At 31.2% G+C, this 57671-nt stretch carries 46 protein-coding genes, 1 pseudogene and 2 other annotated features (1 of these 49 running past the window's edge); of the genes and pseudogenes, 14 read left to right on the forward strand and 33 right to left on the reverse strand.

The annotated features are described in order from the left end of the window. Positions 1-816, reverse strand: a pseudogene (locus O3801_RS05150) (hypothetical protein); the annotation flags it as partial. Between the two features lie 316 nt (positions 817-1132). Between O3801_RS05150 and O3801_RS05155 the strand changes: the two are divergent. Together O3801_RS05155 and O3801_RS05160 are read left to right on the forward strand one after the other, a co-directional pair. Further along, entirely contained in the window at positions 1133-1438 is a 306-nt protein-coding gene (locus tag O3801_RS05155) for a rhodanese-like domain-containing protein (RefSeq protein ID WP_294683630.1), read from the forward strand. A gap of 92 nt (positions 1439-1530) precedes the next feature. After that, positions 1531-1833 carry a rhodanese-like domain-containing protein gene (locus O3801_RS05160; RefSeq protein WP_371454299.1) on the forward strand — a complete coding sequence of 101 codons (303 nt, stop codon included), beginning with the start codon at positions 1531-1533 and terminating at the stop codon, positions 1831-1833. Positions 1834-1972: 139 nt separating this feature from the next. On the opposite strand, the gene O3801_RS05165 is transcribed toward O3801_RS05160, so the two are convergent. The 4 genes from O3801_RS05165 to O3801_RS05180 form a co-directional block, all read right to left on the reverse strand. Then, a complete protein-coding gene (locus tag O3801_RS05165) occupies positions 1973-2230 on the reverse strand; it encodes a metal-sensitive transcriptional regulator (RefSeq protein WP_294683628.1) in 258 nt (85 codons plus the stop codon). 44 nt (positions 2231-2274) lie between these two features. Further along, a complete protein-coding gene (locus O3801_RS05170) occupies positions 2275-3306 on the reverse strand; it encodes a sensor histidine kinase (protein WP_294683627.1) in 1032 nt (343 codons plus the stop codon). 20 nt (positions 3307-3326) lie between these two features. Further along, positions 3327-4016 (reverse strand): response regulator transcription factor, encoded by a 690-nt coding sequence (locus O3801_RS05175; RefSeq protein WP_294683626.1) that lies wholly within the window; start codon positions 4014-4016, stop codon positions 3327-3329. Between the two features lie 377 nt (positions 4017-4393). After that, a complete protein-coding gene (locus O3801_RS05180; RefSeq protein WP_371454300.1) occupies positions 4394-6919 on the reverse strand; it encodes an SSURE domain-containing protein in 2526 nt (841 codons plus the stop codon). 264 nt (positions 6920-7183) lie between these two features. Continuing rightward, positions 7184-7402 (forward strand) — a binding site (T-box leader). A gap of 59 nt (positions 7403-7461) precedes the next feature. Then, positions 7462-7704 (forward strand) — a binding site (T-box leader). 84 nt (positions 7705-7788) lie between these two features. Here O3801_RS05180 and metE point away from each other — a divergent pair. Next, positions 7789-10029 (forward strand): 5-methyltetrahydropteroyltriglutamate--homocysteine S-methyltransferase, encoded by a 2241-nt coding sequence (gene metE, locus O3801_RS05185; protein ID WP_371454301.1) that lies wholly within the window; start codon positions 7789-7791, stop codon positions 10027-10029. A 9-nt stretch (positions 10030-10038) separates the two neighbouring features. Continuing rightward, entirely contained in the window at positions 10039-11880 is a 1842-nt protein-coding gene (locus tag O3801_RS05190; protein ID WP_371454302.1) for a bifunctional homocysteine S-methyltransferase/methylenetetrahydrofolate reductase, read from the forward strand. Positions 11881-11989: 109 nt separating this feature from the next. Here O3801_RS05190 and O3801_RS05195 read toward each other — a convergent pair whose 3' ends face one another. From O3801_RS05195 to O3801_RS05220, 6 genes are all read right to left on the reverse strand, one after another. Continuing rightward, positions 11990-12343 (reverse strand): YlbF family regulator, encoded by a 354-nt coding sequence (locus O3801_RS05195; RefSeq protein ID WP_294683490.1) that lies wholly within the window; start codon positions 12341-12343, stop codon positions 11990-11992. 309 nt (positions 12344-12652) lie between these two features. After that, the gene (locus O3801_RS05200) at positions 12653-14677 is read right to left on the reverse strand and encodes a glycosyltransferase family protein (RefSeq protein ID WP_371454303.1); all 2025 of its coding nucleotides are present in this window, start codon (positions 14675-14677) and stop codon (positions 12653-12655) included. Positions 14678-14679: 2 nt separating this feature from the next. Then, complete coding sequence (locus O3801_RS05205; RefSeq protein ID WP_371454304.1) at positions 14680-15681, reverse strand: glycosyltransferase family A protein; 1002 nt, start codon at positions 15679-15681, stop codon at positions 14680-14682. 173 nt (positions 15682-15854) lie between these two features. Next, on the reverse strand, positions 15855-18005 hold the full coding sequence (locus tag O3801_RS05210) for a YhgE/Pip domain-containing protein (protein WP_371454305.1): 2151 nt from the start codon (positions 18003-18005) through the stop codon (positions 15855-15857). 126 nt (positions 18006-18131) lie between these two features. Then, positions 18132-18779, reverse strand: coding sequence for an anaerobic ribonucleoside-triphosphate reductase activating protein (gene nrdG, locus O3801_RS05215; protein ID WP_371454306.1), 648 nt, complete (start codon positions 18777-18779; stop codon positions 18132-18134). Positions 18780-19158: 379 nt separating this feature from the next. Beyond that, positions 19159-20775, reverse strand: coding sequence for an ATP-binding cassette domain-containing protein (locus O3801_RS05220; RefSeq protein WP_294681176.1), 1617 nt, complete (start codon positions 20773-20775; stop codon positions 19159-19161). 512 nt (positions 20776-21287) lie between these two features. Between O3801_RS05220 and pcp the strand changes: the two genes are divergently transcribed. The 3 genes from pcp (at position 21288) to O3801_RS05235 (ending at position 23898) form a co-directional block, all read left to right on the forward strand. Further along, positions 21288-21935 carry a pyroglutamyl-peptidase I gene (gene pcp / locus O3801_RS05225; RefSeq protein ID WP_371454307.1) on the forward strand — a complete coding sequence of 216 codons (648 nt, stop codon included), beginning with the start codon at positions 21288-21290 and terminating at the stop codon, positions 21933-21935. Between the two features lie 166 nt (positions 21936-22101). Then, on the forward strand, positions 22102-22506 hold the full coding sequence (locus O3801_RS05230; RefSeq protein WP_294682133.1) for a MarR family winged helix-turn-helix transcriptional regulator: 405 nt from the start codon (positions 22102-22104) through the stop codon (positions 22504-22506). A 12-nt stretch (positions 22507-22518) separates the two neighbouring features. Further along, positions 22519-23898: an MATE family efflux transporter gene (locus tag O3801_RS05235; protein ID WP_294682131.1), complete on the forward strand. Its 1380-nt coding sequence runs from the start codon at positions 22519-22521 to the stop codon at positions 23896-23898. 55 nt (positions 23899-23953) lie between these two features. On the opposite strand, the gene srtB is transcribed toward O3801_RS05235, so the two are convergent. The 3 genes from srtB to lplA all read right to left on the reverse strand — a co-directional run bounded on the left by srtB (position 23954) and on the right by lplA (position 26191). Then, complete coding sequence (gene srtB, locus O3801_RS05240; RefSeq protein WP_294682130.1) at positions 23954-24754, reverse strand: class B sortase, LPKTxAVK-specific; 801 nt, start codon at positions 24752-24754, stop codon at positions 23954-23956. A 99-nt stretch (positions 24755-24853) separates the two neighbouring features. Beyond that, positions 24854-25177, reverse strand: coding sequence for a YbjQ family protein (locus O3801_RS05245; protein WP_294682128.1), 324 nt, complete (start codon positions 25175-25177; stop codon positions 24854-24856). Positions 25178-25201: 24 nt separating this feature from the next. Further along, positions 25202-26191 (reverse strand): lipoate--protein ligase, encoded by a 990-nt coding sequence (gene lplA, locus O3801_RS05250; RefSeq protein WP_294682126.1) that lies wholly within the window; start codon positions 26189-26191, stop codon positions 25202-25204. A gap of 177 nt (positions 26192-26368) precedes the next feature. Between lplA and trpS the strand changes: the two genes are divergently transcribed. Together trpS and O3801_RS05260 are read left to right on the forward strand one after the other, a co-directional pair. Continuing rightward, positions 26369-27385, forward strand: coding sequence for a tryptophan--tRNA ligase (gene trpS, locus O3801_RS05255; RefSeq protein ID WP_294682124.1), 1017 nt, complete (start codon positions 26369-26371; stop codon positions 27383-27385). Positions 27386-27456: 71 nt separating this feature from the next. Beyond that, complete coding sequence (locus tag O3801_RS05260) at positions 27457-28203, forward strand: DNA/RNA non-specific endonuclease (protein WP_371454308.1); 747 nt, start codon at positions 27457-27459, stop codon at positions 28201-28203. A gap of 39 nt (positions 28204-28242) precedes the next feature. On the opposite strand, the gene psiE is transcribed toward O3801_RS05260, so the two are convergent. Continuing rightward, positions 28243-28644 carry a phosphate-starvation-inducible protein PsiE gene (psiE, locus tag O3801_RS05265; RefSeq protein ID WP_371454309.1) on the reverse strand — a complete coding sequence of 134 codons (402 nt, stop codon included), beginning with the start codon at positions 28642-28644 and terminating at the stop codon, positions 28243-28245. A gap of 125 nt (positions 28645-28769) precedes the next feature. Between psiE and O3801_RS05270 the strand changes: the two genes are divergently transcribed. Both O3801_RS05270 and budA read left to right on the forward strand, forming a co-directional pair. Then, positions 28770-29303 carry a GNAT family N-acetyltransferase gene (locus O3801_RS05270; RefSeq protein WP_371454310.1) on the forward strand — a complete coding sequence of 178 codons (534 nt, stop codon included), beginning with the start codon at positions 28770-28772 and terminating at the stop codon, positions 29301-29303. Between the two features lie 10 nt (positions 29304-29313). Next, positions 29314-30009 carry an acetolactate decarboxylase gene (budA, locus tag O3801_RS05275; RefSeq protein ID WP_371454311.1) on the forward strand — a complete coding sequence of 232 codons (696 nt, stop codon included), beginning with the start codon at positions 29314-29316 and terminating at the stop codon, positions 30007-30009. 145 nt (positions 30010-30154) lie between these two features. On the opposite strand, the gene lpdA is transcribed toward budA, so the two are convergent. The 4 genes from lpdA to O3801_RS05295 are packed head-to-tail and all read right to left on the reverse strand — an operon-like array spanning position 30155 to position 35415. Next, the gene (gene lpdA / locus O3801_RS05280) at positions 30155-31903 is read right to left on the reverse strand and encodes a dihydrolipoyl dehydrogenase (RefSeq protein ID WP_294681415.1); all 1749 of its coding nucleotides are present in this window, start codon (positions 31901-31903) and stop codon (positions 30155-30157) included. 54 nt (positions 31904-31957) lie between these two features. Then, the gene (locus O3801_RS05285) at positions 31958-33355 is read right to left on the reverse strand and encodes a dihydrolipoamide acetyltransferase (protein WP_294681413.1); all 1398 of its coding nucleotides are present in this window, start codon (positions 33353-33355) and stop codon (positions 31958-31960) included. Between the two features lie 31 nt (positions 33356-33386). After that, a complete protein-coding gene (locus O3801_RS05290) occupies positions 33387-34379 on the reverse strand; it encodes an alpha-ketoacid dehydrogenase subunit beta (RefSeq protein WP_294681411.1) in 993 nt (330 codons plus the stop codon). Positions 34380-34434: 55 nt separating this feature from the next. Then, positions 34435-35415: a thiamine pyrophosphate-dependent dehydrogenase E1 component subunit alpha gene (locus O3801_RS05295; protein WP_294681409.1), complete on the reverse strand. Its 981-nt coding sequence runs from the start codon at positions 35413-35415 to the stop codon at positions 34435-34437. Between the two features lie 565 nt (positions 35416-35980). Between O3801_RS05295 and O3801_RS05300 the strand changes: the two genes are divergently transcribed. Further along, positions 35981-37633, forward strand: a complete 1653-nt coding sequence (locus O3801_RS05300) for an L-lactate permease (protein WP_371454312.1) — start codon at positions 35981-35983, stop codon at positions 37631-37633. A 1377-nt stretch (positions 37634-39010) separates the two neighbouring features. Here the strand turns inward: O3801_RS05300 and O3801_RS05305 are convergent. From O3801_RS05305 to O3801_RS05370, 14 genes are all read right to left on the reverse strand, one after another. Then, entirely contained in the window at positions 39011-39610 is a 600-nt protein-coding gene (locus O3801_RS05305) for a glycerol-3-phosphate acyltransferase (protein ID WP_004392797.1), read from the reverse strand. After that, complete coding sequence (locus O3801_RS05310) at positions 39607-40572, reverse strand: lysylphosphatidylglycerol synthase domain-containing protein (RefSeq protein WP_294681400.1); 966 nt, start codon at positions 40570-40572, stop codon at positions 39607-39609. The genes O3801_RS05305 and O3801_RS05310 overlap by 4 nt, the downstream gene beginning before the upstream one ends. A 98-nt stretch (positions 40573-40670) precedes the next feature. Further along, positions 40671-41078 carry a hypothetical protein gene (locus O3801_RS05315; RefSeq protein WP_371454313.1) on the reverse strand — a complete coding sequence of 136 codons (408 nt, stop codon included), beginning with the start codon at positions 41076-41078 and terminating at the stop codon, positions 40671-40673. 76 nt (positions 41079-41154) lie between these two features. After that, on the reverse strand, positions 41155-41838 hold the full coding sequence (mtnN, locus tag O3801_RS05320; protein WP_294681396.1) for a 5'-methylthioadenosine/S-adenosylhomocysteine nucleosidase: 684 nt from the start codon (positions 41836-41838) through the stop codon (positions 41155-41157). A gap of 4 nt (positions 41839-41842) precedes the next feature. Continuing rightward, positions 41843-42331, reverse strand: a complete 489-nt coding sequence (greA, locus tag O3801_RS05325) for a transcription elongation factor GreA (protein ID WP_294681394.1) — start codon at positions 42329-42331, stop codon at positions 41843-41845. A 48-nt stretch (positions 42332-42379) separates the two neighbouring features. Beyond that, positions 42380-43006, reverse strand: a complete 627-nt coding sequence (udk, locus tag O3801_RS05330; protein WP_371454314.1) for a uridine kinase — start codon at positions 43004-43006, stop codon at positions 42380-42382. Then, entirely contained in the window at positions 43006-44277 is a 1272-nt protein-coding gene (locus O3801_RS05335; protein ID WP_003146785.1) for a peptidase U32 family protein, read from the reverse strand. Before O3801_RS05335 ends, udk begins: the two co-directional genes overlap by 1 nt. Positions 44278-44373: 96 nt before the next feature. Next, positions 44374-45300 (reverse strand): peptidase U32 family protein, encoded by a 927-nt coding sequence (locus O3801_RS05340; protein ID WP_371454315.1) that lies wholly within the window; start codon positions 45298-45300, stop codon positions 44374-44376. 48 nt (positions 45301-45348) lie between these two features. Beyond that, entirely contained in the window at positions 45349-45996 is a 648-nt protein-coding gene (locus O3801_RS05345; RefSeq protein ID WP_371454316.1) for an O-methyltransferase, read from the reverse strand. A gap of 367 nt (positions 45997-46363) precedes the next feature. Further along, entirely contained in the window at positions 46364-47344 is a 981-nt protein-coding gene (gene pta / locus O3801_RS05350) for a phosphate acetyltransferase (RefSeq protein WP_294681383.1), read from the reverse strand. A gap of 12 nt (positions 47345-47356) precedes the next feature. Beyond that, entirely contained in the window at positions 47357-47524 is a 168-nt protein-coding gene (locus O3801_RS05355; RefSeq protein ID WP_081450706.1) for a DNA-directed RNA polymerase subunit beta, read from the reverse strand. Between the two features lie 9 nt (positions 47525-47533). Then, positions 47534-48805 carry a UDP-N-acetylglucosamine 1-carboxyvinyltransferase gene (murA, locus tag O3801_RS05360; protein ID WP_294681380.1) on the reverse strand — a complete coding sequence of 424 codons (1272 nt, stop codon included), beginning with the start codon at positions 48803-48805 and terminating at the stop codon, positions 47534-47536. Positions 48806-49130: 325 nt separating this feature from the next. Further along, positions 49131-53480 carry a PolC-type DNA polymerase III gene (locus tag O3801_RS05365; protein WP_371454317.1) on the reverse strand — a complete coding sequence of 1450 codons (4350 nt, stop codon included), beginning with the start codon at positions 53478-53480 and terminating at the stop codon, positions 49131-49133. Between the two features lie 316 nt (positions 53481-53796). Then, positions 53797-55497 (reverse strand): proline--tRNA ligase, encoded by a 1701-nt coding sequence (locus O3801_RS05370; RefSeq protein ID WP_371454318.1) that lies wholly within the window; start codon positions 55495-55497, stop codon positions 53797-53799. Positions 55498-55685: 188 nt separating this feature from the next. Between O3801_RS05370 and recU the strand changes: the two genes are divergently transcribed. After that, positions 55686-56261, forward strand: a complete 576-nt coding sequence (gene recU, locus O3801_RS05375) for a Holliday junction resolvase RecU (RefSeq protein ID WP_294681374.1) — start codon at positions 55686-55688, stop codon at positions 56259-56261. A 6-nt stretch (positions 56262-56267) separates the two neighbouring features. Continuing rightward, positions 56268-57671: the 5' portion of a transglycosylase domain-containing protein gene (locus O3801_RS05380; protein ID WP_371454319.1), read on the forward strand. 759 nt of this gene lie beyond the right edge of the window; only the first 1404 of its 2163 coding nucleotides appear in the window; the start codon lies at positions 56268-56270; its stop codon lies off the right edge, out of view.

The raw sequence follows: 57671 nt of genomic DNA on the forward strand, positions 1-57671 counted from the left end.
TGGTTCCTCCGCTTTCGGTGCTGGAGTTGCTGGCTCTTCTACTTTCGGTGCTGGTACCACTGGTTCCTCCGCTTTTGGTGCTGGGGCTGCTGGCTCTTCCGCTTTCGGTACTGACGCTGCTGGTTCCTCCGCTTTCGGTGCTGGAGTTGCTGGCTCTTCTACTTTCGGTGCTGGCGCTGCTGGCTCTTCTGCTTTTGGTAATTCCGGTTGTACAGCAGGTTCAACTATTGCTCCACCTAAAACTTCTTTATATTCTGGTTTTACTAGTACTTCTGGTTTTACAATAGCACCTTCTTTAACTTTACTTTCTGGAATATATTTTGTTCCTTCATTTATAGTTGGATTTTTTTCTACTAGCTCATATACTTTATAGACAACTTTTGCTTCAATTACATTCCCATTTAATTCATTACTATATGAAACCGACTTTTCTACTAATTCTCTTACTACACTTGTATTAGGTAGTGATCTTTCTTTTTTACTTTCTTTTGAAATAGAAGCACTGTTGTTATTTATACTTGCACCAGGTTGAACTATTTTTGATACTTGACCTTTTTTTAGATTACCTAGATTATAAGTATAATTTTTCCCATTAATTTTAGCATAAACAATAGCTTCATAAGTATCCCTAACTGCAGTTACATGAAATACTATATCTCCATTGATTTCTTCTGAACTAATTGTAAGATCTTGTGTTGTTTTATTACTACTTGCTTCTGAAACATTACCTACTCTATTCTCAGCGAATACAGCTAGTGGATTCGCTAATGTAAATAATAGTACACTGGCAGTAGCTACCTTTGATATTTTTTTCATTTAAAATTCCTCCTAAATTATTGGTTGTTCTTTATAAAAATTTTGGTTACTTTCTATTCCATTATTCTCCTATTTTTCTTATTTGTCAAGCATATAATTCCCGAAAAAATGAAAATTATTTTCATATAATTACTTTCGTATTTTCAAAGAGATAAATAATTTTAAGATTTAATAGCTATATACAATTATTTCAACAACTGATAATTTTTTATTCACATATAATCTGAAATATTTTAAATTATATAATCATCATCCTTGACATAGACTTAAATTCATGATTTAATATACCCTATAGGGGTATATAGGAGGTAAGGAAATGTTTTTTTTATTCACAAAAGTTGACAGTATTTCTACTACTGAGTTAGAAAATAAATTAAAGGAAAATATTCAACTAATAGACGTAAGAACACCTGGTGAGTTTAGAAGAGGCCACATAAAAAATGCAAAAAATATTCCACTAAATAAAATCGGTAGCTTTACTCCAATCGCTGACAAAAAAACATATGTAATTTGTCACTCTGGAGCAAGAAGTAAACTTGCAGCAAAGAAACTTAAAAAAAGAGGTTTCGATGTTGTCAATGTTAAAGGCGGAATGCATGCATGGCGAGGTAAAATAGTTTAAAATTAGACCATGAATAATTTAGCTCTGTTAAAAACATAACATGTTTCAGAGTTTTACAGTAGTTAAATTTAGTAATATGAAAGGAATTAACTATGAAAAACAATATTTCAATGAAAGATTTTTATGAAAAATATACTAATAGTAGTGAAAAACTCACTATTCTTGATGTGAGAGAAATTCATGAATACGCAGCTGGTCACATACCTTCTGCTGAAAATTTCCCTTTAAGTACTTTAGGCTCAGATTTTTCTAAATTGGACAAAGATCAAAAATACTATGTGATTTGTCAGGCGGGTGGTCGTTCTGCTAAAGCATATGATTTTCTTGATGCAGAGGGATTCGATGTTATAAATGTCGAAGGCGGTATGAATAACTGGCCTGGAGAAACAAAATAAAGAATTAAATAACCAATTAGTAAAAAACAACTAACAATTAAAATATTAAAATTCTCTATAAAATTATTACATTTCAAAAAAATAAAAGTCTTGGTCCAAAATAATCTTGGATCAAGACTTTTATTATTAATTTAGTATGCTATTTCTTTTTTACTAGATACTGTATAGCTTTTCCTATTTTTTCTTTATGCTCTTCAGGATTTTCTGTAGGATTATTAATACATTCCATAAGATTTTCTGTTATTAATAATTCAATAACTTTGTCAACACTAGAACGAACTGCACTTAGCTGAATCATAATATCCATACAATCTCGCTCTTCTTCTATCATTTTTTGAATTCCTCTAAGCTGTCCTTCAGAACGTTTTAAACGCGTTATGTACTTTGACTTTGACATATATTTTTCCTCAGTATATTTTTTTTCATTATACATTGAATAATTTATTTTGTCAAAATTTCCAAGGTAAATGTACTTCCTTTACCATATTCACTCTCTACTTTAATGTCTCCATTTAGTTGCACAGCTAGTTGTTTCGCTATAGCTAAACCTAACCCATAGCCACCTGTTTTCATATTTCTTGATGCTTCAACACGATATAATCTTTTAAAAATATTATCAAGTTCCTCTTCTTTTATACCGCAACCTTCATCAATTATAGAAATAGAAAGCATTTCATCACTAATTTCAGCAACTATTTCGATTTTTGTTCCACTTGGTGAGTATTTAAATGCATTACCTAGTAAATTAACTATTATTCTTTGTAATTTATTATAATTACTTACTATTTTTGCATTTTCTGGTATTACTTTAATAAAAATATCTCTTTGTTCTTTTTCTGCTCTTAACTTAAATTCAGACATACAATCAATTAATAATTTATCTAAAAATATTGTTTCTTTTTTATCTGCAGAATCAGTTTCTTTCACACTTAGCGTCAAATAATTTAATTCTTCAACTAATTTGTTTAATCTCGTTGTTTGACGACAAATTGTTTCTAAATAGTACTTGTATTCATCTTTTTTTATTATACCATCTAACATTCCTTCAGCTGTTGATTGAATAGAAGTTATAGGAGTTTTTATATCATGAGAAAGTTGAGCAATCATAAGAGATTTTTCTTTTTCACTTTGTTCTAGTGATTCAAAACTTTCTTTTAAGTGCTCCGCCATATCATCAAATGCAATAGATAAATCTCTAAATTCAACTGGACGTATCACTTCATCACTAATGTCAAATCTTTTCTCACTTATATTTACTGTTTTTTTCTTTAGTACATCTAATGATTTAAACACACCTTTTAGTAATGCTAGACTTATCGTCGCACCGATTAATCCTGCAATCACAGTAATTGCAACAATAAAATAGGTATCTTTTTTTTCAATTAACATTTGGTTTGAAGCCCAAAATACAGCAGCTATAGTTATTAAAAATGACAAAATATATCCAACAATAATATAATCTCTTAATTTCATTCTATATTTCCTTTCCATTTTTAAACTTGTTTTTCCATTTTATATCCTAGTCCCCACACTGTCTTTATATTTGGTGTTTTCTCTGTAGAGTATTTCATCAATATTCTCCTTAAAGAATGCACATGCACATTCAATGTATTAGCATCTTCTACATATTCATCGTGCCATATTTTTTCATATAATTCTGTTTTAGAAAAAACACGTTCTGGATTATTAGCTAATAACCACAATAATTCAAAAGATTTCACCGTTAGGTCTAGTTGTTTTCCATTGACCATCGCTATTCTACTATTATAATTTATTTCTAAATCCCCTAAAGTCGAAATACTATCTGTACTACTTTTTTCAATTCGACGTAATATGTTCCTAACTCTTAATACTAATTCTCTAGGACTAAACGGCTTAACTATATAGTCATCAGCCCCCAAGCTCAAAGCATAAATTTTATCTGGCTCAGTTGTTTTGGCAGTTATAAATAAAAAAGGTTGCTCTGCATCTAAATATTGTACTTCACTAATCAAATCATAGCCATCCATATTTGGCATCATTATATCGGTAATAATTAGTGAATACTTATTTCTTTTATATTTTTCTAATGCTTCTTTCCCATCATTAGCAATATCTATATCATAACCACCTTGTTCTAGATATCTTTTGTTTATCTCCGTTATTTCTATCTCGTCATCTACTAATAAAATTTTATTCATCATATCTTTACTCCTCCTAACAAAATAGCACTATACATTTAAAGTATAGCACTATTCCGTTAAATTCTGCAAGGTACTATCTCTCACTATTTTAAAAATATCAATTTAATTGAGATTTCCCCACATAATTCTAGATATTCAAAAAATTTTATAAAAGAGACTACTATCAAATCACACTGATTTAAATCGTTTAATACATGGGACTTACCCAAAAGTCCTAAAATTTGACAAAGTTCATATTAAAACTCGTAGACGCAGTGGTTTATTGATATCTAAATTCGCTTTATAAAAGCTTTTTAGATATCTAATAAACTGTGCGGGGGTGACTCGACAAAATCGATTTCTCTGAAATCACGATTTTTGAGTCACTCCCATTCTATTTAGTCGATTTCATTTTTTCTTCTAAGTCCTAATAAACCTAATAGACTAGCGATGATTAATCCTACTATTCCTGTAGTTGAAGAATTTGTTGAGTTTGTTGCATTCATTGTTCCTTCTGGAGCTGCACTTGTTTTTGGTAACATTCCTTTTTTCATCATATTATTGTTCATATGAGCATTCATATTTTTAGCTTTCATATCTTTATCCATATGTGCTTTCATAGTCATGTCATCTGATTTATGCATATCCATAGTTTTTCCGCTCATATTTGAATCCATTAATCCATGTTTTTTATGATCCATCATCATATTTTCACCTGGTTTTTTCTCCATTTCCATAGCTTCTTTATGAAGATTTACGGTAACCTCTTTTGTAGCTACTAAATTTGTTAAATCTGCTTTTCCGTCTTTTTCACCGTATACTTTGATTGTTGCTTTGTAGCTTTGTGTTCCATTTGCTTTTAGTAAGTCTAATAATTCTTTATCTTGTTTTCCTTGTGTTCCTGCTAAATCTACTTCATAGAAGTATAATCCATGTCCTAATTTCTCTACTGGAGGAAGAGCTGGATTTTTCGCTGATCCATTATCTGACCATGGTGCTTTATCTGATGCTTTCAAGATTAATCTTGTTAACATTCCGTCACCTGCGAATAAGTGGTAAGGAATTACTTGGTTTACTCCAGCTGTGAATGGTCCAGGGAAGTTTGCTTTATCTAAGTATTTAGCTGGTACATTAACTTCATCTTTCGTATTTTCCATTACTGCTTTTTTAACTTCTTGTACACTTGTTAATCCATTTAGATTTACATTTACATCTTTTGTAGCTACTAAGTTTGTTAAATCTGCTTTTCCGTCTTTTTCACCGTATACTTTGATTGTTGCTTTGTAGCTTTGTGTTCCATTTGCTTTAAGTAAATCTAATAATTCTTTATCTTGTTTTCCTTGTGTTCCTGCTAAATCTACTTCATAGAAGTATAATCCATGTCCTAATTTCTCTACTGGAGGAAGCGCTGGATTTTTAGCTGATCCATTATCTGACCATGGTGCTTTATCTGATGCTTTTAAGATTAATCTTGTTAACATTCCGTCACCTGCGAATAAGTGGTAAGGAATTACTTGGTTTACTCCAGCTGTAAATGGTCCAGGGAAGTTTGCTTTATCTAAGTATTTAGCTGGTACATTAACTTCATCTTTCGTATTTTCCATTACTGCTTTTTTAACTTCGTTAACAGTTGTTAATCCATTTAGATTTACATTTACATCTTTTGTAGCTACTAAGTTTGTTAAATCTGCTTTTCCGTCTTTTTCACCGTATACTTTGATTGTTGCTTTGTAGCTTTGTGTTCCATTTGCTTTTAGTAAGTCTAATAATTCTTTATCTGATTTTCCTTGTGTTCCCGCTAGGTCTACTTCATAGAAGTATAATCCATGTCCTAATTTCTCTACTGGAGGAAGCGCTGGATTTTTCGCTGATCCATTATCTGACCATGGTGCTTTATCTGATGCTTTTAAGATTAATCTTGTTAACATTCCGTCACCTGCGAATAAGTGGTAAGGAATTACTTGGTTTACTCCGGCTGTGAATGGTCCAGGGAAGTTTGCTTTGTCTAAGTATTTAGCTGGTACATTAACTTCATCTTTCGTATTTTCCATTACTGCTTTTTTGACTTCGCTAACAGTTGTTAATCCATTTAGATTTACATTTAGATCTTTTGTAGCTACTAAGTTTGTTAAATCTGCTTTTCCGTCTTTTTCACCGTATACTTTGATTGTTGCTTTGTAACTTTGTGTTCCATTTGCTTTTAATAAATCTAATAATTCTTTATCTGATTTCCCTTGTGTTCCCGCTAAATCTACTTCATAGAAGTATAATCCTTTTGTTAAATTTTCCACTGGTGGAAGAGCTGGATTTTTCGCTGTTCCGTTATCTGACCATGGAGCTGTGTCTGATGATTTTAAGATTAAGCGAGTTAACATTCCATCACCTGCGAATAAGTGATAAGGAATTACTTGGTTTACTCCGGCTGTGAATGGTCCAGGGAAGTTTGCTTTGTCTAAGTATTTAGCTGGTACATTAACTTCATCTTTCGTATTATCCATTACCGCTTTTTTAACTTCAACTGGTGTTGTTTTGTGTGTAGTCATATCTGGTGCATCCACTTTTGGTGCATCTACAGTATCTTTAGCAAGACTTAAGATATTATTTTCTGTTACCTCAGGTTTAACTTCTCTATCTGTTCCAACTACAGGTTGTTCGACTGTTTTATCAGTTTCTTTAGGTTTTACTGTTGTTGTTTCTACTGATTCAGATTTTTCTGTTGGTTTAGTAACTACATTTTCATCTACCTGCGTTTTTACAGTTTCAACTACTGGTGCTTTATCTAATTGTTTATCACTTGCGTGAGCTTCTCCACCTCCTACAATTACAAAAATACCACTTGCAATTGCTGCTGATACTACTCCAACACTAACTTTTCTTATTGCCCATTTTGTAAAATTTTCTGATTTCATAAAGTTATTCTTCATTTGTATTTTTCTCCTCTTATTAATTAATACTTTATTACCAAAACTTTTTGTTTGATGAATACAGTATACCTTATAGATATTAACTAACTATTAGTAAATGTTTAAATAATTCTTAAATAGATATTATAAAAATATTATTTTAAAAATATACTAATATATATGGTTCATCTTAGATTTCTGACAATTTCGAAAAAAGTTTTTAATTTTTTTAATAAAAAGTGTTGACAAAGAAAAAATCTTATGTTAATATTTCTTTAACAGTTTTAAAAAGCGAAGAAGTGAAGAGCAATATTACTTAATTATTAGAGACCTTTTGGTTGGTGAAAAAAAGGATTTGAGTGTATTGTAAATGGTCACAGAGCTGAACTAATGAGTATATATAAGTTAGTTCCGGTTGATAACCGTTAATAATCATTGAGGTAAGATTAAAATTTATTTTAAGATTATAAAATTGGGTGGTAACACGGTCATTTCGTCCCTTGTGTTACTACCCTTTTGTCGTATTTAAGACTGAATAAAAAAATATTTTTACAAACTAATACATAATAACATAGATAAGATGAGTAGAAAAAAGGATTTACACCAGAGAGTCTCGGTAGCTGAAAAGAGATTAATGAGTTTTTTTGAAGATGGTCTTTGAGTTTTAATTATCGAGCGGAAGTTAGATAATTACGCAGAAAATAGCGTTAAAATTTTAATGAGGTGGAAAACTAAAAAATTCAATTTATCATTTTAGATTTTCCATAAAATAAGGTGGTACCACGTATGAAACGCACGTCCTTAGACAATACTAGATTATTGTTTAAGGGCGTTTTTTATTTTTATAATTCAATATACACAAAAAGAGAAAATCTCAGGAGGAAAGAATAATGACAAAAATTTCAAGTTTAGGATACCCACGTTTAGGGGAAAAAAGAGAATGGAAAAAATTAATTGAAGGATACTGGGCTCGTACAGTTCGTCAAAACGAGTTATTTGAAGAAGCAGGAAAACTTCGTCGTCTTTATATCGAGAAACAATTAAACGCTGGATTAGATTTTATCCCAGTTGGTGATTTCTCACTTTATGATCACATTTTAGATTTATCAGTTCAATTCAACGTTATTCCACAACGTTTTGAAGGAAGAGAAGTTGATGTAGACTTATTCTTCGATATCGCACGTGGTAACAAAGATAATGTTGCATCTGCACTTAAAAAATGGTTTAACACTAACTACCACTACATCGTACCAGAATGGGAAAATGTTAACCCTAAATTAAACAATACTCGTCTATTAGACTTATATAAAGAAGCAAAAGAAATCGTAGGAGATAAAGCTAAACCAGTAATCACTGGACCAATTACATATGTTGCTTTATCTAGTGGTCTAGCTGAAGGAGAATTCGAAAAAGCTGTAGATAAATTATTACCATTATATACTCAAGTATTCAAAGAATTAGCTGAAGCTGGTGCTTCTTACATCCAAGTAGATGAGCCAATCTTTGTTACTGATGAAGGTAGAAACTACGTAGAATTAGCTCACAAAGTATACAACCACTTCAACAACGAAGTAGATGCTAAATTCATCTTCCAAACTTACTTTGAAGCTTTAGTAGAAGCTGAAAAACTTGCTGATTTACCAGTAGCTTTCGGTTTAGACTTCGTTCACGGTAGAGAAGAAAACTTAGCCAATGTAAAAGCTGGTTTATTTAAAAATAAAGAAGTATTTGCTGGAGTTGTTGATGGACGTAACGTATGGAGCAATGATTTCGAAGATAGTTCTGCATTATTAGAAGAAATTAAAGCTAACGTTGCTGAATTAGTAATTCAACCTTCATGTTCATTACTACACGTACCAGTAACAACTAAAAATGAAACTGAATTAGAAGAAACATTATTAAATGGTTTAGCATTTGCTGATCAAAAATTAGTAGAACTTAACTTACTAGCTAACAAATTAGATGGTAAAGAAGATGCAGCATACCAAAAACACGTTGAAGACTTCAATAAATTACAAAATGCTGAGTTCAGAAACCTTGAATTAGAATCAAGTGAAAATGTTCGTTCAACTCGTCCATCTGATTACAAAGTTCGTCGTGAAGTTCAAAACAAAAAATACAACTTACCATTATTACCAACTACTACAATCGGATCATTCCCTCAATCTAAACAAGTACGTCTACAACGTGCTCTATGGAAAAAAGGTGAATTATCTAATGAAGCATATGAAAAATTCATCGAAGAAGAAATCGCTCGTTGGATTAAAATCCAAGAAGATCTTGATATCGATGTACTAGTTCACGGTGAATTCGAACGTACAGACATGGTTGAGTTCTTCGGTCAACGTTTCGCTGGATTTGCATCTACTAAATTCGGTTGGGTTCAATCATACGGTTCTCGTGGGGTTAAACCACCAATCATTTACGGAGATGTAAAACACGTTGAAGCTGTTACAGTTAAAGAAACTGCTTATGCTCAAAGCTTAACTAACCGTCCTGTTAAAGGTATGTTAACTGGACCAGTTACAATTCTAAACTGGTCATTTGAAAGAACTGATATTTCTAAAGCAGAAATCTTCAACCAAATAGCTATCGCTCTTAAAAATGAAATTGAACTTTTAGAAAAAGCTGGAATTACAATTATCCAAGTTGATGAACCAGCTATCCGTGAAGGATTACCTCTAAGAGATAACAAAAAAGAAAAATATCTTGAAGAAGCAGTATTCTCATTCCGTCTAGCTACTTCATCAGTTCAAGATGATACACAAATTCACACTCATATGTGTTATTCTAACTTCGATGAAATTATCGATTCTATCCGCGCACTAGATGCTGACGTTATTTCTATCGAAACTAGTAGAAGCCACGGAGAATTAATCTCTGCATTCGAAACTGCAATCTACCCATTAGGTATTGGTTTAGGAGTTTACGACATCCACTCTCCACGTGTTCCTACAAAAGAAGAAGTACGTACAAACATCTTACGTCCACTTCAAAAACTATCTACAGAACAATTCTGGATTAACCCCGACTGTGGATTAAAAACACGTGCTGAAAAAGAAACAATCGAAGCATTAGAAGTTTTAGTTGAGGTAACTAAAGAAATCAGAAGTGAACTTGCCGCTAAATAGGAGGTTCATATGAGAAACTTACTAGAGAGATTAGAAAAAAATGTACTCGTAGCTGATGGAGCTATGGGTACAGCTCTCTATAGTAATGGATTGGAAAGTTGTCATGAATATAATAATATCTCTAATCCAGATTCTGTAGAGAAAATTCATAAGGCTTATATCGAAGCTGGAGCAGATATAATTCAAACAAATACTTATGCTGCAAAAAAATGTCAGCTAAAAACTTATGGTTATGAAGATAAGTTTGAAGAAATAAATATTCGCGCCGCTGAAATAGCTCGTAAAGCTGCTGGAGAAAATACTTTTGTTTTCGGTACTATTGGAGCTATTCGCGGTCTTCGTGAATGTGAACTATCATTAGAAACAATCGTTAACGAAACACTTGATCAAGTAAAAGTATTATTATCAACGAATAAAATTGATGCATTACTTTTTGAAACTTACTATGATCAAGAAGAAATTCGTGCTGTTTTAACTGAAACAAGAAAATTAACCGACTTACCTATTATTACTAATATTTCATTATTAGAAGCAGGTATAACTCAAAACGGAGAAAAAATTACTGATGCTTTAAGCGCACTTGTTAATTTAGGTGCTGATATAGTTGGATTAAACTGTCATTTAGGTCCTTATCATATGATAAAAAGTTTAAAACAAGTTCCATTATTTGCACAAAGCTATCTATCAGCTTATCCTAATGCCAGTTTATTACAGTTAACACAAACTATTAATGGTAATGAATACCGTTTTAGAAAAAATTCAGCTTACTTCGAACAAAGTGCTAAGTTACTTGTAGAAGAAGGTGTAAGATTAATAGGTGGTTGCTGTGGAACTACTCCTGAGCATATTCGTGCTATTAAAAAAGGAATTAAAGATTTAAAACCTGTAAAAAGAAAAATAATCACACCTTTACCAGCTGAGGAAGAACTTGTTAGAGTAGCAAATAACAAACCAACAATTGTTGATAAAGTCAAAAAACAAGTAACTATAATTGCCGAATTAGATCCTCCAAAACATTTAAATGTAGATAAATTTATAGAAGGTGCAAAAGCAATAGATAAAAAGAATATAGAAGCTATAACTTTAGCAGATAATTCTTTAGCTAGCACTCGAATTTGTAATTTGGCTGCTGCTACGTTACTTAAAGAGCACATTTCTACCCCTACACTTCTACATTTAACATGTCGTGATCACAACCTTATCGGGTTACAATCTCGATTAATGGGATTCGATCTTCTTGGAATTAATAATGTCCTTGCTCTTACTGGGGATCCAAGTAAACTTGGTGATTTCCCTGGAGCTACTAGTGTCTACGATATGACTAGTCTTAAATTAATTCCTTTCATTAAACAACTTAACGAAGGACTTGGATATAACGGGGCTTCTCTGAAAAAGACTACAAACTTCACAGTTGCTGCTGCTTATAATCCAAATGTTCGAGACTTAAGTAAAACAAAACGTCTAGTTGAGAAGAAAATTAAAGCAGGTACTGATTACTTTATTACACAACCTGTCTTTGAAGCTGAAAAAATTGAGCAATTAGCAGAATTTTCTGCTGATTATCCAGATACTCCATTCTTCGTTGGTATAATGCCAATTACTAGCTATAACAATGCTGTATTCCTACACAATGAAGTGCCTGGTATCAAGTTATCAGAAGAATTCTTAGCAAAACTAGAAGAAGTAAAAGATGACAAAGAACTTTGTCAAAAAATTGCTTTAGAAGAAAGTAAAAAGTTACTTGATGTTGCTTTAAAACACTTCAAAGGAATTTACCTAATAACACCATTCTTTAGATATGATCTTACATTAGAATTAATAGATTATGTTGAAGAAAACAAAGATAAATAAAAGTTAAATGTATATAAAGAAATCACCTAGAAAATTAGTTTCCTAGGTGATTTTTAAATAGTAACACAAAGTATTAGAAAATATCTAATACTTCGTATTACATCTTATTCTATTTGTTTCCGTATTTTTCGAAAAGTTCATCTAGAGGTTTGTACATTACTTTATTTAAGTCTTCAATTAAAAATTGTAGTTTTTGTTGAGTTTGTACAAACTCTAAGAATTTAGCATTTTCTAATAATTTTTGTTGAATTTCTTCAAATACTGATAATTCTTCTTCTGTAGGTTCATTTCCTGCTTGAGCAGATTCCATTAATTCTTTTTGTTTTGATACGAATTCTGTATATAAAGCATTAGCTTCTTCATCTGCGTATAATTCTTCAGATGCTGCTAATGAAGCTTTATACTCATCAGATTCTCTTAATGCTCTTTCAAATTCATTTGCTTTATCATAAATATTTACCATAATTATTTGCTCCTTTTATGTTGTATTCTAATTATAACATAGTTTTACCTTCTTTGACAATAAATCGTTTGCAAATTAGTAATATGCTATGTCAATTGGAGAAAGGGAATTTCTTAAAAATCGTGATTTTTAAGAAATAGATTTTGTTAAGTTACTCTCATATTTATATTATATATTCCCTACTTTATGTTAATCTTGTACTATAGCTAAACTTAAATTAAAATCCACCCTTACTCTTAACTATGAAGAAAGGCTCATCCGAAGATGAGCCTCTTATCTTAATTAAAGATATTATTTTCCTCTATTTCATTAATACCACCAAAGTTTTTGGTATCTATGTCCTATTTGTAATGAAAGATCTTTTTTATTTTGATCGGCACCGTTAATATATAATTTACCAGCTTCATACATATCAATCATTTCATTTGGTACACTAGAAATAACTATACTTCCATTATTATCACTTTCTACTTGTGAGAATTTCACACTGTAGTCTCCCGCTGGAAGATCATCAAAATACCAACGAAGAGTATATGTTTGTAATGGTACTTCCCAATACAATTCACGATAAATAAATTCATGTTCTCTTACAACTTTATTATCTTTTTTATCTATTATCTCTACTTTATACTTCGAATTGTTTTTCTCATCATATGAAGAGATATATCCTCGAACATAATTAAAACTGCGATTAGCTTTAAACGTTTGTTCTACTTCTGTATCTTTATTCACCCTAACTATTCCATCCCTTAAATAATTATCCGTTGCATAAATACTAATACCGTTAATTACACGTGAATCATAATCTAAGTTCATTGAATAAGATGGTCTTAAGAAACTATCACTTCCAACTTGAAGAGCAAATACTACTCCAAAAGCAATATAAAGTTTTTTCTTGTATTTATCAAATATGGTCGTCTCATATCTTTCTGCAAATAGTATTATACCTTTAGCTCCTAGAATGAAGATTATCGGCATCCATGCATAAACATATCTCGGTTTAGCTTCCCAGATTAAGTGGAACATAAATACCCCGAAGATAATAATTTGGAATAAGAAGCAAGAAGTAATGTATTCTTTTCTACGTTTATAGATGTAATATACCATCCCGAAAATAATCACAACATACATCATTTGCGAAAGGTATATGAAGAAACTATTATTACTTCCATAGAAAAGTTGCCACAAGAAACCATCACCATCTCTTAGTGCTCGTGTACCATTCGTATAGTTAATAGTACCATCACTCCAATTTCCTCTTACTTTAAGAACTACCATAAGTAAGTTAAGGAAGATTGGCCTATGAGTTAATCTATTAAAGAATAAGCCTAGATCATCTCTCATCTTATTTTGACTAAGATATGTAAATTGGAAATCCTGCCAATTATAACTTCCACCTTGGATACTCATTCCCATCATTACCCAGTGTAACATCGGGAACTTATATCCATCATCTTTCCAAAATCCATAGTGCGCCCACAGCATATCGAATCCTTTTCCAAAGAATACAAATGCAATTCCAAAGGTCACTAACAATAAAACTAAATTTTTATACCATTTGAAAAATAGTAAGTACACTATTAACGCTGGTAAAATAATAATTATATTACTTCTTAAGTTCCATGCAAATGCAACTAGAATAGCTACTGCTACAATATGCTTTGTTCTAAAGATAAAACTTCCATCTGATGGTATAAGAACATATATTATTAAAGCAACCATAATTACCATTAATGTATCAGAGTAATAGAATAAACTATACATTTGGAAAGGAATGTATAATATCATTAATCCTAAAATTATCGTTTGCTTTTGTTTTGTAAGTAATTTTCCAGCTGTTTTATATGTTAAAAATATTGTCGCTGTTGTTACTAAGAAACAGAATATATGTAATGTCCACACTTCTGATATATGTAGGAATGCGGCAATACGATATATCCAGTATAGAATAATTGTCGGTGTAATATTATTCGGATAAACTAAAAAATATCTTTCACCAGAGAATTTTCCATAGTTTAGCATGTAGTGCGCTTCATTTTCTATTTCTGCACCATCCGAAAAGTTCAGTGTATCCATAGATAAAATAATTGCCTGAAATACTAAATATACTAACACTATAATTCTATTATATTTTTTTAATCCAACTTCATCAGTTGCTAAAACTTTTTTTACTGCATAAATAAACAATATGAAAACCACTGGTACACCTAACAGAAGTGCCAACGGATTTAATATTCTTTCATAGACAAATGGTGCAACATATGCCCAGGTTAAAGCTATTGTAAACAAGGCTATAAACGCATATGAAAACACATTATGTAATATTCGCCTCATAATTATCTCCTATCCTTTCTGTTAAGATGATTTGCAAACATTATCGGAGACATTGCTATCATCGTTTTATTAATGAATGTGTCACTATCAAAATAATTTTTTCTTGATTTTATTAGATCTAATATTTCTATTTCCTCGGACATATTTTCCTGCATTCTTAATACATCAAAGAGTAGATATCCACAAAGAAGATTTAAACTATCCTCATATTTTTTATTTTGTTTAAATTCTTCAATTTTGTTAAATGCAATCATTATTCTTCTCGTTGAAGCTTCAATCATCGCATTGTTTCTTACAGATTTATTTTCTTGTAAATCTTTGTAGCCAACTTTTGCTACTTGACTTACTTTACCCGCAACATCAAAGACACGTAATTTGAAATATAAATTCTCTAATGCTAACATATCTTCTTGAAATCTTAAATTATAAACATCTAAGAATTTTTTCTTAAAAATACAAGAAGTAACATTATAATTCAAATCACTTTTTAATCTCTTAATTTCTTCTATAAGATAAGTTTGTCCTGATGATACAGTTTCATTTAGTATGCTTGGATAACCATTTCTAGTTAACATTGCTATATCAAGATTTTTCTGTGATACTTCATTAAATAGTAATTCCAAATAATTTGATTTTAATTTCGAACTCTCTTCAACAAAAACTACATATTCTCCTTTAGCAAAGTCCAAAGCACAGTTTTTCGCTGATGAATTAGAACCTAGCTGTTTTTTTATGTAGTTAATTTTGTTATTATCTAATACGGCTACCGCTTCTTCTATCTCAGAATCAGAAAGATCATCAACTACTATTATTTCAAATTCTTGAAAACTTTGATTAAAAATGTCTTTTACAATACTTTCTAGTCTATCAACACTTCTATATGCTGCCAAGACTACTGTAATTTTTGTTTTATTAGTTGTTTTTATTTTTTTCGTTAATATTTCATTTCCCAAAAGCATCGTATCTAAGAAGATGTCTTTTGTTCTATCTAATGTTCTAACCATAATTTATCCTCTATGTTTTAAGGTTTTATCATTTTATTATATCATAAATACTAAGTTTTTTCATTTAGTATGAGAAAACAAACAAAAGAAGTGACTCAAAAGTGTTGACTGTATTAAATCAATTCCTTTGAATCACTCTACTATTATTATATATCTATTTTAAAAATTATATTCTACAAGAATAACTTAGAACGTTCTCTTTCTCTACTTAATTTAGCAGAACGTGCTTTTAAACTAACTAGAATTGCTCCTCCTATAAGAACGACAATTAGATAAATAAATAATATCTTAATATCACGTTCTACCGCTGGAATATATACCCCACCTACCGCTTCACGTAGTAGACCTATAGAATAAGTGAACGGTACTTTTGGATATAACGCTTGGAAGAATTCTGAAGTCATTTGAATTGGGAATGTTCCCCCCGAACTTCCTAATTGTAATACTAACAGCACTATACAAACTGCTTTACCTACATTTCCTAGAATACACACTATTGTATAAATAATCGAAGAAAATAGCAGCGATATTAATAATGCATATAATACAAACCTATATGGTGAGGTCGCTTGCGTTCCAAGAACATACATATCCCCTAATGTAATTATTAATGTTTGGAATAACGATATAATTACAAACAACAGACCTCTACCAAAATATTTTTGATATGGTTTATATTTATTTTCCTCATCTTCTACCTTAGTAGTTAATAACGAAGACATTAATAATGAACCAACCCAGATAGAAAGAACTGTATAGAATGGTGTCATAGCTGAACCGTAGTTTTCTATATGGTAAAGCTTATTCTCTTGAAGTTTAACAGGATTTGCGAAAAACTCTGCCTGTTGTTTATAGTCAACCTTTAATAAATTAAACAGTTGATTTTTATCTATACCGCTGTCAGCCTTTTTAATTTCATCCGTTAGCTTTTGAATTTTACTCTTTGCAGATGGCATTTGCGCTTGTAATGATAATAGTTTACCATATGCATTACTAATCTTCACCTCAGTTTCAGATAATTTTCTCTCAACTGCAGGTAGTTCTCCTTGTGCCCCAGCAATTATGCCACTTACCTTATCGATATTAACCTCTGCCTTACTAAGAACTTGAGAGATTAAAGGTGCAACTTCTACATTCAATTTAGAATTCATATTTGAAGAAACTTCATTAATTCTAGCAGATTTATTTACAAATTCCTCTTTTACAGTATCTGCTATTTCATCATAATGATCCATCTTATTGTAGATATTATTATTTACTTCTTTTATCGCCGTAATATCATTCAATAAAGTAGTTACTCTTTCAAGTTGATTATTAAATAATCTCTCATTTGATAATTTATTGAAATACTCAAAAATATTCTTTACTAGTTGTAATCTTTCTGTACTCGCTTGTAGTCTACTATCTAAAGCTTTCTGTCTTGCCTTTATTTCTTCCGTTTTATCTGGTTTCTTTTGCAACTCTTTTGCTATCACATTAGCTTCTTTAGATACTTCCTCCACAACATTAAGATGACTATTAATAATTGGTAATAATCTTTCATTGAATCCCTGAATATTATTAATAGTAATTCCAGCCTTATCAGCAATCATAATACTATTTGTGGCTACTCTATCTATTTCTGGAAGTGTGTTTTGAACATTGTTTAAAATATTATACCCGTATTCCACTTTTCCAATTAATTCACTTAAAGTACTTTCATATGTAGAAAAATTATCATTTAATTTAAAGATTTCCTCTTTTGCTTTTTCAATTGATGGAAGATTTTCTTCAAATTTTATCCCCGCTTCATGCAATTTTTCAAAAATTATACCATTAGCTGTTTCTACAAAGTTTTTACTAATATTATTAGCTATTGCAGAAGCACCACTGTTTGTTATTTTTGGACTAATAGCATTAATCTTCTCATTTACCGTGTACTCAATTGTCGCTCTTTGTGGTTCTGTTCTACTAACAGACGTCATATCCTGACTGAAGTTTTTTGGTACAACTATACTTGCGTAATAGTCACCTATTCTTACTCCTTTTTCAGCTTCTTCTTTATTAGATACAAACTGCCAATCTAGATTTTTATTATTTTTTAATCCCTCAACTAAACTATTACCTAGGTTTAACTCTTTTCCATCAACAGTCGCTCCAGCATCCTCTGATGTTACAGCAACTTTTATATTGTTAGTATGTCCATACGGATCCCATGAAGATAGTATATTCGGCCATGCATACATTGATGGTAAAAATATCAATCCTACTATAATTATCCATGTATTAGTTTTTCTAAATACTTCTTTTATATCCTTTCGAAAAATCTCTATAATATTTTTCAACTTTTAATCTCCTCTCTATAAATTAATTAACAAAAACAATTAGAGATGTTTTGTATCCCTAATTGTCAACTTAACTATTATATCATGAATTAACTACTAATTAAAGTAATTTCATTGTATTCAAACTTACTCCATATACAGTACTACATTATCTTTACTAGAATGTTTTATATCTATAATTCTTTGATTACTACTTCCTCTAAATCTAAGGCTTAAATCTTTTAGAAAAATCATAAATGGGCCATCTACCAATACATCACATAGACTTAATAATTCCTTTTTATCCTCACTACCTTTTAAGAGCTGTTCATATGTGTAACCACTATAAACCCAGATGTCTTTTGTTGAACCGAATTCATCTCTTACTCTTTTCGCTAAACTTTTAGCTACCTGAGTATTAAGAAACGGCTCTCCACCCAAAATCGTTAGTCCTTGTACATAAGAATTACTTAAATCCTGTATTATCTGATCTTCTATTTCTTTCGTATATAATTGTCCCGCATTAAAGTTTTGGATACTTTCATTAAAGCACTCTTTACAAGCGAATAGACAACCGCTAAGATATATTGAACATCTTACTCCCTCTCCATCAACGAATTGAAATGGTTTATAATCAGCATACTTTTTCTTAGAATACGCTTCTGCTAGCCAAGTATCGTTAGCTTCTTTAAATGTTCTCATCATACACTTATTGTTAGTAGTTTTCTTAGTAGCACTATACTCCGAATTATCTATCGTACTAATAATTGTTCTTAATTTTTCTTCTCTAGACAAAATCTTCACCCCTTATATTTTTATAATATCATTTTTTTAAATAAATTACAATTTATCTTATTAAAGAGAGTGACTAAAAACCTGATTTTTAAAAAATCGATTTTATCAAGTAACCCCAACAAAGTTTATTAAATATCTAAAAAGCTTTTATAAAGCGAAATTTGATATTAATAAAGTACTATATCTAAGATTCTCATAAAAACTTTCTAAAATTTCAAACTTTTGATTCAGCTTCTTCAAAATATGTCTTATATAAAACAACAAAGAAAGACTTAGGAAAATTAATTTTAATAAAATCAAAATCCTAAGTCATTAGTATCTAACTTCATGTATAAGTATTACTTATCTGCAATAATTTTTTATAATATTATTCTTAATTCTATTTAATTTCTATAATATCTGTGGCAAATTTATCAAATTCCTTACTATGAGTTATTATCAAACCTGTAATATTGTGTTCTTTTAAGTAGTTAAAAATATTTTCTACTATTAATTCACTCAAATTTGTATTCATAGCACTTGTTGGTTCATCCAAAATAATGAACTCAGGTCTCCTTATTAATATTCTAGCCAACTCTAGTCTTTGCTTTTCACCACCACTTAAGTTTTTTCCATTTTCCTTCAATAAATAATCATATCCTAGTTTATCAATCAATTCTTGCAGATGTAATAATCTAACTATCTCATCAAGTCTATCATCATATGAATCCCCTAAGAGAATATTATCTCTTATTGTAGCTTCATATATGTATGGTTCTTGATTTACTTTTAGAAATTCTCCTAAAATTTGTATATTATTCTTATATATATCTTTTTCATTAATTAAGACTTCTCCATCTAGTTTATATGCACCTTCTTGCAAGTTTCTTAATATAAGATTAGATACCGTCGTCTTTCCTACACCACTTCTTCCTTTTAAAACTAGAAAATCACCCTTATTAATTTCTAATCTAAAATCAGATAAAATCAGATTATCTTTAAAATAAAAACTAGATATATCCATATTTACACTGCTAAATTCACTTAATTTTAATAGTTCTTTCTCTTCATCGCTTTTATTATTGAAAGTCTTAGATAATTCAGTTTCTATCTTATGAGCAGTCTGCCTAACAGTTATTTTATCTGATATAGAATTTATAGGTTCATCTAACATTCTAACTGTAGAAAATATTGCAATAGCCGAACCTACGGAAAAATCTTTATATATTATAAAATACACTGAAAGTAATAGAGAGACAATAGGTAGTATAAATGCAACAGTAGCGGATATACCTACATATAGCGAGAAATACTTTGCTAAATCAGTATTAACCTTTATTCTTTTATTTATAATGTTCTCTTTAAGGTAATCTATAAAGTACTGTTCTTTGTTTAATTGTTTTAGATCAAAATAACCTAATATTGACTGAAGTATATATTGATTAGTTTCACCTAATAATTTCTGTTCACTCTTCATACAATTCGAAAGCTTCTTACTTATTTGTTTTATAATAAAGAAGCACGCCAATATTACAGAGAATAATATAAGTGTTATCGAAACATTATACCTACACATAAACATCAATATAGAAAACAAAATAAAAGACTGCGTTACTAAAATAACTTTACCTTGAGAATACCAATCTGATATCTTTATACTATCTGACGTTAACTTAGATAATATTTCACCACTTTTTGCTTCTTTAAAATCATTATATTCACTTTTTAAAAACTTATCATAAAAATACTCTAAAACAGAAAAATTTCCAAGAAAGAAAAGTTTTCTTAAAAAATATTGAGAAAGAAATAGCAATAAAAAATAAAATACTAATACTACTATCAAGTATTTAACAAAATGATAAACTCTCTCAAAATCTTTAGATATCAAACTATCTAAGATAACTTGAATAATAAAAATTGATGTTAAATTTACTATAGTTCTTAGCAATATAGAAATTATAGTAATAAGTTGAACAATATACAACTTATTATCATAGTATTTTTTTGTACGATACATAAACTTCTCCTCTCCATTTATTATACATTACTTCACATAGTCTTGTTTTATTAGCTAACAATAAAGTAAAATTTATCTTTTCAAAAAAAAATCTTAGACAATAAATAGATTATATCATTTTTTCAGAATAATGTAAATTTAATTATTAAAAATCTGAAAATTTATTTTATAGAATTAATGATTTATTTTACTACAATTTACAATTTATCTCCTAAAATATAGAAATACTATTTTCAAATTATCTAAACTGTTTTATAATTAATATAATTTAAAAATTTATTTAGTTGTAATATTGTAATGGGGGGACCCAAAAGTCCTAAAATGTAACAAAGTTCAGATGATAACTCATAGACGCAGTGGTTTATTGATATCTAAATTCGCTTTATAAAAGCTTTTTAGATATCTAATAAACTGTGCGGGGGTGACTCGACAAAATCGATTTCTCCGAAATCACGATTTTTGAGTCACTCCCATTATTACAACATATTTTTTATAAAATTACGAGGTGCCTCATGAAAGTATTAATAACTGGTTTTGATAAATTTGGTGGCGAGAGTATTAATCCTTCTAGTTTATGTGTTAATAGCTTACCAGATGTAATAGACAATATAGAAATAAAAAAAATTACCCTGCCTACAGTCTTCAAAGACAGCTCACGTGTTTTAGAAGAAAATATAGACTCATTTTCTCCTAACATCGTGATTTGTATTGGTCAAGCTGGTGGAAGAAGTAAGATTACACCTGAACGTATCGCTATTAATATTGATGATGCTAGAATCCCAGATAATATTGGAAATAGCCCTATTGATGAAGCCATACGAAAAGATGGAGAAAATGCATATTTTTCTACATTACCAATAAAAGCAATTGTTGATGAATTGAATAATAATAATATTCCTTCTGCTATTTCTAATACTGCTGGTACTTTTGTTTGTAATCATATTATGTATGAATCTTTATACCTAGCTTCAAAAAAATATCCAAATATTAAAGCTGGATTTATTCATATCCCGTATATTGAAGAGCAGGTTAAAGACAAACCTAATATGCCTTTTATGAAAAAAGAAGATATTATCATTGCTTTAGAATTAATAATAAAAACTGCTGTAAATTACTTTGATAAAGAAGATACAAAAATAACGGGTGGCCTAGAACATTAATTATATTTCTGTATCGATTCAAAATGGATTTAATTTTCAATAATAACAAGAAAATACTGAAAATAATGCATGAAAGATATTATTTTCAGTGTTTTCTTTTTTATGTTGACAAAATAGTATACTAGGTATATAATATATTAGCTATATTATTTTAGGTGGTGAAATTATGATAAAAGATGCGTTAGGTTATAAGCTTATTACGCTATTAGAGAACATGAGAAGTTATACTAAACAACCTCTTGCAGAGATAGGTATTACTCATGGTCATTTCATAACTCTTATTTACGTTTCGGAAAATGAAGGGGTTACCCAAGCTCAACTTGCTGAAATACATAGAAAAGATAGAAATATTGTTGGAAGAAATATCGATGCACTAGAAAAACAAGATCTTGTTATTAGAAAACGCGGAATAAAAGATAGACGTTCTTATACATTACATTTAACTGAAATAGGTAAAGAGGTTTTATCAAGTTACTCTAATCTATTAAACACAGCTGAAAAAGAAGTTCTTAAAAACTTGACTGAAGAAGAAATTTCTACTTTCTTCACACTATTAAATAAAATAACTTAAGGAGGAAATCATATGGAAAAGACACAAAATTATATAGAAAATCCGCTAGGTACAAAACCTATAAAAAAATTACTTACATCATTTGCTTGGCCTGCTATTACTGCGAATATTATTAATGCGATGTATAGTGTAATTGACCAAATTTTTATCGGTCAAGGTGTTGGTTACTTAGGTAATGCTGCAACAAATGTCGCGTTTCCTCTTACAACTATTTGCTTAGCTATAGGTTTAATGATAGGAATTGGGGCTGCTTCAAACTTTAATCTTGAGTTAGGTCGTGGAAATCCTGAAAAAGCTAAATCTGTAGTTGGTACTGCAGTATCTTCATTATTTATCATAGGTATTATTATCACAATCTTAGTTCATATATTCTTAAAACCTCTTATGTATGCATTTGGATCTACAGATGAAATTTTAGAGTATGCAATGACCTTTGCCGGTATTACATCTTTAGGGATTCCATTCTTACTAATTTCTATTAGTACTAATCCTATTGTTCGTTCGGATAATAGCCCTAAATATTCAATGTTTGCTATTATTTTTGGTGCAGTACTTAATACTATTCTTAATCCAATCTTCATCTTTGGATTTGGTTGGGGTATTGCTGGATCAGCTTGGGCTACAGTTATAAGCCAATTCTTATCTGCATTGATTCTTGTTTTATATTTTCCAAAATTCAAAAGTGTTAAATTTACTAAGCAAGACTTCATACCTAAGATACCTCTATTAAAAGTCGCTGCAGGATTTGGAATGCCTTCATTTGTTTTCCAAGGTTCTAATATGATAGCACAAATAGTAACAAATAATTTATTAAATATTCACGGTACTAATTCTGTATACGGAAATGATATTCCTATTGCAGTAGCCGGAATCGTAGCTAAAATTAATATAATATTTATAGCTATTATTATTGGATTAATTCAAGGGGCTCAACCAATTTTCGGATATAATTACGGAGCTAAAAAATACGAAAGAGTTCGTACTACAATGAGATACACTATGAAATATGCAATGATTATCTCAATTACATTCTTCTTAATATTCGAGATTTTTCCTAAACAAATTGTTAGTCTATTTGGAAATGGTAATGAACTATACTTTGAGTTTGCAGTTAGGTATATGAGATTCTTCTTGTTATTTACATTTATAAATGGTGTTCAAATTTCAAGCTCTACTTTCTTCTCTGCAATAGGAAAACCAAAAATTGGAGTTACTATTGCCTTAACTAAGCAACTTATAGTACTAATACCAATGTTATTTATTCTTTCACATTTCTTTGGTATTGAGGGAATAATATACGCCACTCCAGTAACTGACCTTTGCGCATTCTCAGTTTCATTATTCTTCTTAATAAGAGAATTTAGAATGATGCCTAAGCAAAATATTATTTAGATAAATTAAAAAGCAATCTAGTGAACTTAATCATTAGATTGCTTTTCGTTATTTATTATCTTGTAGCTACATATTTTAATTCATCTTTATGTTTAGCTAAGAAGTCGTTCATTTCGTTATCTGGAATTTGACGTAGGTACAGGTTAGAACGAATTGTTTCGTCTTCCTCACGACAAGTAGATAATACTAAGTATTTATCGTTTCCTTTAAGTTGAACGCTATCGTTTTTAGTTGCTGCATCTTTCTTAACATTTGTTAATTGGCTTAAGAAATCTTCATCATTTTCAAAATCTAAACGGTAGAATGAAGTTGTTTCTGGAACGATTGTTAAGAATGCTGCTTCGTAGTAGTATTTTCTCTCAGGAGTTTCAATAACTACGAATTTGTGTTTATCCATGTATTCTTGTTTGTCATAGTAGTTAACATCGTTGAACATACGGTGATCTCCAACTTTACTTCCACGAGCGTGACCGAATAACCAAGTTAATCTATCATGGAAATCTTTTTTGTTATCCATATCCATGAATACAGTACCAAGGTATGGAACATGCCCACCTTCAAAAGTTTTATCTAAATACGTTTCGTTGTCATTAGTTTGAACTACTGGTTCATCTAACTGTGTACCTGGAGCATAAACATAAGCTACAGTTTCATTATTCGTCTTAGATAATTCTGAAAAACGTTTTGATAAATAATCTTTCTCTTCTTTACTTACTGTGTAAGTTGCTTTTGATGATGAGCTAGAACTTGTCCCTTTATCATCACTACATCCTGCTACAAATACAGCAGATGTTACTAAAGCAATTGCTAAAAGTAAAATAGAGAAAATCTTTTTAAAGTTAAATACTTTTTTCATTAATATTTTTCCTCTCTATTGAAATTTTAATCACTGTTTAACATTATACAATATCTCAACAGATATTGCTATTAATTTAATTTTAAAATTTATATGAGTTTATCTTACTACTACAGCTGTTCCTGTAACTGTAACTAAAAGCATATTGTTACCGTCTCCTCCTAGAGCATCAAAATCAACCCTAACTCCGATAACAGCATTAGCACCCATCTCAGCAGCGCGAGCTTCTAACTCTTTTAAAGCTTCAGCTCTCGCTTGAATAATTTCATCTTCGTACCCTTTGACTCTTCCACCAAAAAGGTTTCGAATTCCCGCTCCAATATCTTTGATGACATTAATCCCAGCTACTACTTCACCAGTAGCAAGACCTTTATATTCTACTACTTCCATTCCTGGAACATAATTGGTTGTTGCAATAATCATAATACTTCACTCCAAAATTATTTATTAGTCTACTAATATATCTACTACTTCTGCTAATGTTGCTCCTAAGAAGTATGAATTAATATCAATTTGCTCTAAAACTTTTTGAATATCTTCTTTTTGGTATTTTACACCCACTAATTTTTTAGCAATATCTTCTACATCCATTACTCCGAAGAAGTCTCCGTAGAATTTGATATTAGTAATAACACCTTGTTCTACCATAATGTTAGCTTCGATTTTACCAGTTTTAAGTCTTCTATTACGTTTAATATTGAAATCTGGATTTTTACCATATACCCAATCCCATGAGTTATTTTTTTCTTCTTGAATAGCTAAGATTGCAGCTTCGTCTTCTTTAGTTGCAACAAAATCAGTCATTTCGTATTTTTCACTCATATATTTTTTAAGCGCTGCTACGAAGTCTTGAACTGTCATGTCTTGATTTGGAAGGTGGTCTTTAATGTTTGTTACACGTGAACGTACTGATTTAATACCTTTTGATTCAATTTTATCTTTAGATACTTTTAAAGCATCCGCTAAAACTGATGTATCAACATCAAACATTAAGCAACCGTGGTGCATAATACGACCATTACGTACGTATTGAGCATTACCACAGAATTTTTGACCATCGATTTCAAGGTCATTACGTCCTGTAAATTCTGCTTTAACTCCTAATGAATCTAATGCATCAAGTACTGGTTGTGAGAATGATTTGAAGTCGAATTCTTCACCACTTCTACCATTTGAGATAATTGTGTAGTTTAAGTTGTTTAAATCGTGGTAAACTGCACCACCACCACTTACACGACGAACGATTTTGATACCTTTGTCGTCACAGAATTTTTGGTTTACTTCTTCTGTTGTGTTTTGGTTTTTACCAACAACGATACATGGTGAGTTTATCCATAGCATAAACACATCATCTTTTTCTGCTAACTCATTAAAAGCATAAAGCTCTAATGCAGTATTGTAACGTGGATCATTACTTTTTGATTCTATATATATCATATTAATCTCCTTAATAATTAACTATTTCTTTACTCCCTATTATACCATCTTTTGCTAAGTAAAACACTAAATTTTTATCCAAATTAATATTTTTTATGTTATTTCAAACAAACTTTGGTTAGATTATGGTATAATTATAAGGAATTATTAAAATTATGTTAAAGGAGTTACCCTTTTATGACAAAAATTATTTTAACTGGAGATAGACCAACTGGTAAACTTCACTTAGGACACTATGTTGGCTCTTTAAAAAATCGTATAGCTTTACAAAATGAAGATGACACTGAAGTATTTATTATGATTGCTGATCAACAAGCTCTTACTGATAATGCTGATAACCCAGGAAAAGTTATTGAAAATATTACAGAAGTAGCACTTGATTATCTTGCTGTTGGAATCGATCCTAGCAAAACTACTATTTTTATTCAATCACAAATTCCACAACTTGCAGAATTATACATGTACTACATGAATTTAGTATCAGTTTCTAGATTACACCGTAATCCTACTGTTAAACAGGAAATTAATGACAAAAAATTCGGTGAAAGTATTCCTGCAGGATTCTTTACTTATCCTGTAAGCCAAGCTGCTGATATCACTGCTTTTAAAGCGACACACGTTCCTGTTGGTGAAGATCAAAAACCAATGCTTGAACAAACTCGTGAAATCGTTCGTGACTTCAATAGAACATACAATAAAGAAGTTCTAGTATTACCTGAGATTGTACTACCACCAAAAAATCATGCTCGCCTTGTAGGGATAGATGGACAAGGAAAAATGAGTAAGAGTTTAAATAACGGTATTTACTTAGGGGATAGTGAAGAGAACATTAAAGCTAAAATCATGAAAATGTATACTGATCCAAACCACATCAAGATTGAAGATCCAGGTCAAGTTGAAGGAAATGTTGTATTTAAATACTTGGACATTTTCGATACTCGCACTGATGAAGTTGCAGAACTTAAAGAGCACTACTCTCGCGGTGGACTTGGCGATATGAAACTAAAACGCCGCTTAAATGACGTAATGCAAGACTACTTACGCCCTATTAGAGAACGTCGCGAGGAATTCGCAAAAGATAAAGCTGAAGTATACAGAATGCTTAAAGCAGGAAGTGAAAAAGCTGAAAAAGTTGCAGCTGCTACTTTAGATGAAGTAAAAGATGCAATGGGAATTAATTATTTCAAAAAATAAATATTTTATTGGGGAAGAGCTCTACTCTTCCTCTTAGTCATTTGAACTATTATAAAAAATAAGGAGGCCCTATGGCAAAAAGAAAAAAACAACAATTGTCTCTATTTTCGATTATATCAATTGCAATAGTAATTTTAGCAGCATTTGCTATCACTTATTATACGAATAAATCGTCAAATAAAACATCAAATACTGCCACAACATTCACAAGCGTATCAAAGATTCCTGATGATGTGATAAACTCTCTTACAGCACCTAAAGAAAGTGAAGCAACAGACGCTAATAAGTATAAAGTGCTAAATAATAATAATCCATACTTCGCTAAGGAAGATTTATCTACTACTTCATTTGAAAACTATAGTCCTTTAGATAAACTTGGACGTGTTGGACAAGCTAATGGAATCATAGGTATTGATTTAATGCCAACTGACAAACGTGAAGAAATCGCACATGTTCGTCCTAGTGGATGGCAAAGTAACAGAGGAACTCATGTTTATGACAGATCACATTTAATTGCTTTCCAACTAGCTGGAGAAAATGATAATGATAAAAACCTTATGACTGGAACAAGATTTATGAATCTTAATATGATTCCTTTTGAAAATGAAGTTGCAGATTATGTTAAGAAAACTAAAAAACATGTACGTTATCGTGTAACTCCTGTTTTTAAAGGTGATGACTTAGTTGCTCAAGGGGTTATCATGGAAGCAATGTCAGTAGAAGATAATGGTAAGAGTGTTAAATATAATGTATTCTTACCAAACTTCCAAAAAGGTGTTACTATCGACTACAAAACAGGTAAATACACTGTGAAATAAAATTAAGACTTCGAACCTAAAGTAGTTCGAAGTCTTTTCTTAATCTTTTTTTATAAATTTCTCAGCAATTGCTAAACTTATTACTAACAATAAAATTGCTCCAGCCCAAATAAGAACACTTTTTGGATCATCATGTTGAACTATAATCAACCTAATAATCGCCGTTATTCCAATATAAATAAAGTATCGTAGCGGAAAATGATAATTGTTTTTAAAATATTTCACAATAAGAGTTATGAACTCAAAATATAGGAAGAATACTAATATTCCTTCAACAAAGTGTTGATAATTACCTTGATCAGCTAAAAATTTCACACCTTCATGATATATTTCTTTAGCCTCCATTATTAATCCAAATGATAGTAATACTCCTATGATTAATAATCCGATGTTCATAATCCAAAGGAAAATATCCGATATTATTTTACTAAATTTCTCCATATTTCACCTCTTTAATTTTTGTACAAGAACCATTATATCATAATAAAAATCAATATTCTAATGAATTAGATTGTAAAATAAGTTTTAAACATTAAATATGATATAATAAGTAAAAGGAGGCGTATATGATTACACTAAAGAAAATCGAAGAAAAACATTTATCAGATTTATACAATGTTATTTACTCATCAGAAGAACCTGAATGGAGTAAATATAATGCACCGTATTTTAACGAATATAAATTCATAAATTTAGAAACTTTTTTACTAAAAAATCATCATGAATATTTCTTAAGTGAACGTGTCTTAGGAATATTTTTAAATGATAAACCAATCGGCATTGTAACATATTATTGGGAAAGCTTAGCTACTCGTTGGCTAGAAGTTGGAATTGTAATATATGATCAAAATATTTGGGCGAAAGGTATAGGTTATGCTGCTTTACATAAGTGGATTGAGATATGTTTTAATAAATTTCCTGAAATACAACACATTGGGCTAACTACTTGGAGTGGAAACACTAGGATGATGAAACTCGCAGAAAAACTAGGTCTTCTTTGTGAAGCAAGAATTAGAAAAGTTAGATATTACAATGGAGTTTATTATGATTCTGTAAAATACGGAATATTAAGAGAAGAATTTAATTCTATTAGTTACTAGGAGGATAAAAATGATATTTCAATATGGAACTATGGCAGGGATTATAGAAGGCGCCTATAGTGGAAGCCTAACTATAGAAGAACTACTAAAATACGGTAATTTTGGAATTGGTACATTTGATGGCATTGATGGTGAAATGGTGATTTTAGATAGTAAAGTTTATAAAACAGATTATTTCGGTAATTCATATCTTCAATCAATCAAAGAAAGCACACCGTTCGCTACAATTACTACATTCGAAAAAGAATACCAAAAATTTGATAGTTTTACGTTTAATAACTTATTAGAAAAAGTTCAAGATTACTTAAATCAAAATTATTTCTATGCTATAAAAATTTCAGGGAACTTTCAGAAAATGAATACTAGATCTCCAAAAAAACAAGAAAAACCATATCCACCTCTACTAGAAGTACTAGAGAATCAAAATATTTTTCATTATGAAAATACACAAGGTACAATAGTTGGTTTTTTCTCTCCTTTTTACGCTCAAGGATTAGGCGTTGGTGGATTCCATTTGCATTACATTAGTAATGATTTAAACGCAGGTGGGCATATCTTTGATTTTGAAATATTAAACGGTCTTGTAGAAATTTCTAAACCTTTAAATTATTCATTAAAATTGCCAGTAAATGACGAATATCAAAACATAAAAATAGATGAAACAATTCTTCATCAAAAAATTAGTATCTCAGAAGTTAAAAAATAAAATTTAAATTACACTAGGAATTTAAGTAGCAACATATACCTATATTCCTAGTGTTTATTATTTCTCATACCTTGAATTCGATAGAAATCAATTATACAGAAAAAAGATGACTAGCAAATTGCTAGCCATCTTTTTTGATTAACTATTATTTAGTTTTTTTCTTAGGTGCATGTAGACATAAGTCAACACAGTCAGTCATAGCTTCATATAAAGCTTCAGAGAACGTTGGGTGACCGTGGATAATATCCATTACGTCATCAATTGTCATCTCTGTTTGGATTAAAGTAGATCCTTCGTTGATTAACTCAGCTGCAACTGGTCCTACTATGTGGATACCTAAGATTTCTCTGTATTTAGTATCCATAATTACTTTAACGAATCCTTCACCTTGGTTAGATGCTAGTGAACGACCGTTAGCTGCAAAGTTGAATTTACCAACTTTGATGTCATATTTTTCACGAGCTTGTTCTTCAGTTAAACCAACCATTGCGATTTCTGGGTGAGTGTAGATTGCTGCTGGAGTAGCTTTAAGATCAACTTTTTTGTGGTGACCCATTGCATTTTCAGCTGCAACTTCTCCCATCTTGAATGCTGCGTGAGCTAACATCTTAGTTCCGTTAATATCACCAGGAGCGTAAATACCCTCAACAGATGTTTCCATGTACTCGTTAACTTTAACACGTCCACGTTCCATTTCGAATTTATCTGCTAATTCTCCAAGACATGTGTTATCTGGAACACGTCCGATAGATAATAATACTTTATCTGCAACGATATCTTCTTTTCCTTCAACTTTAACTACTACTTCTTGACCTTTATCAACGATTTCTAATAATTTAGTTGATGTAAGAACTTTAATACCTTGTTTTTTGAATTGTTTTTCTAATGCTGCAGATGCATCTTTATCCATTCCAGCGATTAAACGATCAGCCATTTCAACGATAGTTACTTCAGATCCGAAAGTAGAGAATGCTTGTCCTAATTCAGATCCGATAACTCCACCACCGATAACAGCTAAACGAGATGGTACTTCAGTGATATCTAGGAATTCATCACTTGTAAGAACTTTATCACTATCCATTCCTGGAATGTTAATTCTACTTACTTTTGATCCACCAGCTAAGATTACGCTGTCAGCATCAATTGTTTCTTTACCATCAACAGTAACTTTCTTGTCAGCTGTTAATTGTCCTACACCGTTAAATACTTTAACACCGTAAGATTTAAGTAATCCTGCAATTCCTCCTGATAGAGTTTTAGAAATTTTATTCTTAACTGCTACTGTTTGTTCCATGTCAACTGAGAATGCATCATTTACAAGTTTAATACCACGGTCTTTAGCAGAACGGATGTGGTTGATAATTTCAGCATTGTGTAGGAATGTTTTTGTTGGAATACATCCACGGTTTAGACATGTTCCACCTAATTCACGGTTTTCTACTAATGCTACTTTACCACCTAGTTGAGCGGCTTTAATTGCTGATACATATCCAGCAGGTCCACCACCTACAACAACTACGTCATATTCTCCACGACGTTCACGTTTTGGTGCTACTTCTCCTGCATTAGTTTCAGGTACTTTAACATCTGCTGCAACTTCTTTAACGATTTCTTGAGCTGCTGCAGTAGCGCTGTCTCCTCCAGGAACTGCTTCTCCAGGTTGTCCAATCCATGCGATAGTTTGAACTACTGGTACAACCGATCCAGCTGGGTGAACGATTTTTAATAAAGTTCCGCTTGCTTCAGCTTCTACTTCCATATTTACTTTGTCAGTTACGATTTCAAGTAGGACTTCACCTTCTTTTACTTCGTCACCTTCTTGCTTAAACCATTGTACGATTTCGCCTTCTTCCATTTCGCTTCCGGCTTTTGGCATTATAACTTCAACTGCCATGTTTTAATCACTCCTTATACACTTTATCTTGTTTTAATATATATTATACCATTATTAGATTAGTAATGATAGTGGATTTTCGATAGCTTCTTTCAGAGTCTTCATGAATTTAGCTCCTTCTAATCCGTCAACAACACGGTGGTCCGCTGTTAATGTTAATGTCATGATAGGTCTTACAGTAACCTCACCATTGAATACTACTGGTTTTGGTACAGTAGCACTTACACCTAAAATAGCTGTATTTGGTTGGTTAATGATTGGTACGAAGCTCTTAACTCCATACATACCTAAGTTACTAATTGTAAATGTAGAATCTGCCATTTCATCTGGTTTTAATTTTCCAGCAAGAGCTTTTGTTGTAATTTCTTTAGAAGCTACTACAAGCTCTTTAAGGCTCATCTTATCAGCACCTTTAATTACAGGTACTACTAATCCACTATCCATACCAACTGCGATAGATAAGTTTACATAGTGGTGTAAGTACATTTCTTTTTCATCACCTGATAATGAAGCATTTACATATGGGTGTTTCATTAATGACTTAATTACAGCTAATGAAATAAAGTCTGTAACTGTTGCTTTTTTACCTGTTTCTTCGATAATTGCATCAACAACTTTTTTACGTAACGCTAATAATTCAGTCATATCAACTTCAACGTTAACAACGAATGTTGGTGCACTGAAGTAAGATTCACTCATACGTTTAGAAATAACTTTACGCATTGGTGACATTGGTACTGTTTCAACAACACCCCATTGATTTTCATTTGGTGCTTTAGCAGATTTAGCGCTTGCTGGTGCAGCAACTTCAGCACTTGCAGCAGCTTCACTTGCACTTCCGTTAAGAACAGAAAGAACATCTGCTTTCATAATTTTACCTTTTGGTCCAGTTCCAACGATACCATCTGTATTAATTCCTTCAACTTCTGCAATACGTGCAGCAAGTGGAGACATTTTAGCTTTTGCATTTAGTTTATAATCAACTACATCTTCTTTATGAACACGACCTTTAGCTCCAGTACCTTTTACTTGAGATAAGTCGATTCCGTTTTCACGAGCATATGCTCTAGCCGCTGGTGTAGCACGAAGTCCAGAGTTGTCGAACACTTCTACTTCTTGAGCAGGAGCTGCTTCAACTTTAGTTTCAACAACAGCTTCTTCAGCTGGTGCCGCTGCAGCCGCAGGTGCTGCTCCAGCTCCAGGTACAGCTTCTCCAGGTTGTCCAATCCATGCGATAGTTTGAACTACTGGTACAACTGATCCAGCTGGGTGAACGATTTTTAATAAAGTTCCGCTTGCTTCAGCTTCTACTTCCATATTTACTTTATCTGTTACGATTTCAAGTAAAATTTCACCTTCTTTTACTTCGTCACCTTCTTGCTTAAACCATTGTACGATTTCGCCTTCTTCCATTTCACTACCGGCTTTTGGCATTATTACCTCTACTGCCATATTCTATTCACATCCTTCACTAACTAAATTTTTATTTTTTGTTTACAGCTTTTCTAATAGTTTCTTTGATGTCTTCTACATCAGGTACAACTAATTTTTCTAAGTTTTTAGCTGATGGAATGTGTGTGTCAGCACCAGCAACACGGTAAATAGGGCTATCTAAGAAATCAAATGCATCACTTTCTGCGATACGAGCAACGATTTCTCCACCGAATCCACCAGTTTTGAATGAGTCGTGACATACTACTAATTTTCCAGTTTTCTTAACTGATTCAACAATTAGATCAGTATCTAGTGGTACTAATGTAATTGGGTCAAGTACTTCTACTGAGATTCCTTCTTCTTTTAATTCTTCAGCTGCTTTTAAGCTACGCTCTAACATTCTTCCCCAAGATACTAATGTTACATCAGATCCTTCAACTTTGATGTCACCTTGACCGATTACACCAATTTTACCAACTTCTACTTCACCTTTACGTCCGAATAACGCTTTTGGTTCAATGTAGATAACTGGGTTGTTATCTCTGATTGCAGCTCTTAAGATTGAGTAAACATCTCCAGGAGTACCTGGTGCTACTACTTTAAGACCTGGAATGTGACAGAACCATGCTTCTAACGCTTTACAGTGTTGAGCAGCAGCCCCTGTTCCTGATCCAGATGCACAACGGTATGTAACTGGTACTTGTACTTCTCCACCTAACATATAACGCATTGGTGCAGCTTGGTTAACAATCGCATCCATACCGATTGTTACGAAGTCCATGAATGTTACGTCAACGATTGGACGCATACCTACTGATGCAGCACCAGCAGCAGAACCACAGATTGCAGCTTCACTGATTGGTGTATCAATAATACGTTCAGGTCCAAATTCTTCTAACATACCAACTGTAGTACCGAAGTCTCCTCCGAAGATACCAACATCTTCACCCATTAAAAATACATTTTCATCTTCACGCATTTCGTGAGTCATAGCTTCTTTTATGGCTTCACGAACTGTCATAATTTTTGTTTCTTTAGTCATAACTATTAATCTCCTATTATATAAAATATTATTTAAATTATTTTAAGCTAAAATATTAGTCAGCGTAGTTATCTTGGAACGCAATTTCACCGTCTGCAAATGGTGATTCTTTAGCGAATTCTACAGCATCATCGATAGTTGCTTTAGATCTATCTTCGATTTCTTTTAATTCTTCTTCTGTAGCAATTCCGTTTTCTAATAAGTAGTTTTTATATTTTACGTTAGGATCTTTAAGTTTCCACTCAGCTACTTCTTCACGGCTACGATATTTACCAGCGTCTGATGCAGAGTGTCCGAACCATCTGTATGATACTGCTTCTACTAAAACAGGACCTTTACCACTTCTAGCGTGTTCGATAGCTTCTTGCATTGCATCGTATACTGCTAATACATCATTTCCGTCTGGAACATGAATACCTTTGATTCTGTATGAAGCTGCACGTTCAGTAATTTCTTTAACACGCATACATCTTTCTTGAGCCATTGAGATACCATATTTATTGTTAATTACGTAGAAAATAAGTGGTAAATCCCAGTTAGATGCCATGTTTAGACATTCGTGGAAACTTCCTTCGTTAGTAGCTCCGTCACCCATACAACAAATAACAACGTTACCTGTTTTTTTCATTTTTTGAGCTAAAGCTGCACCAGTACTTAAACCGTGTCCACCACCAACGATACCGTTACATCCCATGTTACGTTGCTCAAGATCATAAACGTGCATACTTCCTCCACGTCCTTTACATTGACCTGTAGCTTTACCTAGGATTTCAGCCATCATACGATCAATTTCAATTCCTTTAGCAATTGTTTGACCGTGACCACGGTGGTTAGAGTACATTAAGTCTTCTTTTCTTAATGGATAAATAGCTCCAACGTTTGCTGCTTCCTCCCCTACTGAATAGTGAGTCATACCGTGAACTAAACCACGAGAGTATAGTTTACTCAACTCCATATCAAAATCTCTAATAAGTTGCATTAGTTCGTACATTTCTAAATGCTCTTGTTTAGTTAAATCTTTTGATGTTTTTACCATAATAACCTCCAAAGTTTGTATATATATTTATTAAATGTATATAAATTATTTATTAATCATATATTACACTTATAATATACTATTTTTCACGAAAAATGTCAAATTTATATTCACAATAAAATAATAATATTTAACTCGGTAATAATATTGTAATTTTTATGATAACCAGCGGCATCTGTACTGGTACAGTTTTTAGAAAATACAGAATAAATCTAGATTTTAGCGATATTTCTAATGTTCACATTGGTTATCTTAAACTGAATTATATATAAATACAGTTATTTTAGCATATAAAATAAAGAGCTACTTCACATATTCGTTACTAAAATATTCGTTTAATTAATAAAATTGATGAATCCCGGATTTTCACTATATTTAAACGTTTACTTATAAGTGTTTACATTATATCGATTAATGAAAATTGAACTTAATTAATCATTTTTTTAAATATACGTAAACTTTAAATTATTGAAAACATCATGAAAATGTAAGCAAACATCTTGCATTAGTACAGTTTTTTATATATAATATTCATATACAAATTTTCAATTTAGGAGGAATTATAATGATTCTTAACACTATTTGGGAACAACAGTACAATCCAATGGGTAATATTTGGTTATCTGCTGCTGTTGCTGCTCTTCCTATAGTTATATTTTTAATTTCATTAGTTGTTTTTAAACTTAAAGGTTATACAGCCGGAGGTTTAAGTATTCTTAGTGCAGCTATCGTAGCTGCTGTATGTTATAAGATGCCAGTAGATAAAATCGCTGGTGCCGCAGAACAAGGTATTGTTTCAGGTTTATGGCCTGTTGCTAGTATCGTTCTTGCTGCAATCTTCTTATACAAATTAACAGTTAAAATGGGATTCTTCGATGTAATGAAACAAAGTATCTCATCTATTTCACCAGATAAAAGAATTCAAGTTCTTCTAATTGCATTTTCATTCAATGCATTCTTAGAAGGTGCTGCAGGATTCGGTGCTCCAGTTGCTATTACAGCTGCAATTTTAGTAGGTTTAGGTTTCAAACCTTTACAATCTGCTGCAATTTGTTTAGTTGCTAACATCGCTGGTGGTGCATATGGAGCGATGGGTATTCCAGTAACAGTTCCAGCTACTTTAACAGATTTAGATGCATTAACACTTGGTAAAAACACATCATTAATCTTATGTCTTGTTACTGTTATTATTGCATTCCTTATCGTATTTATGGTAGATGGTTTCAAAGGTATCAAAGAAACATTCCCTGCAATTTTAGTTTCTGGTGGTGGATTTGCTATTACTCAATTCATCTTCTTAAACTTCGTAGGACCAGAACTTGTTAACGTTTCTTCAGCTATTGTGAGTTTACTTGCTTTAATCGTATTCTTAAGATTCTGGCAACCAAAACAACAACTTACTGCTGAAACTAAAGAAGTTGCTAATGATAAAGAAGTTCTAACTGGTAAAGAAGTTGTTAGAGCATGGACACCGTTCATTCTTTTAACTCTATTCGTTACTTTACTAAACACTGGATTCTTCAAACAATTAATCCAACCTGCAAACCCTAAAACAGGTCAAGCAGCAGGAGCTTTAAACTCACTAATTTTCAACTTCCCATACTACATTGATGGTACAGTTGCACGTGTTGCTCCTATCGCAAAACAACCTACTCCAATTAAAGCAGTATTTAGTTTTGCTCCATTTACTTCAACTACAACAGCAATTTTACTTGCAGGAATTTTAACAATTATTATTTTTAGAGTTAACAGCCGTATCGTTATTTCTACTATTAGAGAAACTGCTGTTGAATTATGGGGACCAATCTTAACAATCTGTTCAGTACTTGCATTTGCTTACATTTCAACATATTCAGGAATGTCATCAACACTAGGATTAGCATTTGCTAACACTGGTAAAATCTTCCCATTATTCTCTCCAATCTTAGGATGGATCGGGGTATTCTTAACAGGATCTGTTGTTAACAGTGGATCATTATTCGCTGGATTACAATCAGTAACTGCATCTCAAATTGGAATTGATCCTTCATTACTTGTAGCTGCTAACATCATGGGTGGAGCTATCGCTAAAATGATTTCTCCTCAATCTATCGCAGTTGCAGCAGCAGCCGTTGGATTAGTTAACAGAGATAGTGAAATCTTTGCTAAAACAATTAAATGGAGTGTTATTCTTCTTGTTCTTACAGGAGTGCTTAACCTTCTAATTACTCTTAGATAATTTTAAGTTAATAAAAAAGAGATTTGGTAAAAAATACCAGATCTCTTTTTTTGTAAATATATTATGCAGCATGCTTATCGCAATGACAATCTCCTGTCTTGCAATTTCCGCATTCACAATCTTCTTTTGCGTTATGGCATCCACATGCACACCCTTCTTTGCATTCACATGTTCCTTCAACACAGTTTCCACATTTACAATCTTCTACTGCATCATGACAGTGGCAGTGGTGTTCACATTCACATTTGCTCATATTAATCGCCTCCGTATTATTTAATCTATTATTCTATAGTTAAATTTTATTATGTTTTATATAACAAGTCAATAGATTCTCGTCTTAAGTAACTATTACGATTTACAAATACCTAAATCGTAATGAAATTGACTTCGAGTTAAAATTAAATAAAGGTAGAAACACTACTTTATTGTATATTTCTACCTATTTTATTTTATAAATTATTCACTAATAACTGTTCCAGCAGCTAATATAATTAATGCTGTTGTTATACGTAATTTTTATTCTTTATTTCTATATTTTCTTCAATATTTTCTTGAATTTACGATGACTTATTATCATCCATACTATTTTCCTAACTCTCTTATCCGCTAGTAGTTTTGCTATTTTCTTAATCGACATATAAATCATCTCCTACTTTTTATTTATAATCAGTTATTTAATAAATGTATTATACGCCACCTACTTTAAAATCACTTAAATCAACTTTAAACTATAATTAAAAATGAAATTTAATTATAGTTAGAGTAATATTTAAGTTTCACAGTATTTTATTCTATATTATACAGAAAATAATTTCTCTTAGAATAGAATTATTCAAAAAATATGATACCTTCTTTCATTTATTATGTTATAATGAAATTTAGATAAAGGACTTGAAACTTAGTCAATTTCACTTTTATTATTCTTTATATATTACTTTTCATATAAAAAAGGGAGGGAATTATATGAAATATAACAAATACTTAATCATCACTTTTCCTATTTTGATCGTACTAGTTTCAGCATTTTTTTATACAAAAAATATCTTCTATTTCTACTCAACTATTCCGATATGTGTCTACGTGAGCTTTGTGAGATATTTTCAAGAAAAAAATAAATTATTAATAAAAACAAATAAAGTTTTGAATCTATTAAAGTATGAATTTACTATATACACTGTAGCAATACTAACAATATTCTCAATACCTTCACTTGGCTTTATCAGTAAAATTAAAAGAGTAGAATATACCTATATTTTATATGCAATTTCTGCAATATTACTCTTATTATATGCAATAATTAATATTAAACGCACTCTACTTATAAGACAAGAACTACGAAAAAACAATTCTAAATAACAAAAAAAAGAAATCAGCTCACTATCGAACTGATTTCTTAATTTTTCTTGTACTAAAATATTTATTAAATGACTCTTCTATATCTTTTACAGCTACTACACTTATTAATAAAACTGCTAGTAGAAAAATTCCTAGTATTATAAATGATGGATTTTCTACATAGTTTATATACGTTACAAATGGAAGACTAGAATAAAACCCAATTGTTAAACTTTTTACGATAATAGCTATAACTAATGTACAAAGTATTAAGATTAAGAATAAATTTAATGATAATGCTGCTAAACAACCAAAGAATGTCGCAACCCCCTTACCACCTTTAAACTTAAAGATAATAGGTTTTATGTGACCTAATAATACTAATACTATACAGATATATATAATTTTTGGATCAACATCTAATATTTTCAGTAATATAACTACAAAAAATCCTTTGAAAAAATCTACTGCTAGAACAAATAAAAACGATCTAGGACCTAAAACACGTCCTGCATTTCTTGCCCCAACATTACCAGAGCCTTTATTAGTAAATTCTTCTTTATAGATCTTTTCTAATAATTTTCCACCCATAACATTTCCAATAAAATAGGCAACTATCGCATAAATTATCGTCGTAATCATAACTTTTCTCCTCTCTTAAATTTATCTTTTATCATTCTAATTCCTTCAGTTAGGAACATAAAACATCCAATAGTAAACGGAACAACATAATATGACAATCTGTATATTATAATTGTCGCACCTATAATTTCTGGATTTATACCCAAATTTTTAAGTCCGATAAGAACTAAAGTATCAAAAGTACCTAATCCTCCTGGAATCATAGTTAATAAGCCTACTATTGATGCTACTATTATAACTCCCATTATCTGTAATTCCTTATCAGCTACTAAATCTCCCGTATAAAAATAAAGAATCATAAGAATAATAAGGGCTGCAAATACCCATTCTAAAAAAGAAATTACTGTCAATTTAACACTTAAGTATCTATCCGTTCTAATTCTTGGTTTTCTCAAATTAAAAAATAGATATAATGGTAAAAATAAAGACATCAATATTAATGAATAATAAAAGATTTTATTATTAGCATATAACGCTTGTCCTGGAAAGACATTTAATACTACAAAAATTGACAATAGACTGATTCCAGAAAGCATAGAAATAAGAATCATCCCTATTGCAGTAACTAATGTTTTTCCGTTTTTTGTATATGGTTTGTACATATAATATCTAAGTCCGGCACCAATAAAGCCACCAAAACCTAGTACCATATTTAATGTGTTAGTCATAAAACTAATTTTAAAAATACGGAATGAAGACATATTTTTCGTTAAATTAATAGCCTTTAGAACAAAATAATCATATAAGCATAAAATACTTATACCTAATAGGCCACTTAATAAAACCACTAAAAATTTCACCTCTCCTATAGTTAGAGTGAGATGATGTATTTTTTTGAAGTCTAAACTAACTATCTCTTTTTTAAAATAGGAAAAAATTAAATAAAATATCAATAATCCCAAACTTATCTGAACTAAGTTCTTCAAATAATTAAAGGATCTTCTTTCAGTAATATTTTTCATTTTCTTTTCCTTATATAATATTTATCTACTTTATATTAACATTTTATAACTTTTTTTTCAATACAATTAATTACATAAAATTATGACTATAATATTTTTTAATCTTCATATTCATGTAACTTATCTTCATATTCATTATATAATTCTGGATAACCTTTTTTCACCGCTTTTAAAAATGTTTTTCGAATTTTATTGACTTTTTGTACATAAATCAACATAAATATCAATGTAAATATCACAATATACAAAATCAACATATCAATTAAAAACGCTCCAGGGGCTCTTTGATATAATCCGAGGAATAATATGAGTGTAGTTGTAAAAAATACCATTACTACTGCTACTTTAAAACCTTTTTTATATCTTGTATAATCATCTTTCACAATTTTACAGATTATATCTAATTCTTCTTTTGTATATCCTCCACTTTTTATTGATTTCAATGTATAACTCGGAAGTTTTTCAGATGTTAATATTAAAAATAATTTCGATAATATAGTTATCATACTTTCCCTCCTACTTCACATAAATATTACAGCAAAGAAAAGCTTTTTGCTCTCCTTTGCTGATTTATAATTAATTTTAAAGTTTTTTTATTAGTTCTGTAGTTAATATAGATGAATTTACTGCAGCTATTTGTAAGAATTCATCAAAAGTAACTCGAGTTCCTTCTTCTGCTTTATCACTTACACTACGGCAAACTATAAATTTTGTTCCAAATTGGTAACAAGTTTGAGCAATCGCTGCTGCTTCCATTTCAACTACTTGCATATTAGGAAAGTTTTTCAATATTCCTTTTTTCAACTCTTTATTAGAGATAAATGAGTCTGATGTACCCACTAAACCAAAATGAATATTATGATCTGGTAAACTTATTTCTGAAGCTAGTTTTTGCAACTCTTCATCACTCTTATACGCTGGTGGCATTTGTGGTACTTGACCAATTTCATAGCCAAACTCTGTTGCATCGACATCAAAATGTCTTACTTCTGTAGCAACGATCATGTCCCCAATTTCCATATCACCTTGTAAGGCACCACATGTTCCTATATTAATCACATATTCTGGTTTATAGTGATCTAATAATAGAGTTGTAGCAATAGCAGCATTCACCTTCCCTGGTAAACTTAACATAAGAACAATATCGCGTCCTTCATATTTACCTTCATAAAACGTTACATGTGCTATTTTTTTCTCTTGTAAATTTTCTATTTTTTCTTTTATTATAGCCACTTCTTCTGGCATTGCACCGATTAATGCTATCATAATACTATTCTACCGCTAGAATTTTGATATCCATTGAATCTTCTGGCCCTGTTGGTAATGAAACTTTCGCAATATCTCCAACTTCTTTTCCTAATAAAGCTTGTGCCACTGGAGATTCATTTGAAATTTTGTATTCAAATGGATTAGCCTCAGCACTACCTACGATTTTGTAAGTTTCTGTTAACCCGTCTGGTAGTTCTTGATAAGTTACTTTGTTACCTAAACGAATTGTGCTTGATTTTTCATCTAATTCGATAATAACAGCATAACGAATCATTTGTTCCATTTCTAAAATTCTTTGCTCGATGAATCCTTGTTCATCTTTTGCTGCATCGTACTCAGAGTTCTCAGATAAGTCCCCGAAGCTACGTGCGATTTTAATTTTTTCAATTACTTCTGGACGTTTTACTTTTTTATAGTGTTCTAATTCTTCAACAAGTTTGTCATAACCTTCTTGGGTCATTTGATATTCTAATTTTTCTTCTAAAGCCATGGTAATACTCCTTTTTTTAGTCTACTCTATATTATATCTTTTTTTTTATTATTTTGCTAGTAGCGATTTGATTTTTGTTATTAAAATATCAATCGCAATATCATTATATCCACCATCAGGAACAATAATATCAGCATATTGTTTAGTTGGTTTAATATACTTTTCATGCATCGGTCTAACAGACACTAAATATTGATTAATTACTGATTCTACAGTTCTTCCACGTTCATTAATATCACGTAATAATCTTCTTAAAATACGAAGATCACTTGGTGTATCAACAAAAATCTTAATATCCATTAATTCACGTAGTTTTTCTGAATAAAGACCAAACATACCTTCGATAATAATTACATCTTTAGGTTCTTGGTGTTTCTGTTCACTACTTCTAGTGTGATTTACGTAATCATAGACTGGCAATTCAACAGCCTTCCCTTCGATTAACTCTAATAAATGGTTGTAAAGTAACTCGTTATCAAATGCACTAGGGTGATCATAGTTTGTTTTAACTCTTTCATCCATTGTCATATGGCTTTGATCTTTGTAGTAATAATCTTGCTCAATTAATGCAACTTTATCTTGAGTTAACTCGTCTATAATTCTTTTAGTAACAGTAGTTTTACCACTACCGCTTCCTCCAACAATACCGATAATTTTTGGTCGTTTTGTAGCCATTAGCGTCCCATTTCCTTTCGCATCATATTGCTTTTAAATACTCTAGAGTCTAATTTTGTTCTAATAATTTGAAGTGGATGTCTTGCTGCATCTAGTAATTCACCATCTTCATCGTAAATTTCACCGATAACTTGTCTAAATGTATCGATCTCTGGTCCAAAGAATTCAACCTCTTGACCTGTTTTAAAGAAGTTACGTTGTTGAATTGTTGCAATTTGAGTTTCTTCATCATAGTGAAGAACTTGCCCAACGAAGTCATAGTTTGTTTTCTTACCACCTTCGTTTCCAAACATTTGTTCAGAATACTTAGGAATTTCATAGAAGAATGACATTGCAGTATCACGGTTAGCACATTTATATAATTCTAATTTATATTCTGGTGTCATCTCAAAATTATCTGGATCTGCACAATAATCATCAATTAGTTTTCTATACACACTTGCAACTGTTGCTACATAGTGAATAGATTTCATACGACCTTCAACTTTTAACGAATCAATACCTAATTCAATAATCTCTGGTACTGCTTCAATTAAAGTTAAGTCTTTTGGACTCATCGCATAAGGATTTGCACCTTCATCGAATAACTTAGTATCTTCGTCAGTTCCTTCCTCATAAAGGTCATAATTCCAACGACATGACTGACAACAACCTCCACGGTTACTATCACGAGCTGTCATGTAGTTACTTAATGTACAACGTCCAGAATATGCTATACACATCGCACCGTGAACAAACATCTCGATCTCAACATCTGTTTTTTCACGAATTTCTTTAATTTCTTCATATCCTGTTTCACGAGCTAGTACTACACGGTGTACTCCTTCGCTTTCCCAATATCTAACTTCCTTATAGTTTGAGATAGATTGTTGTGTACTAATATGTACCTCTACTTTTGGAGCTACAGCTTTACATCTTTCAATGATATATGGATCCGCTACGATAATTCCTCTTACTCCTGCATCTTGAAGCGCCATTAAGAATTCATCTAATCCTTCAAAGTTCTCATCGTGCGCAATAATATTCGCTGTAACATAAATATCAGCTCCATATTTTGCTGCAAATTCACAACCTTCTTTAATCTCTTCAATTGTGAAGTTGTCTGCATTACTACGAAGCCCAAACTCCTGCCCTCCTAAGAACACAGCATCTGCTCCATAATGAATAGCTATTTTTAATTTTTCTAAATTCCCTGCTGGAAGCAGTAATTCTGGTTTTTTCGTTATTACTCTCTTACCGTCTCTAATTTCTGAAATATTTGGTATCGCCATAAGTTAAGGTCACATTCAAGTATGACCCATCCTCCTTGTCTTTTTTATTAGGTTTTATATAGGAAACCTTACCCTTTTATATAATTCAAATATATACTAGTACATAGTTTTCTTATAGAAGAATCCTAAGTCTACTTCTCTGTATTTTGGTTTAATTCTTTCTATATCGTTATAGAAATCTTGTTTTTCATCCTCATAAGCTTCTTTGTCTTCATAATAAAGATCAATAGCATCACGATAAATAGTTACAACCTCTGTGATATAATCTTCATCTTTTAAAACACCTTCAATCTTAAATGCAGTTACCCCTGCTTCGATTAGACGATCTAATTCTTCTATCGCACAGATATCATTTGCACTCATGATGTGTGTCCCATTTGAATCCTCAAAAATTGGATAACGTTCATTTCTATCTTGACTGTATAGGAATAGTTTCTTAGAATTACTATATTCTTCAATATACTTCTCTTTACCACTATACATAAAATAGTTATCCACCAATTTTCTTACAGATTGGAACATACAAAGCATTCCCTGAACTTGCACTTCAATTTCATATTCACTTTTTCCTGTAATTTCAATAATTTCATCAATAGTTAATTCTTTTGAAAGACACGTTCTATATGCTCCACGTTTCCCCCAATAATTACATGAGAAAGAGTTCGTAGCTAATGTATGTGGATCCCATTGAAGTTTAAAATCAAGATTTTCTTCTCTTAAAATTGTAATAATTGTTGGTTCTCCATATATTAGAGCATCTACATTTAGTGTTGATAAATAATGTAAATAATCAACTAAGTCATCTATATGCTCATTATGGAATATTGCATTTACACTAACATATGCTTTTTTCCCTGCTTGGTGTATAATCTCAATAGCCTTTTTTAATTCGTCTCTATTAAATTCACCAGCAAGACGTAATCCATATTTTTCTTCACCAATAACGAAACTATCAGCTCCTACATTTATCAGTTCATAAATATGATCAATACTTTTCGGTGTTACAACTAACTCTACTGTCATTTTTTATCCTCTCTTAATAAAATATACTAACTTCACAGTTCTATAATTTTATTTTCTTGTTGTTATAGTTATTCCATCTCCAAATGGTAATATTACACTCTCATAATTTTCATGTTTTAATAACCATTCATTGTAATTATTAATTTTTCTAGAAAGTTGTTTTAAATCTCTACTGTGTTTAATAATACTTGGATCAGCAACCATTCCTTTGAATAGTACATTGTCCGTAATAACTACGACATCCTCAGCAAAATATGGTTCATATAATTCAAAAAACTTTCTACTTTGACTTTTAGCACCATCAATGAATACTACATCGTATGGGGCATTTGTCACTACTTCATCTTGAAGTTCTAATGCATCTGCATGAAGTAATGTTATTTTATCAGTAAGATTTCTCTTTTCTATATTGTTTTTTGCTTGGTTATACATCTTATCATCACGTTCAATAGTTGTTACATTACATCCTATTTTTTCAGCTAATTTAATAGATGTATATCCAATTGCCGTTCCTATTTCTAACAAATTCTTAGCTTTCTTTACTTTAAGCATTTGAATTAAGAATCTTATCCCAATCTTATCTATAATCGGCACTCTATTCTCTTCGGCATATTTTTCTAATTCTAAATAAAATTCATCAAAATCTTCTAACAAATTAATAACATACAAATCATCTTTTGATTCTATCGCAACCATGTTTACCTCCATATTTATACATCATATTATGATACCATAAAAGTTGGTATAAATGCAATTATAAAGACTAGTACATACAAAATATTCAAATATAGTCAACAGTATTTTTATACAATAAAACTAAATTTATGTATACTCTTTAAATACTACTAATAATGCCATGGATAAAACTAAAAAAGGGAGTGACTCAAAAATCGCGATTTCAAAGAAATCGATTTTGTCGAGTCACCCCCGCACAGTTTATTAGATACCTAAAAAGCTTTTATAAAGCGAATTTAGATATCAATAAACCACTGCGTCTATGAGTTATCATATACACTTTGTTCAAATTTAGGACTTTTGAGTCAGCCCCTTTATAATTATAATCTTATTTTTCTAAAGCTTGAACAGCTGTAATTAATGAAAGTTTGTATACATCTTCTGCATTACATCCACGAGATAGGTCGTTTACAGGAGCGTTTAATCCTTGTAAGATTGGTCCTACAGCTTCAAATCCACCTAGACGTTGTGCAATTTTGTATCCAATATTACCAGCTTCTAAGCTTGGGAATACAAATACATTAGCATCCCCTTGTACTTTTGAATTAGGAGCTTTTAATTTAGCTACTGAAGGTACAACTGCAGCATCGAATTGTAATTCACCTTCTACCGCTAATTCAGGTGCATTTTCTTTAACTAACTTAGTAGCTTCTGCTACTTTTGTAGTGTCTTCAGTAACAGCTGAACCTAAAGTTGAGAAACTTAACATTGCTACTTTTGGATCAACGTTGAAGCTTTTAGCTGTTTTAGCACTTTCGATTGCGATTTCTGCTAATCCTTCAGCATCTAATGTCGGGTTAATCGCACAGTCAGCAAATACATAACGTTTGTCTTCTTTACTCATGATGAATGCACCACTTGTACGTTTTGTTCCTGGTTTTGTTTTAATGATTTGTAATGCTGGACGAACAGTGTCTCCAGTAGAATGAATTGCTCCAGATACTAATCCTTCAACTTCACCAGTGTATACTAACATAGTTCCGAAGTAGTTAACATCTTTTAATAATTCACGAGCTTTTTCTTCAGTTACTTTTCCTGCACGACGTTCTACAAACTTAGCAACTAATTCTTCTAATTTTTCGTAGTTTTCGTGATCGATAACTTCTAGGTTAGAAGCATCTAAAGATAATCCTTTAGCGATTTCTTCTACTTTTTCTTTTTTCCCAACTAACACAGGTTTAACATAACTAGTAGCGCCTAATTTAACAGCCGCTTCTAATACACGCTCATCATATGCTTCTGGTAGTACGATACGTACATTTTTCCCTTCTAATTTTTGTTGAAGTTCTACAAATAAATCATTTGCCATCTTCATTTCCTCCTAATTGTATATAATGTCTTTAATATGTCTTATCGGCTTTAAACTTAAAGCATCGAAAAGACTGCCCTTACCTAAAATAGTATACCCTAATAACAATCCAATATAAAATATTATGATCATTAGGGCTATGTTTCGCAAATACCTTACTAATTTATCATTTGATTTCATAATAAATTCCTACTCATCTATTCTTTGAATATCTGCACCTAGTTTTCTCATTTTTTCTTCGATGTCTACATAACCTCTATCAATGTGGTAAATGTCAATAACTTTAGTAGTTCCTGTAGCCATTAAACCAGCAATGACAAGAGCTGCTCCTGAACGTAAATCCGTTGCTTTAACAGTAGTTCCTTCTAAATGAGGTAATCCTTCGATTAGTGAACTTCTACCTTCAATTCTAATCTTCGCGTTCATTCTGCGTAACTCTTCAACATGCATAAATCTATTTTCAAATACAGTCTCAGTGATAGTACTAGTACCATCAGCTAATAACGTTAATACACACATAATAGACTGCATATCTGTTAAGAATCCTGGGTGTGGTAATGTCTTAACATCTACAGGTCTTAAACTGTCTAGTTTATTACTTACACGCATAGACGTTTCATCAACTACTTCTATGTTAACGCCCATTTCACGCATTTTACTTACTAAGGCAACATTATCTTTATAAGGTGCACCTTTAACTAGTACATCCCCTTTAGTTGCTGCCGCTGCAATCATGTATGTAGCAGCTTCTACACGGTCAGGCATAACTGTGTACTCAGTACCTACTAATTTTTCTACTCCTTCAATAACTAAAACAGAAGTTCCTTTACCTTCAATCTTAGCTCCCATTTTAATTAGGAAGTTAATCATATCTTCGATTTCAGGTTCTTGAGCTGCGTTAACAATAGTAGTTTTCCCTTTTGCTAAACAGCTTGCCATAATAACGTTTTGAGTTCCACCTACACTTGGGAAATCGAAGAAAATCGTTGTTCCTTCTAATTCTTTTTCTGCTCTTGCCTCAACAAAACCAGCATCTTGAATAATTGTAGCTCCTAGTGCTTCAAACCCTTTTAAGTGTTGATCAATAGGTCTACTTCCAATTGAACATCCTCCAGGCATTGCTACTTTTGCACTTCCTTCACGCGCTAACATAGGTCCTAATACTAAAAATGATGCACGCATTTTACTAACAAATTCAAATGAAGCCTCTGTTAATAATGGTTTTGTCGCATCCATTTCTAAAGTATTTTCTTCTGGTCTATAATCAACCTTTACTCCTAGACTTTCAAATAATAATCCTATTGTCTTAATATCTGATAACTTAGGAACATTATAAAATTTACTTGTACCCTCTGTTGCTAATAAACCTGCAGCTAAAATTGGTAATGCCGCATTCTTCGCACCAGAAACTTGTACTTCTCCTATTAAAGGTGTTCCACCTTTAACGACTATCTTTTCCAAGTTGTTTCCTCCATCTCTATATTTACATTTTATATCACATATAATACTACCACAAATTATAAAATAAATAAAGTTTGAATAAATATTTTTAAAATTTATTTTATTACGAAAGTATGCCTTTTCTATACATGAAATATAAAACTAGTTTTAAACAAAGATTTAATATTATTTTTTATTTTAGGTAAGATTGAAATTAACTCGTATTTAAATACGAAACATTAAAATTATTCTGCAAGAATTAAAATAGATTACTTCCAAAAATATTGTAGTTATCTTGCAGAATAATCTTTAAATTTAAACTGTTTTAATTGAATAATTCTATCAATTACAATTCATCAAAGAATGATAATTGTGCTTTTTCCGGAAGACCTTTTAATGTCCCCATTTCTCTTAAATATTCTACTACCGTAGAAGATACACTTCCTCGTTTTGAGAAATCTTCAATTGATAAAAAGGCTTTCTCTTCTCTCGCTTGAACGATCTTGTTAGCTACGTTATCTCCAAGTCCGGGAACAATCGAGAACGGTGGAATTAACGTATTTCCTTCAATTATGTAATCATGACTTGCTGATTTTTCTAAATCAACTTTAGAGAATGTAAATCCTCTCTCCATCATCTCATTAGCAATTTCATAACTTACAAGGGCATCTTTATCTTTATTTGATAGTTCATTTTTATCTGTAGTTTTTATTTCTTTTATTTTCGCTTTTAACGTTTCTGCTCCCTTAACTACCGTAATAATGTCAAAGTCACTAGCTCTGACAGAATAATAAGCACAGTAGTATGTTAATGGTTGATGAACTTTAAACCAAGCAATTCGAAGCGCCATAAGTACGTATGCACATGCATGGGCTTTAGGGAACATATACTTGATTTTTTTACATGAATCAATATACCACTCTGGTACATTATTATCTATCATCTCTTTTTCAAAGTCTTCAGTTAATCCTTTACCTTTCCTTACGCTTTCCATTATTTTGAAAGATAAACCTTCTTCTAATCCAGCATGAATTAAATATACCATAATGTCATCACGACAACCAATTACATCTTTAAGTTCACAAGTACCATTTTTGATTAATTCTTGAGCATTACCTAACCAAACGTCCGTACCATGAGATAATCCAGAAATCTGAACTAATTCTGAATATGTTGTCGGTTTTGTATCATCCAACATCTGAATAACAAAGTTTGTTCCAAACTCAGGAATACCAAATGTTCCACTTGCTGAATCTACTTGATCTCTAGTGACACCAAGCGCCTCAACTGTTGAAAAAATACCCATTACTTCAGGATCTGATACATCTATTGTTTTAGGATCAATACCAGATAAATCCTGTAACTTTCTAATCATAGTCGGATCATCGTGTCCAAGTATATCAAATTTCAAAATATTATCATGGATAGAGTGGAAATCGAAGTGAGTTGTTCTCCATGGACTCGTTTCATCATCCGCAGGGAATTGATACGGAGTAAAGTCAAAAATATCCATATCATTAGGAACTACTAGTATACCACCAGGATGCTGTCCAGTAGTTCTCTTAGAACCTTCACATCCTGCTGCAATACGTTCTATATCTATACTTCTCTTCTCTATTTCATTTTTCTCATAATAATCTCTAGTAAATGAATAAGCCGTTTTCTCAGCCACTGTAGAAATAGTTCCAGCACGATATACGTAATCTTCACCGAAAATTTCTTTCGTAAAGTTATGAGCCGTTGCTTGATATTCACCAGAGAAGTTTAAATCTATATCGGGTACTTTATCTCCATTAAATCCTAAGAATGTTTCGAAAGGAATATCTTGGCCATCTTTTGTCATTTTTACATCACAATGTGGACAGTTTTTATTTGGAAGGTCAAAGCCCGATGCGTATTCAGCATTTAGGAAAAATTCACTATGTTTACATTTCGGGCAAACGTAATGTGGGGCTAACGGATTAACTTCTGTAATTTCCATCATTGTGGCTACAAGTGATGAACCAACCGATCCCCTTGAACCTACTAGATATCCATCATCTAGTGATTTTTTTACAAGTTTATGTGAAATTAAATAAACCACACTAAATCCATTACCGATAATAGATGCAAGTTCTTTCTCTAATCTTTTTTCCACTATTTCCGGCAGCTCTTCACCATATATTCTATGAGCCATATCATAACTTAGATTACGTACCTCATCGGCTGCACCTTCAATATTAGGCGTATACAGCTTGTCTTTTAACGGTACAACTAACTCAATCATATCATTGATTTTATGCGTATTATCAATAACTATTTCTTCTTTTAATTGTTCATCAAGATAAGAGAATTCTTTTAACATTTCTTCGGTTGTAAGGAATGTAGCCATCGGTTTTAAATCACGTGCACCAGGATTACTTTTCACCGTTAGTCTTAATATTTGGCGATAAACATGTTGATATTCATCTAAATAATAACAGTCTCCTGTTGCGACAACAATTTTTTCTTTTTTCTTAGCTAATTGAATTAATTTTTTCAGGATTTCTTCTAATTCTGCATTATCTGCTATTCTTTCATTTCTTATGAAATTAGCATAATGATGTTTAGGTTGAATCTCAATATAATCGTAAAAATCAATTATATTCTCTACTTTGGCTTCTTTAGAATTTAGCAATTCTTCAAATACTTCATTATCACCATTACCACTACCAATTAATAAATCTTCTCGATATTGTTCTAATAAACTACGTGGAATTGTAGGTTTAGCAGAGTTCAAGTACTTAGTACAACTATATGAAACTAATCTGAATAAATCTTTAAGCCCCTTAGCATTCTTAACCAAAATCGAACAAGGGAATGTTCTTGAGCGTTTATGCGCAAGTTCTAAGTCAATTTTTTCATCTATTTCATTATGATATTCAATACCTAATTCGTATAATTGATCTAGCATTTTCACGAAAATTTCTGCCGTAGCTTTTGTATCATAAATAGCTCTATGGTGTTGAACTAAGCGAACTTTGTATAATTTAGCTAAATTGCTAAGACCATGTCTTTTCGCTTCTTTATTTTCAGCACGAGAGACGAATAATGTATCTATACTAGCATTATTCTTATTCTCTAACCCTAGTCGTTCAAAACAAGTATCCAAGAAGCCTAAATCAAACTTCGCATTGTGGGCTACTAATATGTCATCTTCATCTAACCAATTATAAAAGTTAGTCATTACTTCTTTTTCAAGTGGAGCATCTTTAACATCATCATTAGTAATACTCGTTATTCTAGTAATAAGTTCTGAAATAGGTCTTTGTGGATTAATATAACTTTCAAAACTATCTATTTCAGCTCCATTTTTCACCTTAACCGCAGCAATCTCGATTAATCTATCACGTTCTGCTGAAAGACCCGTAGTCTCGACGTCAAATACAACATATGTAGCGTCTTTTAATTTAAGTTCTTTCGGATTTGTCGTAGCAGTAATACTATCATCCATGATAAAGGCATTTAACCCATAGATTGGTTTAATATCCTTCCCTTTTGAACTCAAACAAATTTCAGGATATGCTTGAACACCATATGTATCTGTAAAAGCAATGGCTTCATGTCCCCAATCTATAGCTCGAGCTAAATATTCTTTTGCTGAAGAAATACCTTCAAGCTGACTCATCTTCGTATGAGTATTTAGCTCTATTCTCTTTTTCCCGCTGTAATTATCTTTTTTCTCTTCTTTATTAGCAACCTCAATAGACTTAGGTTCGATGATTGTATCTCTTAAATATGGATCATTACTTACAGCTCCATGAATCTTAAGCCATTGACCTTTCTTAATTCCTTTTACTAGGTCTATTAATTCATTCTTACGTTTATTTTGGAATTTTGAATTAGGATTGTTACCAAATAATCTTAGTATTATAGAATCACTATAATCAGTAAGTTTTAAACGATACTGACTCGAACCATTTCTATGAACAATCTCTTCAGTTCCAAAAACCTGAGCCATTATAGTTACATCTCCGGCATAACCAACAACATCCTTGATTTCTACAATGTCCTCATCGCGAATTTCTTGCCCATATCGAGTTCCACCACCGCCTCCAAAGGCAACGAATTTTCTTTCAGATTCTTTTGGTTTTCTCTCAGCCTCTTTTTTCTCTATTTCCTCTAACTTAACGATTTCCTGGGAAATTTTTTCTTCTTGACTCACAAGTACCGCTTCAACATCAGTTTTAGAAAAATTAGGAATAATGTCTTTAATTTCAATACCTATATTTGCATAACTACTTATTATTTGTTGTTTTCGTTCATTAATAAAATTATTCCAAATCGATGGAGCCATTATTTTCATAGTTAAAACACTATTGTTAACTTCAACTTCACTAAATAAAATACTCTCCATTAGAACTTGAGAAATCTCTGAGAAATTTTCTAATATTATATACTTCCAAAATTCTTTTATTTGCTCATCCGTGACTTCAGCACTTACCTTCAAACGATAATTAACAATGTAATCACCTAAGAAATTTTCTCGCAATTTCTGAATAAGTAATGTTAATTCTTCTACTGAAGGTAAACTTTCTCCACTAAAATTAAACGTCCAAATCTTATTCTTATTATCTTTTTCTATATTATCTAAAGAATAATTTATGAATTTTGAGTTTGATAACTGTTCTTCTAATTCTAATGTTTTAACTAATAAAGAAAAATGTTTATTACTCATGATTCCTCCTACTTTTTATATAACTGACTATGTTTTCATTAATTTATAAGTTTCTCTCTAATCTACCATTAGAGAGAAAAATTAATTTCCACAATAATTCTAATAACTTCCATTAAACATAAAAAATTCATTCATCTTAATTCTATATAAAGATAAAATGAATTGACTTATCATACAATTTTTTAATATATTTTCTATAAATAAGAATATATTATACATAACTAAATTATACTAAAAATACCAACTAAAAACAAATGGTTATTTTCTTAACAACTATTTATTTTTAATTGGCATTCTTTAATTCAGCTTATAATTATTATTTATAAAATGATTCTACTTTAGCTAATACATCGGCTACTTGTGTATCAACTTTTTCTAAAGTTTTTCTTTCTTTAACCTCTACAACACCCTCAACGGCTTTTTTACCAACAACTACTTGTAATGGAATACCGATAAGATCAGCATCGTTAAATTTAACACCAGCACGCTCTGCTCTATCATCGTAAAGAACTTCATATCCTGCTGCTGTTAGTTGAGAATATAATTCTTCACTAAGTTTAACTTGTTCTTCTTTCTTAACATCAACACACACTAAATGTACTTGATATGGTGCTACCTCTTTAGGCCAAATAATACCCTTTTCATCACTATGTTGTTCGATAATTGCTGAGATACAACGAGTTACCCCAATACCGTAACATCCCATGTAGAAGTGATTTGCACGACCATTAGCATCTAAATAAGTAACATCCATAGCTTCTGAATAACCTTTACCAAGTTCGAATACTTGTCCAACTTCGATACCTTTAGCAAATTTAACTGGTCCTGATAAATCTTCCGCTAAGTCACCTTCTTCAATCATACGAAGATCGTAGTGAGCATCAACTTCATAATCTCCTGGATTTACGTTAATATAGTGGAACCCTTTTTTGTTAGCTCCACAGCTATGATTGTACATATATTTAATCGCATTATCACCGATTACTTTACATCCCTTGATTCCGAATGGTCCCATGTAACCAGCTACACTTCCCATAACTTCTTCAATTTCTTGTTCTGTTGCCATTTCAACTTCAGAAGTTCCAGTAGCTTTCATGAATTTAATGTCATTAAGTTGATCATTACCACGCATAAGAACTAGGTAGAATTCTCCATCAGCTTTTAGAGCTAATGCTTTCATCGCACGATTAACTTCTACACCACAAAATGCTGCGATATCATCGATTGATTGTTGATCTGGAGTTTCTAATAGACTACGTTCTTTTTTCTCAAAACCTGTAGGCATTGTATAGTTTTGTTCAACTACCGCTGCAGTTTCGATGTTTGCTGAGTAATCACTCTCTTCAGTATACACAATTGTATCTTCCCCTACTTCAGCTAACGCTTGGAATTCATGAGTATAGCTTCCACCAATATTACCAGAATCAGCTTGTACCGCACGATACTTAAGTTCGAATCTATCAAAAATATTACTATATGCTTGATAATAATCTTTATACGTTTCTCTTAAAGATTCTGGTGAATCATGGAATGAATAAGCATCTTTCATTATGAACTCTTTACAACGTAATAATCCTAAACGTGGACGAATTTCATCACGGAACTTAGTTTGAATTTGATATAAGTTCATAGGTAATTGTTTATATGAAGTTATCATATTATTAACTGTTTGAGTAATTATTTCTTCTGCAGTTGGACTTAGGGCATATCCTGCTTTTTTTCTATCAGTTACACGAATAAGTTCTTCTCCCATTTTGTCCCAACGACCAGATTTTTTCCAATATTCATCTGATTGTAAAATAGGCATTAAAAGCTCTGCTGCACCGATTTTACTATGTTCTTCTCTAATTACTTTTTCAATTTTTTGAATTACACGAGTAGCCAAAGGAAGGTAAGTATAAACTCCTGCAGATACCTGCTTCACCATCCCCGCTTTAATAAGCAACTTATGACTTGTTGCTTCTGCAGAGGACGGTACTTCTCTTGTTGTTGGAATAAATGTTTTTGATTGTCTCACAACAATACCACCTCTCATATTTAAAATTTCCTATATTATTATACCATAAATTATAATAATTTTTTCAAAAAAAATATTTTTTATTAAATTTAAAATTTGTAAAATTATATCAGTTTTCGACTATTTGTAATTCAAATTTTCTTCAGAATATAGTATAATAGATAGGATAATTATTTATGGAGGGATATATGTTTAATTATCCTAATAAGAAGAGTAATTTCATTCAAAAAACTAAATATTCTAATCGAGGTATGGAACTCGAAGAAGACATTAATTTTGCGAATAAATATTACTTAAATAATGACATTGCAGTTATTCATAAGAAACCTATTCCAATTCAAATAGTGGAAGTGAATTATCCTAACAGATCGAGTGCTATGATTACCAAAGCATTTTATAAAACCCCTTCTACTACTGATTACAACGGTCTTTGGAATGGAAAATATATTGATTTTGAGGCTAAGGAAACTAATTCAGCCACATCATTTTCTTTAAATAATATTCACGAACATCAAATAGATCATATGCAAAAGATTTTAAATCATGGTGGAATTACTTTTATTATCGTTAGATTTAAAAAAATCGATAAAACATTCATACTTCCATTTAAAAAATTTATATTTTTCTATGATCGCGCTAAAAACGGCGGCAGAAAATCTATAAAACTTAGTGAATTTGAAGAAACTGCATTTGAATTATCATTTAACTACAAAATAAGATTAGATTATATAACTATTATAAAAAATAATGAAAGTGAGTTTTAACAACAGATGAAAACTTTATTCAAATATATTAGTTCCATCTTTTTTTCAATATGCTTAGTATTATTTTTTGCTATTTTAATACTATTTGCTAAAGAATTAAAAGATGTTCCGGATATAACACAGGCTAATTTGCAAGATCCATTATCATCAGAAATTTATGATAAAAATCTTAATCTAATAGCTACAGTTGGAGCTGAAAAAAGGGAATACGTTTCGATAAATGATATTCCTAAAAATATTACAGATGCTGTACTATCTACAGAAGACTCTAGATTCAAATCACATATTGGTATTGATCCTATTCGTCTTATCAAAGCAGTACTTGTAAATATCCGTTCTAATTCAGCACAACAAGGTGCTAGTACAATTACACAACAGGTAGTAAAAAATTCACTACTAACGTCTGATAAATCATTACAAAGAAAAATTCAAGAAGCTTATCTATCTCTTAAATTGGAAAACAGATATTCTAAAGATGATATATTAGAGATGTATATGAATAAAATTTACTATTCTGATGGTCAATACGGTGTTAAAACAGCAGCTAAGTACTTTTACAATAAAGAGTTAAACCAATTAACATTACCTCAAGTTGCCCTTTTAACTGGTATGCCTCAACAACCAATTCTATATAATCCATATGATTATCCAGAACAAGCAAAAGAGCGCCGTAACACAGTATTATACGCACTTCTAAATAATGATAAAATTACAGAAGATGAATATAACAATGCAATTAACACACCTATTATGGACGGAATAGTTGAAAAAACAAAAGAAGAACGTGCAAACCAACACACTTATAATCCTAAGTTTGCTGCATATATTGATCAAATAACAAAAGAATTAAAAGAAAATCAAAACTTTGAAAATATTAAAGACCCACTTTCTATGGGATTAAAAATATATACTAACTTAAATCCAGAATTACAAACATATGTTCAAGATATGTTAGATAATCAAAGTGCTCCTATGATACGTCATGCTTCTCAAGCAGCTATCTCAGTTCTTGATACAAAGACTGGACTAATCGAAGCAATTGGTGGTGGGAAAAATTATAAAGCTGGTGGATATAATTATGCCGTTGATGCCCGAGTTCAACCTGGTTCATCTATCAAACCTTTAATTGACTATGCTCCAGGAATTGAATACTTTGGATGGGATTCTCAAACTACATTCTCAGACTCACCATATCAAATTGCTGGGACTAACTTCTATATCCAAAACTGGGATAGACTTTATCACGGTACAGTTACTATGAGTACAGCTTTATCATGGTCTTATAATATACCTGCGGTTCGTGCTTTCGAAACTGTTGGATACGAAAGATCTAAACATTTCGCTGAAAAACTTGGTATTCCTGTAACAAAAGATGAACCAACTACAGCAATTGGAGGGAACGTTGATGGA

Origin of the sequence: Gemella sp. 27098_8_149 (assembly GCF_041433745.1) — a bacterium.
Classification (GTDB): Bacteria; Bacillota; Bacilli; order Staphylococcales; family Gemellaceae; genus Gemella.

Coding starts and splice junctions, on each gene's coding strand:
- psiE (WP_371454309.1), bottom strand. CDS start 28,644: ATGGAGAAATTTAGTAAAATAATATCGGATATTTTCCTTTGGATTATG.
- O3801_RS05175 (WP_294683626.1), bottom strand. CDS start 4,016: ATGATGAATAAAATTTTATTAGTAGATGACGAGATAGAAATAACGGAG.
- O3801_RS05355 (WP_081450706.1), bottom strand. CDS start 47,524: ATGAAATCAAATGATAAATTAGTAAGGTATTTGCGAAACATAGCCCTA.
- recU (WP_294681374.1), top strand. CDS start 55,686: ATGTTTAATTATCCTAATAAGAAGAGTAATTTCATTCAAAAAACTAAA.
- mtnN (WP_294681396.1), bottom strand. CDS start 41,838: ATGATAGCATTAATCGGTGCAATGCCAGAAGAAGTGGCTATAATAAAA.
- O3801_RS05220 (WP_294681176.1), bottom strand. CDS start 20,775: ATGTATCGTACAAAAAAATACTATGATAATAAGTTGTATATTGTTCAA.
- lpdA (WP_294681415.1), bottom strand. CDS start 31,903: ATGGCAGTTGAAGTTATAATGCCAAAAGCCGGAAGCGAAATGGAAGAA.
- O3801_RS05300 (WP_371454312.1), top strand. CDS start 35,981: ATGATTCTTAACACTATTTGGGAACAACAGTACAATCCAATGGGTAAT.
- O3801_RS05230 (WP_294682133.1), top strand. CDS start 22,102: ATGATAAAAGATGCGTTAGGTTATAAGCTTATTACGCTATTAGAGAAC.
- O3801_RS05200 (WP_371454303.1), bottom strand. CDS start 14,677: ATGAGGCGAATATTACATAATGTGTTTTCATATGCGTTTATAGCCTTG.
- O3801_RS05245 (WP_294682128.1), bottom strand. CDS start 25,177: ATGATTATTGCAACAACCAATTATGTTCCAGGAATGGAAGTAGTAGAA.
- O3801_RS05335 (WP_003146785.1), bottom strand. CDS start 44,277: ATGGCGATACCAAATATTTCAGAAATTAGAGACGGTAAGAGAGTAATA.
- O3801_RS05180 (WP_371454300.1), bottom strand. CDS start 6,919: ATGAAGAATAACTTTATGAAATCAGAAAATTTTACAAAATGGGCAATA.
- O3801_RS05155 (WP_294683630.1), top strand. CDS start 1,133: ATGTTTTTTTTATTCACAAAAGTTGACAGTATTTCTACTACTGAGTTA.
- O3801_RS05345 (WP_371454316.1), bottom strand. CDS start 45,996: ATGGTTGCGATAGAATCAAAAGATGATTTGTATGTTATTAATTTGTTA.
- O3801_RS05315 (WP_371454313.1), bottom strand. CDS start 41,078: ATGATAACTATATTATCGAAATTATTTTTAATATTAACATCTGAAAAA.
- metE (WP_371454301.1), top strand. CDS start 7,789: ATGACAAAAATTTCAAGTTTAGGATACCCACGTTTAGGGGAAAAAAGA.
- O3801_RS05295 (WP_294681409.1), bottom strand. CDS start 35,415: ATGGTAAAAACATCAAAAGATTTAACTAAACAAGAGCATTTAGAAATG.
- srtB (WP_294682130.1), bottom strand. CDS start 24,754: ATGAAAAAAGTATTTAACTTTAAAAAGATTTTCTCTATTTTACTTTTA.
- O3801_RS05310 (WP_294681400.1), bottom strand. CDS start 40,572: ATGAAAAATATTACTGAAAGAAGATCCTTTAATTATTTGAAGAACTTA.
- udk (WP_371454314.1), bottom strand. CDS start 43,006: ATGGCTACAAAACGACCAAAAATTATCGGTATTGTTGGAGGAAGCGGT.
- O3801_RS05205 (WP_371454304.1), bottom strand. CDS start 15,681: ATGGTTAGAACATTAGATAGAACAAAAGACATCTTCTTAGATACGATG.
- O3801_RS05165 (WP_294683628.1), bottom strand. CDS start 2,230: ATGTCAAAGTCAAAGTACATAACGCGTTTAAAACGTTCTGAAGGACAG.
- budA (WP_371454311.1), top strand. CDS start 29,314: ATGATATTTCAATATGGAACTATGGCAGGGATTATAGAAGGCGCCTAT.
- O3801_RS05195 (WP_294683490.1), bottom strand. CDS start 12,343: ATGGTAAATATTTATGATAAAGCAAATGAATTTGAAAGAGCATTAAGA.
- O3801_RS05365 (WP_371454317.1), bottom strand. CDS start 53,480: ATGAGTAATAAACATTTTTCTTTATTAGTTAAAACATTAGAATTAGAA.
- pta (WP_294681383.1), bottom strand. CDS start 47,344: ATGGCAAATGATTTATTTGTAGAACTTCAACAAAAATTAGAAGGGAAA.
- pcp (WP_371454307.1), top strand. CDS start 21,288: ATGAAAGTATTAATAACTGGTTTTGATAAATTTGGTGGCGAGAGTATT.
- O3801_RS05235 (WP_294682131.1), top strand. CDS start 22,519: ATGGAAAAGACACAAAATTATATAGAAAATCCGCTAGGTACAAAACCT.
- O3801_RS05160 (WP_371454299.1), top strand. CDS start 1,531: ATGAAAAACAATATTTCAATGAAAGATTTTTATGAAAAATATACTAAT.
- O3801_RS05190 (WP_371454302.1), top strand. CDS start 10,039: ATGAGAAACTTACTAGAGAGATTAGAAAAAAATGTACTCGTAGCTGAT.
- O3801_RS05270 (WP_371454310.1), top strand. CDS start 28,770: ATGATTACACTAAAGAAAATCGAAGAAAAACATTTATCAGATTTATAC.
- O3801_RS05260 (WP_371454308.1), top strand. CDS start 27,457: ATGGCAAAAAGAAAAAAACAACAATTGTCTCTATTTTCGATTATATCA.
- O3801_RS05170 (WP_294683627.1), bottom strand. CDS start 3,306: ATGAAATTAAGAGATTATATTATTGTTGGATATATTTTGTCATTTTTA.
- O3801_RS05305 (WP_004392797.1), bottom strand. CDS start 39,610: ATGATTACGACGATAATTTATGCGATAGTTGCCTATTTTATTGGAAAT.
- greA (WP_294681394.1), bottom strand. CDS start 42,331: ATGGCTTTAGAAGAAAAATTAGAATATCAAATGACCCAAGAAGGTTAT.
- O3801_RS05340 (WP_371454315.1), bottom strand. CDS start 45,300: ATGACAGTAGAGTTAGTTGTAACACCGAAAAGTATTGATCATATTTAT.
- trpS (WP_294682124.1), top strand. CDS start 26,369: ATGACAAAAATTATTTTAACTGGAGATAGACCAACTGGTAAACTTCAC.
- O3801_RS05285 (WP_294681413.1), bottom strand. CDS start 33,355: ATGGCAGTAGAGGTAATAATGCCAAAAGCCGGTAGTGAAATGGAAGAA.
- lplA (WP_294682126.1), bottom strand. CDS start 26,191: ATGATATATATAGAATCAAAAAGTAATGATCCACGTTACAATACTGCA.
- O3801_RS05290 (WP_294681411.1), bottom strand. CDS start 34,379: ATGACTAAAGAAACAAAAATTATGACAGTTCGTGAAGCCATAAAAGAA.